Origin of the sequence: Simiduia aestuariiviva, assembly GCF_014192475.1 — a bacterium.
GTDB lineage: Bacteria > Pseudomonadota > Gammaproteobacteria > Pseudomonadales > Cellvibrionaceae > Simiduia > Simiduia aestuariiviva.
Genome location: NZ_JACHXZ010000002.1, coordinates 1 through 44,054, shown reverse-complemented (window position 1 = coordinate 44,054; position 44,054 = coordinate 1). Strand labels below are relative to the sequence as shown.

Sequence of the window (44,054 nt, the reverse complement as noted above, 5' to 3'; positions counted from 1 at the left end):
CATCGGTAATGCTCACGGTGCCGCTCGCGGTGTTGTTGCCCGCGTCATCTTCGGTCACCGCGGTGTCGGTGGCCGTCACCGTGATCGCCGCCGCGTCACTCACCGCATTCACGGTCACAGCAATCGTTGCCGTGTCCGTACCACCCCGGCCATCGCTGATGGTGTAGCTGATGGTGTCGGCACCGTTGTAGTTGGTGTTCGGGGTGTAGCTCAAGGTGCCGTCGGGGTTGATGGTGACTGAGCCGTTGGTGGCACTCGCTGCCGTCACGGTCAGGCTATCGCCATCTGCGTCGGTGTCATTGCCGAGCACGTCGATATTGCTAACCGCCGTGTCTTCGTCGGTGATAATCGCTGTGTCATCGTTCGCTACCGGGGCAATATTGGCCGCAACAACAGCGCCTGTGGCCGTCGATAGAGGGCTTTCTGCAAACCCCTGATCATCGGTGTAAGTCGCCTGTACGGTAATGGCGCTACCGATCTGTGCGCCGGTCAAGGTATAGGTGTTGCCGGTCGCGCCGCCGATGGCGACGCCGTCTGCGTACCATTGGTAGGCAATGGGTCCGGTGGCGCCGTCTGGATCGCTGACGTTTGCGGTTAAGGTTTCATTTTCTTGAGGCGTGCCTGTAATGGTCACGTTTGCGCCGTCGTTGACGGCAACTACCGCCGCTGTAGCCGTCGAACTAGGGCTTTCTGAGAAGCCCTCGTCATCGGTATAGCTAGCCTGCACGGTGATGGATTTGCCCACCTCCGCATCGGTAAGGGTTAAGGTACTGCCGGTAGCACCGACAATGGCCACGCCGTCGGCGAACCATTGATAAGTGACAGCGCCCGTGGCGCCGTTGGCGTCGCTGATAGTCGCCGTTAGTGTTTCATCTTCAACAGCGTTGCCGCTGATCGCTACCGAGCCGGCCGTGTTTGGCCCTTGCACTTGATAGGCAAGCTGACTGGAGACTTGCTGGCTATTGCCGGCTGCATCGGTGGCGGTAAAGCTGGCGCTGATGGTCTGATCGGGATCGGCCTGTAAATCGGCACCGGCCACTTCGATGCTGAAGTTACCACTGGCATCCACTGCACCGGTGTAATTGACACCGTTAATGGCAAGACTGACGAGATCACCGGTGCTGAAATCACCGGTCACGCTACCCGTAATGACCACAGGGCCTGCCGCTTCATCTTGACTCAGGCGATTATCGGCGGTGACCGCGGATGTGAAATTAATGGTGGCATCGGCTTGGGTATCGATACCAAAACTACGAATAGCCTGAACGGAGCCCGCATTGACGGTCAGATTGTATTGACCATCTGCTGCTGCGAGCAGGTCGGCAGCGGGTACCGTGGCACTCCACTGGCCGTTGGCGACTTGCGCCTGATAGCTATTGCCATTAAACGAGACGGTGACCAAACCACCATCGGGCACATTGGCGGCGTTGCCCGTCAGCGTCAACGGCTGGCTTTGCTCTTGGGCATTGATAATGTCATCGATAGCCAGCGGATTAATGGACAATTGGGGCGCGGGCGTTGCGCCAAAGCCGTCGCTGTCTCGACCGCCAATGTCTTCAAACCGGCGGTTGGAGTCATATCCGATGGTGGACGTTTCGAAGCCGCTTTCTGGGGTTACGCGCTCGGCGGTGAGATCGACGCGAATGCCGCCTGTGCCAGCACTGTCTCCGCTACCAAACACCTGATTGCCGGCCGCCGCGGCTGGCAGTACTTCGTCGAGGCTCCGCCCCTCTTCCAAGGCCTGTTCAATGGCTTCAAAGTTAACGCCCGCTTGCAGGCTACCCTCTTCCGCTTGCTTGTCGAGCTCAGCGAGAAACGCCTTGTCAAAGCGCAGAGTTTCATTTTGACCCAAGGTGACAATGGCACCTTCACCTACGGCCATTAACAGCACAGCATTGGGGCCAGTGGTGAGCCATTCATTCAACGCCACGACGTCGTTGGCGGAAAGCGGACGTCGCTCCCCATTCGCATCGGTAACCCACGCATCCCCCTGCACAGCCATGATTCGGGTTAGGGTTACAGTTGCTGAGAACGCGTTAGCCATAGCTCACCTCAAAATACGAAAACACCGAGCAGTGCCCGGTTATGGTTCGGCCATAGCCGAGTTACAACATCTAACAGTTTAGCGGCTAATCACCACTTAAATAGGCCGTTAGATCGCCCATGGCATTCAAAATTCGGTATTGCGCAAATAGTCGATCATAATTGGCACCAATCAATGCCCTTTTAGAATCCAATACTTCATTTTCAGTGTTTAATAGATCTAAAAGTGTGCGCCGACCAATATTGAATTGCTGCTGGTAGGCCTTGCGGGTCGAGGTTGCCGCGCGCACATGCTCTTGCAGGTAGCGCAATTGGCTACTCACTGCCTCGTAGTTACTCCAGGACAAACGCATGCTTTCGACCACCTGACGGTGGGTGTTGTTGCGAATCTCGCGCGCCTCTTCCAACAGGTAGGCCGTTTGGCTGCGACGGGCCTTATCGGCGCCGCCATTGAAGAGGTTGTAACGCATGCGCAAGGCGACAATCAGATTTTCATCCTCGCCTTCAACGCCGCCTATGTTGTTGTCCAACCGCTTGTCCGCTTCCAGCTGAATTTGCGGCCAGTAGCTGCTGTCTGAGGCTTCATACTGGGCTTGTGCTGCGTTCACATCGGCCACAGCCGACAACAGGGTTGGATGGCGCTCCAGTGCCTGACCGACCGCGGCCTCCATGGTGGCGGGCAACGGTAAGCTTTGATCCGGCATGGTCATGGAGTTGGTATCGGGCAGGAATCCGACCACACGGTAAAAGTTGGTGCGTGCGTCCAGTAAGTTATTTTCCGCCACGACCAAGTTGCTGTTCGCCAGCGCCAAGCGCGCCGAGATTTGATCCAAATCGGCTCGACTGCCAACCCCAGAGCGGTTGCGCAAAACCATTTGGTCATAGATGTTCTGATGCTGCTTAAGGTTTTCTTTGGCCAGTTTCATGAGATCCAGCTGGCGCAGCAGGTTTAGGTACACTTCTGCGGTGCGCAGTGTGACGGACTCGGTCGATGCGAGGGCCAGATAGGATGCGCTATCAACCCGAGCGGTCTGGCGGTCAACTTCATCGGATGTCGCAAACCCGTCGAACACCATTTGCCTGGCCTGCAACGACAGTTCGTTGCGGGTGAGCCTGATGACGTCATCTTGGGTGCTGGGCTTGCGGGTTTCCTCGTAACCCACGCCGGCTGTGGCATCTAACCGAGGCAAAAACCCCGATTTGGCCAGTCGAACTTCAGCCTTGCGCGCATTGATTTCATGGCGAGCAGCGAGAATTTCTGGATGGGATTCCAGAGTATGCTTCACCGCATCTTGAAGTGATATAGCGTGACTGGAAGCCGCGACGCCCCACATGACGCTGGCGACGATAAGCGAACGAATTGCGATCATTTGCTACTAAAGCTCCTAAAGGTCCATCTAGCTCATTCTTTTGAATGATTTGTAATGTGACCAATTTCACATTCTTTGGCGCCAGAATGCAATTTTGGCTTAATAAAACTTCCTAAAGTGCGTTTTTATATAACCCAACGGTTATTTCAGACACCTAAATTTACGAATAACACCCTTGCAACACGCAAGGTTATTCCAACGCTAGGGTATATTCTCTTATGGAATAGGCAAGTGACAGGTTAAAACCTGCCATTTTTAAGACAAAAAACGCGAAGTCGATCGCTATTCTTAAGGTTTTGGCTATAAAAATGGTCCCTGCACCGAGAGACTTAGCGCTCCCTTAATGCCAACTGCTTAGTTTTTAGTATTGGCTTAAGAAGATAGTCTAGTATGGTTTTTTTGCCAGTGAGGATATCCACGCTGACGACCATGCCGGGAATGATCGGCATCAATTGCTCTTCGGTGCCCACAAAGGCTGCGTCCGTTTCCACGCGCACCAAATAATAGCTATCACCCTCTTCATCCACGATGGTGTCGGGGCTGATATTAACTACCCTGCCAGACAGGCCGCCATGGATGGCAAAGTCATAGGCGGTGACCTTAACGTTGGCCACTTGGCCGGGGCTGATAAACGCAATATCAGACGGTCTAATTCTAGCCTCTACCAATAATTTATCTTCACTTGGCACAATCTCTACGATATCTACCCCTGGACGGATCACACCACCAATAGTATCTACCATCATCTGCTTGACGGTGCCGGCGACAGGAGAGCGCACCAATGTCCGCTTTACGCGATCTTCAGCGGCCTTACTGGATTGAATCTGACGGGATAATTCACCGCGCACCTCAGCCAGCTCAGACTGCACCTCCGACTGAAATACCAGTCGGCTGGCCTCCAGCTTTTCTTTGACTTCGTCGATAGCCGCCCGAGCCCGGGGAATTGATAACTGCGCAGCCTCCAACTCACCGAGCAAATCGTTGCCTTGGCGCTCAAGGCGCAGCATTTCCACCTCAGACACGGCGCCGTCTGCCACCAGTGGCCGAGTGAGATTCAATTCGCTCTCCAGCAGCTTGTAACTGCGCTCCAGTTGGTTAGTGCGCGCAACCAACTCGCTCATTTCCTGCTCTTTTTGTAGCAACTGTTCGCGGATCACTCGCTCATTGGTTTTGCGTTCAAGCTTGCGACTTGAATACAAGGCGATCTCTTGCGCCACAAATTGCGGATCGACACCTTCGATCCCCTCGGGGGCAAACTCTTCCCCTGCGGCTTCCGCTTCTAGGCGCGCGACCTTTGCGGTCAACTGATCCAAGGTGACGTCTGTCTCTTGAAACGATGAACTGAATTGCGTGTCATCGATACGCAATAACGGCTGCCCACGGGTGACCATTTCACCTTCGCGCACAAATATCTCTTGCACGATGCCGCCTTCAAGGTTTTGGATGACCTGCAGCTTTTGCGATGGGATAACGCGCCCTTCGCCCCGGGTAAATTCATCCACCGCGGCCATAGCGGCCCACACCAATATCAGAAGTACAAAGGCTAAAATCGCCCACAACAGGATCTGCCCACCCTTGGGCGACTGCTGCAGCACCGCTGCAGCCGACGAATTCATGTAATTGAGATCTTCCTCATACTGCGGTCGCTCCGCAGGATCTTCCTCAGCGCCGATAAAGCGCCGCCATTCAGTGAGCCGTCGCAACACGTAACTGCCCCTTCTTCAATGCTTCTAACACCGCGTCTTTCGGTCCATCGGCCACCAATCGACCTTGATCCAAGACGATGATTCGATCCACCAGTGACAACAGTGAGGTTTTATGCGTCACCACAATAAGGGTGCGCCCTTCAGTTAAATCCGTCAGGTGGCGCTTCAAACGCTCTTCTGTGCTGTTATCCATGGCGGTGCTAGGTTCGTCCAGAATGTAGATCGGCGGCGCGTTCAAGATGGCTCTGGCAATCGCAATACTTTGTCGCTGTCCACCAGACAAAGCGGCACCTCGCTCACCCACTTGACGGTCGAGCCCCTGGGGATGTCGGTTGGCAAACTCAGCAACGCCACTCAACTCAGCTGCGCGCAGAAGATCGGCATCCGTGGCTAATGGATTTCCATAGACAATATTCTCGCGAATAGTGCCGAAAAACAGTGTGACGTCTTGCGGCACAGAGCCAATGTGCGCGCGCAACTCAGACGGATCAACCTGACTGAGATCAATGCCATCCACCAGCACCGCGCCCTGGGTTGGTCGATACAAGCCCGTCATCAGTTTTTGGACGGTACTTTTTCCGGAACCAATCCGGCCAATAATGGCCACGTGCTCACCCGGCGCAATTTTGAAACTGACATTGTGCACGGCCCACTGTTTTTCTTCTGGATAGGCAAAATTCACGGCGTCAAACGCGATGGCCCCACGGATGTCATTGCGCTGAACAAAAGGCTTTTGCTCATTGCGCTCCTGCGGCTTGCTAACGATTTCTTCTAAGGAGTCCAAGGCGGTTTTGGTTTGATGGTAGTTCACCATTAAGCCTGCCACTTGAGCCATGGGGGCCATGGCCCTTGCCGACAACATAACACAGGCAATGAGGCCGCCCATGGTGAGGTCTTTCGCCGCGATTTCGTACACCCCAACGATCACTAGCACCACTGCAGCGAGTTGCTGGATGGCGCCAGCCCCCACTGTTGTGGTGGCTGACAATAGCCGAACCTGCTGCCCCCATTGCGCCAGGTGGCCCACAGATTTTTCCCACAGGCGCTGCAATTTGCCTTCTGCGCCAATCAATTTCACGGTCTCAAGCGCGGTTAACGTCTCCACCAATGTGGCATTCTTTTGCGCCGAAGAACGGTAGGTTTCCTCGACGGCCACGCCCAGTTTGCGTTGCATAACCAGCGAAAATAACAGAATGACGGGAATGGCGGCCAAGGGAACCCACACCAATGGCCCGCCGATATACCCAATGACCAACAAAAAAAGCAGCGTAAAGGGCAAATCCACAAATGCGGTGACCGTTGTGCTGGTGATAAAGCTGCGTATGGATTCAAAATCGCGCAGTTGGCTGGCAAAAACGCCGACCGACTGCGGGTGCGCTTCGTACCGTGCACCCAACACGCGCTCGAATATAAATGCAGACAACTGCACATCGGCCTTTTTACCGGCCACCTCAATAAAATAATTGCGCAGTAATTTAAGTATCAAGTCAAAGCCGTACACCAAACAAACACCGATAGCCAAAACCCACAAGGTTTCCAACGCATCGTTAGGCACTACCCGATCATAGACATTCATCACAAACAGCGGGTTTGCCAAGGCAAATAGATTAATTAATACAGAGGCAATCAGCACATCGCGATAGATCCGCCAAGACTGGCCAATGACACGCCAAAACCAGTGACCTTGATGATCTTTAGACAGGTTTTCCGTGCGTTCATCATAGCGGTGCTCAGGTTTGCAGTAGATGCTGTAACCGCTATAGCTTGCAGCCAATTCTGACTCTGTAGTGATGATCTCCCCTTCCGAGTGGCTGTCGAGTAGTCGCAACTCACCGCTTGGCAGTCGCTCCAGCAAAATAACCGCCTGATTTTCCTCCAACAATAGAACCACAGGCAAAACCAAGGAGGGGATAGCATCGAGTTTGCGCTGCACGACTTTAGCGGACAAGCCGGCACGTTTAGCGGCGCGCACGAATAACTCTGGGGTTAAACAGTTATTGACGAGAGGTAAACCGGCAATCAGCGACGTGGCGGAGCACTGATGGTGCTCGCGCTTGGCCAACATTAATAAACAATCGAGCAGCGGATCTTGATGTTGGGTGCTAATGTCAGGGTTCGGATCTACCAAGGCCTCTGAATTCATTGCTATGCTCTTGTGTACACGTTAACTCAGCATAGTCTATTAAGCCCCGTTATAGGTCAACATATGCCCTTCGTAAAACGCGACACAATGGGTCGAATCGTCAGCCTTCACGGCACCGCAGACGAAGCCAGCGAGCAGCTTTCCAGCGACCACCCAGAGGTTGAGCGTTTTTTAGCCCAATCCACTCACCCCGCACCGGATGCCTACAAGCGCGCGCTGGCGGAGTCTGATCAGGACATAGCCAGGGTCACAGAGGATTTGATACACCTGCTGGTGAATAAAAATTTGATTTTATTTACCGATCTACCGCCAGTTGTCCAGAAAAAACTACTCGACCGAGAGCGGCTGCGCTCCCACCTTCAGCAGCGTGAAGACAATTTTTTGGACGATAGTGAGTTGCTATAAATCGGTGGGCTTACACAGATTCGCGCTGGATTAGCGAAGACTTTACACGCTGATACTGAACGGGGGTGTCTGCAGACTTTAATTGCAATAATAACAATTGCGCGGCTTGTTGGGCCATGGTGGCGATGGGCTGCCGAACAGTGGTCAAACCGGGCCATATTTGTTCAGCGGCAGGAATATCATCGAACCCTGCGACCGCCACCTCACTGGGAATTTTACGCCCTAATTTATGGGCTAATTTAATGGCGCCTGCAGCCATTTCGTCATTTGACGCGAAAATTGCTGACGGTGGATTATTGGACAACAACAGTTTTTCCGCTGCATAGTAACCCGACTCGAAACTATTAAGGCCTTGCACCACTAACTTGGCGTCCACGGGAATTCCCTGATACATCAACGCCTTTCGGTACCCTTGGTACCGATTAGCCATGGCCTTGTGGTCTGGGTGACCCAAAATATAGCCGATGCGCTGATGGCCTTTCTCAATGAGACGGGTGGTCATTGCGAATGCGGCCTCTTCGTCGTTCGTCATGACACTCGAGCACGGTAAGCTATCATCTGCCGGCGCTATCACCACCACCGGAATATGCATTCCAATAAGCCTGCGCACAAGGTTTTCATTGTCAGATAGAGGCGGAGTTAGCACCACACCATCTACTCGCGACTGCCGAATAAGATTCGCGACCTGCTGCTCCAAATCCCCGTCGGTGTGATCGCAAGGGTGGATAAGCAAATCGTATCCCGCAGGTTTACATTCGGCCAAAATGCCGTTTTGTACGTCAATAACGTAACTGGCTGAAGGGTTGTCGTACAACAATGCAATCAGGAAAGAGCGGTTGCTTGCCAAACTTCGAGCCGACTGACTGGGGTGATACCCCAACTTATCAATCGCCTGCTGCACTTTGTCTCTTGTTGCCGCGCGAACATTGGGTTCGCGATTGACGACACGGGATACGGTCTTTATCGACACACCGGCCAATGCCGCCACATCATCAATAGTTGCCTTTGCCACGCACGATTTCCTATCTCTGCAGATACCAAATTAGCCGCCCACCAGATGGTGCGCGGCCGCATAACGCACCTATTTTACAGCCTGCCCCACACGCACAATTTTCATGGTGTTAGTACCACCCAAGACGTTCATAAAGTCGCCCTTGGTTATCACCACCAAATCGCCATCCGCGACGATCCCGCGAGACTTGAGCTCGTCCACAGCGCTTTGGTTAACCAGCTCACTGGCCACTTTTTCGTTATCAAATGGTATCGTATGCACACCGCGAAACAGTGCCACGCGCGCCTGCGTTTCCGGCTGACGGGAAAATGCAAATATGGGTAAGCCGCTGCGAATACGGGACATCAACAAGGGCGTGCTACCCGATTCGGTCATACAAATAATGGCCTTAACGCCCTGCATGCGACTGGCGGCAAACATCGCAGAAATGGCGATAGCCTGATCCACCGACGCCAAATTAACATCGAAGGAATCCACAGAGGACACGGCCTTAGGATGAGTTTCCGCGCCCAGAATAACGCGCGCCATGGCCTCGACTGTTTCAACAGGGTATTTGCCCGCAGCGGTCTCCGCTGACAACATCACTGCATCAGTTCCATCCAACACGGCATTTGCCACATCGAATACTTCTGCGCGCGTCGGCAAGGGGCTATTGATCATCGACTCCATCATCTGCGTCGCAGTGATGACAACCTTGTTCAGTTTGCGCGCGCGTGAAATAAGATCTTTCTGAACACCAATCAGCGCTGCATCACCAATTTCAACACCCAAATCACCACGCGCAACCATGACTGCATCGGACGCGCAAATAATGTCATCCAGACAGTCGGTATCGTTAACGGTTTCTGCGCGTTCAATTTTGGCTACAATGCGGGCATTGCCGCCGGCGCGAACCAGTAGATCGCGCGCGCGATGAATATCGCTGGCTTTACGGGGAAAAGACACCGCCAAATAATCCACGCCAATTTTCGCGGCCAGCTCTATATCGCGGTGATCTTTGTCGGTCAGCGCTGGGGCTGACAGGCCGCCCCCTTGGCGATTGATACCTTTATTGTTAGACAGCACGCCACCCACTGTGACAGTGCAGAAAATCCTGGAGCCAACGACTTGGTCCACTTCAAACACCACACGACCATCGTCTAGCAGCAGCACATCACCCGAGCGAGAATCTGTGGGCAGCTCTTTGTAATCGATACCCACACCCTGCTGATCGCCGGCATTAACATCCAGCGCAGCATCCAAGAAAAATTTATCGCCTTTTTGCAGCTCTATTTTGCCTTCTTTAAAGCGGGCAATACGAATCTTTGGACCCTGGAGGTCGCCCAAGACGGCAACATGGCGATTGTGTTTAGCGGCTAACTCACGTACGAGATCAGCTCTTAGCTGGTGGTCTTCCGGCTGCCCGTGGGAGAAGTTTAAACGAACAACATCCACGCCGGCGACAATCAATTTTTCTAGCACCGCAGGATCATCGGTTGCTGGGCCCAGGGTGGATACAATTTTTGTTCTTCGCAACATAGCCATTCCGTTATTTATCTTTGTGTGCGGAACCGAATGGCCCCGCGAAATTCACTGCCGCCAAGCAGCGCTCAAATGAAAAGCCGTGCACTGACACGGCTTTGGCACTATTACTTGACTTTGTTACTTGGCATTCATCAAGGCAATGGTGTTATCGAGCATGCGGTTTGAAAAACCCCATTCGTTGTCATACCAACTCATTACCTTGACCCACCTTCCACTCACCTTGGTTTGGCTGGCGTCAAATACCGAAGAATGGGTGTTGTGATTGAAGTCAATGCTGACCAAAGGCTCATCATTGTAACCCAGCACATTTACCATAGCACCAGCACTGGCCTGCTTAATTAAAGCGTTAATTTCCTCGATAGAGGTGTCTCGGCTGGCAAGGAAGTTAAAATCCACCAAGCTGACGTTGATTGTGGGCACCCGCACAGCCATTCCATCGAGTTTGCCATTTAGCTCTGGCAATACCAGTCCGACTGCGCTGGCAGCCCCGGTTTTGGTTGGAATCATTGACTGAGTGGCGCTTCGGGCCCGGTACAAATCTTCGTGATAAACATCGTTTAGTTTTTGATCATTAGTATAGGCATGCACCGTGGTCATCATGCCCTGCTCAATGCCAATGCTATCGTTCAACACCTTGGCGATGGGTGCCAGGCAGTTAGTGGTGCACGAGGCATTGGATATTATCTGATGATCTTTAGTTAATTTGTCGTGATTCACACCATAGACGACAGTGATATCAGCATCGGCAGCCGGCGCAGAAATAATAACTTTTTTGGCACCTGCTTGAATGTGTGCCCCCGCCTTGGCCTTGCTAGTAAAAATGCCCGTGCACTCATACACGACATCGACGCCAAGCCGCCCCCAAGGTAAATTCTTTGGGTCGCGCTCTGAAAAAATTTGAATGACATCGCCATTGATAATCAAGGCATTACCATCAACTTCAACAGTGCCGGAAAATTTTCCATGCACAGTATCGTAGCGTGTTAAGTGCGCATTGAGTTTGGCATCACCCAAGTCATTAATAGCGACGATTTTAATCTGATCGGCCAGCGCACTTTCATAGAGTGCACGCAAGGTATTGCGTCCAATGCGTCCATAACCGTTAATTGCGACCTTAATCATTTTTAACCCCTGAAACTTGTCTTAGTTCAAATTGCTTTAAGTAATTTGGCACCGCGGGTGGCCAAACACGTTATGGTCGGTGGTCCGACTCTGGAATCTATTCAACGGATAGGTCCGTTGTGCGCGCGGGAAATTTGCGTTAATTCCCGCTATAAACTTTGCACCAATGATTAAATTACTGCTCTGCCGCTGCACGCGCTTCACGCGCCAAGGTTTCGATTGCAGACCAATCACCGCTGCGCATCAGCTCTACCGGCGCCATCCACGATCCGCCCACACACACCACATTCGGCAATGACAGGTAACTGCTAAGATTTTTCAAGCTAACGCCACCGGTCGGACAAAACTTTACCTGCGGCAGTGGCCCACCTATGGATTTCAGCATGGGCACGCCACCGGCAGCCTCTGCCGGAAAAAACTTCAAATACTTGAAACCACGCGCCATCAATGCCATCACTTCACTGGGTGAATTGACGCCCGGCAATATGGGCACGCCGGATGCGATTGCCGCATCAATGAGATCTGGCGTCGAGCCGGGGGATACCAAGAACTCAGAGCCTGCCGCCACAGCTCGGTCGACGTCGGCTGGCGTATTGACAGTGCCTGCACCTACGATGGCACCGTCAACCTCTCGTTTAATCAAGCGAATGGCTTCCAGCGCACACTCGGTGCGCAAGGTAATCTCCAAAACCGGCAATCCGCCCGCCACCAATGCCTTTGCCAGAGGCACGGCATGTTCGATATTTTCGATCACCATTACCGGCACCACCGGTGCGGCCTGGACTACGCGTTCAATTGCAGTGTGCATAAATGTGCTCGTGTTAAACATGAATTAGGAATGTTCGGCCAACAAGGCCGCCGCGCCGATCAACGCAGGCTCATCGGCCACAATAAGAAATACCGGAATGTCCTCTACGTAGTGGGACATCACCGCCTTTTCACAAAAGCGCGCAACGAAGGGGCTCTGCAGAAAAAACTCACGGACTTTTGGCAGTATTCCGCCGCCCAAATAAACGCCACCTAAGGCACCGACTGTGAGCGCCAAGTCAGCCGCTGCCGACCCCATTACGCCGCAAAAAAGGTTGAGCGTGTCGACCGCCAATGAATCCTCTTTGCGCGCTGCCATACCACTGATCTCTGCGGCTGACATTGGCGCCACAGTGAGGCCACGCACCGCAGCTAACCCCGTGAAAATGCGCTCAATACCCGCACCGGATAACAGCGTTTCTTTTGAAACGTAGCCAATTTCACGCTGCAAGTGTTCGCACAATGCGAGCTCTTCAGCGCCACGCGGAGCGAAGGCTGTGTGTCCACCCTCACCACTTAAAGGCAACCATCTACCAGCTAGCGGCACCAGCGATGCCATGCCCAAGCCAGTGCCGGGCCCGATGATCGCGCGCGGGGCATTTTTTTGTGTGCCGAGTTTCACCCGAATTACATCGGCCTCCGAAAGCGCGCTGGTGGCATAGGCCAAGGCAGTAAAATCGTTGACAATAAGTAATTTCCGCAGTGAAAAAGCCTTTTCAACTGCTCGAATGGAAAATGACCAATTTATATTGGTCATCTCTATTTGATCACCCAACACGGGACCTGCAAGCGCAACACACACGCGCGCTACTTCCACCCCCCTCAAGCTATCAAGATACGCCGCAAGCGAATCTTCAAACTTTGGGTGCAATGTATTTTCAAAGGTTTGAATTGCTTCGATATTGTAGTTACCGGCGCTATCCACACCGGTAACTAACCCCCAACGCGCATTAGTGCCGCCGATATCGGCAACCACATAGGGAAATACATCCGTCTGGGCCAGTGGACTATTAACGGTAGCCAGTGCACTCATTGATCGGCCTCGCTGACGTCAAAGTCAAAACTACGTGCGCCCATTGCGGCACCCGTGACTTGTGTGCGCAAGGCGGCAAAAAGCTCTCGGCCGCATCCGTACTGATTGCCACTCAGGTCTGGCATAGTGGCGATGCGCGCACCAAACGCAGCCTCATCAACCAGCACATCTAACGTGCCCGCTTCGCCATCCATACGAATAACATCGCCATTTTGAATTTTACCAATCAGGCCACCTGCAGCGGCTTCAGGAGTAACATGAATCGCCGCCGCCACCTTGCCCGACGCACCACTCATGCGCCCATCGGTAACCAAACCCACTTTAAAGCCTTTGTCCTGCAGGCTTCCCAGTATGGGTACTAACTTGTGCAACTCTGGCATACCGTTGGCTCTTGGCCCTTGATAGCGCAACACCGCGATAAAGTCCTTATCCAACTCTCCACGCTGAAAGGCCTCAATGAATTCAGATTGGCTATGGAAGATAATCGCCGGCGCCTCTTGCACTCGGTATTCCGGCTTCACTGCTGAGGTCTTGATGACCGCCCGCCCTAAATTACCCTTTAAGACTTTTAGGCCACCGTCGGCAGCAAATGGATCGGCAGCAGAGCGCAACACACTGGTATCGTGCGACTCCGCCGGACCGGGTACCCAGCGCAATTTTCCATCACGCAGTTGCGGTTCTTGACGATAGGCGTTCAGCCCAGTTTCGGCATAGGTCGTCAACACGTCTTCGTGCAACAAACCGGCATCTAGGAGCGTTCCTATTAAATAGGCCATGCCACCTGCAGCCTGAAAATGATTAATATCTGCCACGCCGTTTGGATAAATTTTGGTTAACGACGGCACCACTGAAGACAGCGCAGAAAAGTCATCCCACGTCAGTTGAATACCCGCAGCGGCGGCCATGGCCACCAAATGCATGGTGTGATTAGTGGACCCTCCCGTAGCCAACAGCCCAACGACCGCATTTACAATTGCGCGCTCATCAACCACTTTTGCCAATGGGCGATAATCATCACCGCCTTTAACCAACTTCAACACCTGCTCGCTTGCTGCTGAAGTAAGTGCTTCACGCAATGGGGTATTGGGATTAACAAATGATGCACCCGGCAAGTGCAACCCCATAATTTCCATGAGTAATTGGTTGGAATTGGCGGTGCCATAAAAGGTGCACGTGCCAGGCGAATGATAGCTAGCACTCTCCGCGGCCAATAATTCTTCGCGCCCCACCTTACCCTGCGCAAACAGCTGGCGAACGCGCGCTTTTTCATCGTTAGGTAAACCTGAGGGCATTGGGCCGGCTGGCACAAAAATCATGGGCAAGTGACCAAATGACAATGCGCCAATCAACAGACCCGGTACAATTTTGTCACACACACCCAAACACAAAGCGCCATCAAACATATTGTGAGACAGGGCGATAGCCGTGGACATGGCAATAACGTCACGTGAAAAAAGTGACAACTCCATGCCAGCCATACCCTGCGTAATGCCATCGCACATAGCGGGTACACCACCGGCAAATTGTGCAACGCCTCCCGCGCCGGCAATGATTTTCTTAATCTGCTTGGGGGTATCCTCAAACGGTTGATGCGCTGAGAGCATGTCGTTATAAGACGATACAATGGCGATATTCGGCACGTCCGATTGGGACAGCAGGTCTTTATCCGTCGGCCCACAAGCGGCAAAACCGTGTGCCAAATTTCCACAGGGTAGCGTCTTGCGATGCGGGCCCTGCTCGGCCTGCGCTTCCATGCGCGCGAGGTAGTCCGCTCGACTGCCTCGACTGCGCGTTCGTATATTTTCCGTAACTTGAGCTACGACTGCGTTGAGCTCAACTTTTGGTAAGTTTGTCATGTGACCCCTTGCGCATTTTTGCGTCTTGAAATTTTTTGTGTGTATTTTGAGTTTTGGCGCTTTGAGCGACTATTTAGCCCAATACACATCGACATCGACATCGAACTGCTGCAACACTGCCGCCACGGGCATAGCCTTGTGATCGTTCGCCGTCTTTGCAGCCTGATATACCGCTAACTTATCTTCACCTGTAATCAACAACATCAGTCGTCGAGTGTTTAAAATTGCGGGCAATGTCAGCGTCATACGATCCACCAACGGGCCAGTCACCTCAGACTCTGTGGCGGTGATGGCTGCACACAAAGGCGCATCGCTTGCCATCGCCCCATCAAGCCCTTCGGCAAAGGGAAACAGAGACGCGGTATGACCGTCGGGCCCCATGCCCAATAACGTCAACGCAAATGGCTGCGCTAAGGCCCGATAACGGTTATTGACTTCTTCAACCGCGTCCTGGGGCTTGGCCTCATCGACCTTCATTCCAACCACTGTGTGGTCTGGAAAACAACGCCGTAAAAGTGCTTCATTGCTACCTTTGTGATCGAGCCCCACCCAGCGATCATCGACTAATGCAACCTGTACTCGACGATCTAATGTGTGGCCCAGCGCTTCGTAAACGGGACCCGGTGTACTGCCACCGGACAACAGCACACTGGCCGCATTTTGTTGCTCAATTACTGCGCTTACTTGTGCCAACATATCGGCCTGAAGCTGGGCCAACAATGCATCGCGCGATTCAAAAAAATATTCGTTTATCACGTATTAATCCTGTACATGCCATTTTCGATTATCTTCAGCTATTAATCGCTCAGCAGCCTCCGGGCCATTGCTACCAGCGGCGTAATAAGACAGTGAGGCTAGGTTTTTCTTCCAACCCGCAATAATGGGGTCCGCCCAGCGCCATGCGTGGTCCACCTCATCGCGATGCACAAACAGCGTGCCGTTGCCCGCCATAGCATCCAACATCAGTCGCTTATATGCGTCAGCGACGGGCGCATTGCACTCGGCGGCCAAATCAATTTCAAATTCAACGGGGCGCAACTTTACGTCTGCACTCGCAATGTCCTTGCTCATGAGATTGATATAGATATGTTCTTCGGGCTGCAATCGAATAACCAGCTGGTTATTCTGCTCTTGACCAAATAACGGGTGGGTAACGGGTTTAAACTGAATCACCATTTCTGCGTAGCGGCCGTTCATACGCTTGCCGGTGCGCAGGTAAAACGGCACACCTTTCCAGCGCCAGTTATCGACGAAGGCGCGAATAGCAACAAAGGTTTCCGTGCGACTTGGATGGCCGAGATCGCCCACGTAGCTATCCACAGACTTACCGCCCACTTCGCCATCCACATATTGCGCACGCACTGTGTGCTTGGCTATATCGGCGTCTGTTATTTTGCGCAGCGACCGCAACACTTTAATTTTTTCGCTGCGCACACTGTCAGCGTCGAGCGCGTTAGGTGGATCCATGGCCACCAAACAAAGCAATTGCAACAAATGGTTTTGCACCATGTCGCGCATTGCACCGGCGCTGTCATAGAATCCGCCACGGCTTTCTACCCCAACTGATTCTGCCAAGGTGATTTGCACGTGATCGATGGAGTTGGCATCCCAAATGTTTTCAAACATGCGGTTGGCAAAGCGCAGTGCCAATAAATTTTGTACTGACTCCTTGCCCAAATAGTGATCAATACGATACACCTGTGATTCAGTAAAATAGCGCCCAATTTCACCGTTAATGGCCTCCGCGGATTCGCGGTCATATCCCAGTGGCTTTTCTACAATGACGCGCGCTGCCTCACTTACCAAGCCCAAAGTCGACAAGGTCGCACACACGCCGCCAAACAGGCTGGGGGGTATCGCGAGGTAATAAACGGGATTCGCCCTTGAAGACGTCAAGGTTTCGGTCATCTCTGACCACGAGTCAATGTCACTTAGATCCACATTGACAATAGTCAGTCGAGCGGCAAATGCAGTCCAAATTGCCTCGTCGAACTCCCCGGCAGTCAGGAATTTCTGCAATCCAGCCTTAACTTTTGCGACGAAATCGTCCTGAGACACATTGCCTCGGCTAGTCGCCAACACGCGTGAGCCATCAACCATTCGGCCTTCGCCCTCGCAGCGGTACAGCGCCGGCATAAGCTTGCGAATCGACAAGTCCCCAGTACCGCCAAAAATGACCCAATCTGTTGCTTGCAAAGCCCACCCCTCAAATATGCTGCGGCCCAGCGCACCCTCAAAAGAAGCGAGCACTGATGCACCTGATTACCAAAGCTTAATTACCAATTGACAGCGCTGTCAATTAATTCTGTGCAAATAACACCCAATTTGGCAATTCATACGTATGCAGACGGCCACCCGTTAAATATGCGTAAGCGTATGTAAAAATTGGATTTTGCCTATTATGCCACAGAGGAGCAGCAGGCCAAGTGTGAATCCGTTGCAGAAACCAGGGATTTTACCCAAAACACCATTGACAGCGCTGTCATTTTATTAGAAGGTAGCTACCGTTGATTGCCTGCGGCCACTCTCAATGTAATATGGTGGCGAGCGGGCGCCCTGCGCATCAGGGTTAAGAGACAACAATTAAGAGACAATAAATATAATTTTTAGGAGCAACATATGGCCACCACTGCGGGCAGCACCAGCCAACACCTAAGCAGCTCAGGGGATAACAAGCGGCATACCGGCGCCCTGGCAGCGCTCACTAGCCTCTTTTTTATGTGGGGGTTTTTGACCTGCCTGAACGACATCCTAATTCCGCACCTAAAAAGCGTATTTTCCTTAAATTACACGCAGGCAATGTTGGTGCAGTTTTGCTTTTTTGGCGCTTATTTTGTGGTTTCAATGCCTGCTGGTGCGCTGGTTAGGCGCATAGGCTTCAAGCGAGGCATTGTTTTAGGTCTACTCATTGCAGGGCTGGGCTGTCTCATGTTCTACCCCGCTGCCAGCTTGCGAATTTACGGCTTGTTTTTAGGCGCACTTTTTGTGCTCGCCGCGGGCATCACTATTTTGCAGGTTTCCGCCAACCCCTATGTCACAGCGTTGGGCCCGCAGGACACTGCCTCCAGCCGACTCACCATGACCCAGGCGTTCAACTCTCTGGGCACCACAGTAGCACCCTTCTTTGGCGCCACTTTGATTCTATCAGCGGCCGTATTAGGCGCCGATCAGATTGCCGCCCTCTCGCCGACGGAACTCAACGCCTATCACGCAGAAGAAGCGGCCGCGGTGCAACTGCCATATATTGGCTTGGCACTGGCACTGTTCGTACTGGCGGGCGTATTTGCATGGCTTAAACTGCCGGCGATCACACCCGACGCCACTGTTGTGCAGGGCACAGAAGACACCATCTGGAATCACCCGCATCTGGTTTTTGGTGCCGTGGGAATATTCCTCTATGTGGGTGCAGAAGTGGCCATCGGTTCTTTGCTGGTAAATTATTTCGCGCTACCCAGCGTGGCTGGCATGGAAGAAGCCAAAGCGGCTGAATATATCGCCTACTATTGGGGAGGTGCGATGGTTGGCAGATTTATTGGTGCCGCTGTCATGCAAAAAGTTAGCGCACAGAAAGTACTCGCATTTAATGCCGCGGCCAGCGTTATTCTAATCGCAACCTCTATCGCCACCACGGGCACTGTCGCCATGTGGACCATTCTTGCCGTGGGGTTATTTAACTCCATCATGTTCCCAACAATTTTCGCGCTAGCCATTACCGGCCTTGGTCGACTCACCAGCAATGGGTCGGGCCTGCTTTGTCTGGCAATTGTTGGCGGCGCCCTGGTGCCACTGCTACAGGGCATGCTAGCTGACGGCTTTGGATTACAAATTTCTTTTGTACTGCCTTTATTGTGCTACATCTACATCGCGTTTTATGGCCTCAAAGGATCTACACCTCGTTAAGTGTGATGCACCGCTTAGCCCGCGCTCTGCGCGGGTTTTTTTTGGCCGAAAATTTGTGCCGCCTGCTACAATGGCGGTTCAGCCTCCCCTATCTAGGACAGTCACATGCAGCAAAAAACCGTGACCATGGCCGCCACTAAAAATGTGGCGTTGGTAGCCCACGACAACAAAAAGCAAGATCTGGTTGCTTGGTGTAAAAAACATCAACAGGATTTGGCACCCCATACGCTCTTTGGCACAGGTACAACTGGCGCAATCATCGAACAAGAAACGGGCCTTCCGGTACGAAAATTAATTAGCGGTCCACTTGGTGGCGACCAACAGATTGGCGCGCTCATCACCGAAGGCAAAATTGATTTTCTAATATTTTTCTGGGATCCGTTTGAACCCCTGCCACACGATCCCGATGTCAAAGCGTTGCTGAGAATTGCCGCGGTATGGAATATTCCAGTGGCCTGTAATCACAGCTCTGCCGACGTGATGGTTGCCTCCACTCTTTTTAGAGGCAGTTTTGACCGCAAAGTGCCCGACTATGAAAGTTACCTCAAAGCGCGATTAGCCAGCGCGTAAAATCGCGCCTGCAGAAGCGGGCCGTCAACATCCCTCGCGATAGCAATGCAAAGGTAAGAATGCACACTGACATTGGGTAATTGGTGGTCTATTTCGTCTGTTATTCTGACCTAATAACATATAAGGACTTCTCGGCGATGCGATCAACCTTATGGCTATGCTGTTTAGCACTATTCAGCACCTCTTGCAGCAAGACACCCGATGACTTTCAATGGCTCGAAAATGTGGAAGGGTCTGCGGCCCTGGCGTGGGTCGACGCAGCCAACAGCGAAACCGACGCCCGCCTCACAAACTCCCCGCTCTACCAAAGCCTCTATGATCAAGCGTTAGACATTTTATCTAGCCCTCAAAGACTGCCTGAGATCACCCAAAAAGGTGAGCATGTGTACAATCTGTGGCAGGATCAAGAGCACCCGCGGGGTGTTTATCGGAGAACTACCGCAACAGATTTCGCCAACGGCAATCCACAATGGACAACAGTCATTGACCTAGATGCGCTGTCGCAATCTGAAGGCAAACAATGGGTACTCAAAGGCATGTCCTGCTTGCGTCCAGAGTACCAGCACTGCTTGATGTCTCTATCCGAAGGCGGTGGCGACACCATCGAAGTGCGCGAGTTTGATGCCCATTCGCTTCAATTTCTCGACCAAGGATTCAAAATACCTGCTGCTAAAACCAATGTGAGCTGGGTTGATGAAAACCACCTTTTCATTGGCACGGATTTTGGCTCAGATACCACAACGGATTCAGGCTATGCTCGCCAAGTACGCCTGTGGCAACGCGGAACACCGCTACAGGATGCCACAATACTATTTAACGCAGCCAAAGATTCCGTCTCTGCCAGTGGCAAGCTGCTAAAAGATGGGCGCCATCAGCTCAAGCTTATCACTGAGGACACGAGCTTTTGGGAATCCGCGTTTCACATACTGAAAGATGAAAAGCTGATACAGCTTGAGCTACCGGCCACCGCGGTAATCAACGACTTGGTGAAAGACGAACTACTCATTTCACTCAAGTCTGACTGGCAGTTTAATGGTCGCACATTTAAACAGGGTTCCGTTTTACTCGCGCGACCACAAATCTTAATCACCCCTGAAAAATCTGCGGCCCATGATATAACCGAGCTTATTGAGCCCAGCCGTGAGTTTGTCGTAGAAGAGATACACTCAACCGCCAAAGGCATACTCGTGGTTGGCCTCAGCGACGTTAAATCACAAGCGCGCCTATATCAAAAACGCGCTGGCAACTGGCAGTGGAAGCCCATCGATTTGCCGGACAATGGTAAAATTGCTGTCGAAACCATCAACGATAAAACCGGCGAGTTTTTTGCTCGCTATGAAGACTTTTTAACACCACCCAGCCTATATTACGTCGCGGGCGATGGCGCTCCAAGGCTTGCAGCGACCCAACCCGCCACCTTCGATGCCAGCCAATTTGTGGCGGAACAATTTAAGGCCACATCAGCTGACGGCACACTGGTTCCCTACTTTGTGGTGCGCCCTAAGGACTTGGCGTTTGATGGAACAGCACCGACGCACATATTCTCCTACGGTGGCTTTCGGGTATCTTTGACGCCTTCTTACTCTGGATCCTACGAAGACCTTAACGGCGCCTATGGCAAACTGTGGCTTGAGCGAGGCGGTGTCTTTGTATTGGCAAATATCCGTGGAGGGGGTGAATACGGGCCCGCTTGGCATAGTGCTGTACTCAAACAAAATCGCACGAAAGCCTATGAAGATTTCGAAGCCATCGCGCAAGATTTGATAGACCGTAAAATTACCGCCGCGCCTCACATAGGCATCGAAGGCCGCAGTAATGGTGGGTTACTCGTAGGAGCCACAATGGTGCGCCACCCTGATTTATACGGTGCGGTTATCTGTGGCGTACCACTGCTGGACATGCGTCGCTACCACACACTGCTGGCCGGTGCGAGCTGGATGGCAGAGTATGGCAACCCAGATGTAGACGAGGAGTGGCAATGGATCAAAGGCTATTCTCCGTTTCACAACGTGAAAGCCAACATTGAATATCCACCGGTACTCTTTTACACCTCAACGAAGGACGACCGCGTTCACCCAGGCCACGCTCGAAAAATGGCGGCGCGAATGAAAGACTTTGGTCAACAAGTAGAGTATTACGAAAACCGCGAAGGCGGCCATGGTGGATCCAGTACTAAAGCTCAATTAGCAAAGCGTATTGCACTTGGCTACACACACCTTTGGCAGAATTTAGGCAACACACCTTAGACCCGCTTAGTTACCGCCATTCCAACAAAAAAGCGGTAGCACAGTTGCTACCGCTTTTTATCGTCAAACTCACTCATTTACAATATCTTTATCAACCTAAATAGACGGCTACTCGAGCAAAAGAAATTTGAGAGCCGCCAACTAGGCCTCGAGTTAAAAGTTAGTAGCTTTATGGCCCTGCACTACCAACCCATGGCTTTCCACCTACTTGGCCAGCTGTCTAGGCAATTCCCCTCCACGGATCCAAAATTGATGCGTCAAATAACCCCTTGAGCAAAAAATACAGTGTTTATAGAACTCTATCAGCGAGCCTAGATTCGCGGGAGCTGTCGACTCCAGTAACGACCTTGTAGCGTCACGATTTTCCGCGATAACTTTATGTCAAACTAAACTTAAAATTTCTGCAACGGACTTATAGTCAATAATGAAGCTGGCAATTAACCTTTTTAGACGTACCCAAGACTAGCGCAAAGAAATATAGATTGCCGTTTGCAGCTGGTGGTTGAGTTTAGCATGCAGACCGTGAACCTATAGTCACATATTCCTACGCATCGCAGCCCTCTCGCTGCTAACATAAGCAAAAAAGAGGACTCCATGAAATTCGCCAAATACCTACTATTCGCCACCCTCGGTCTCTCACTTGCGATAGTTGCCGTCATTTTTGGCCTGCTGCGGCAAAGCCTACCCTTGCTCGATGGGGCGCTTGTTGCAGAGGCGCTAAAAAATCCAGTACACCTTGAGCGCGACGGGCAAGGCATTGTAGAGATCAAGGGCGAATCGAAAGCAGACATCGCCTATGGACTCGGGTTTGCACACGCCCAAGACCGTTTTTTCCAGATGGATCTTCAGCGACGAAGTTCAGCAGGTGAACTGTCGGCCCTATTTGGACCTGCAGCTTTGCCGCATGATGAAAAAGTCAGGCTGCACCAATTTCGCATGCGCGCTGTGCGCAATCTACAACACTATGATGCCGATGCCGTTGAGCTGTTAAACGCATACGCCAAGGGCGTTAATCATGGCATCACAGCACTACCCCGGCCACCGTTTGAATACACCTTGCTAGGAGTAACGCCCGCGCCCTGGCAGCCTGAAGACAGCATTTTGACCGTATTTAGTATGATTTTAGTGCTGCAGGACGGTGAAGGCTGGTTTGAACGAACACGCGGACTTATGGCCGAGAGTTTGCCACAAGACCTGTATGATTTTTTTGTGCAGCAAGGGGGGCACTGGGATGCTCCACTGAAAGGTTCAGCCCTCCAGACTGCTCCAATTCCACAATCTAGCTGGGAAGACCTGTTGCCGCGCGAGGCGGCTCTAGTGTACGAACCCATGGCGACCGAAGATGTGATTGTCGGCAGCAACAACTGGGCGGTATCGGGAGCGTTAACCCCGCACGGGGGCGCAATGGTAGCCGATGACATGCACCTCGCCATTCGCGTACCCAATATTTGGTACCGCGCCCAATGGCAAAACCCAAAAACGCAACGCCTAATCAGCGGCGCCACGCTGCCCGGCACGCCAATACTTGTCGCCGGCTCCAATGGAAAACTCGCATGGGGCTACACCAATACCCAGGGCGACTGGTCTGATGTTGTACTGCTGGAAACTAACGAACACGACACTCACTACAAAACAGCTGATGGTTGGCAAGCTTTTGAGACGACTAAAGAAGTCATCGAAGTTAAAGGCGCAGATCCGATTGAACTCACTGTAAAATCAACCCAGTGGGGCCCCGTAATCGCCACTGATGCCAAAAGTCGGCAATTGGCCTATCGCTGGACTGCGCACGATGTCAGTGGGGCCAATATGGGGCCATGGCAACTGGAAGATCTGGATTCCGTGGCGTCCGCTATTGAACTGGGTCCACAATTTGGCATGCCCCATCAAAACTTAGTGCTCGCCGATGACCAAGGCACCATTGGCTGGACCGTGGCAGGCCCCTTCCCCAACCGCGTTGGCACCGACGGGAAACTACCTGAATCGTGGAGTGACGGCAAAAAATATTGGGATGGCATTCGCAGCAGTGAGCAGCACCCAAAAATTCTAGCACCAACGCAGCAACGCCTGTGGACCGCCAATGCACGCACCCTGTCAGGCGATGAGTTTGAGCTTATGGGCGACTCAGCCTATGCGCTTGGCGCAAGACAGCAGCAAATTCGCGACGGCCTATTTGCGCAAGACTCGTTTACCGAGGCAGATTTTTTAGCCCTTCAATTAGACGATCGAGCGTTGTTTTTAGCTCCATGGCGCGAAGCACTACTCAATCACCTCCAGCGCTATGCGCAATTATCACCCGCACTTGAAGAGGCGCAATCACACATTGTGCAGTGGGGCGGCAGAGCCTCGGTAGATTCAGTGGGCTATCGCTTAGTGAGAGAATGGCGACTCAAAGTCATAGAATTAATGACAGCGCCTTTGATTACTTATATGCGCGGCATAGACCCAGAATTTGACTTAGCCTTAGCAAATCGTCAAATAGAGTACCCCGCATGGTCACTTTTAAGTGAACGTCCACAGCATCTGTTGAATCCCGATTTTTCAAACTGGAACGAGCTGGAAAAATTTGCAATCGAGGCGGTAATCGCCCCACTCTACGAAGACGGTACCCTTTCCAACGACACCTGGGGTGAAGCGAATCGCGTTCAAATAAAGCACCCTTTAGCTCGATTTGTCGCACCGATTGATTGGTGGATGTCCATGCCAAACCAAGCACTGAACGGCGATACTCACATGCCACGCGTGCAAACACCCACCCATGGCGCCAGCGAACGTTTCGCTGTTTCGCCCGGCAGAGAAAGTCAGGGTTATTTCCATATGGCAACAGGCCAGTCAGCTCACCCGCTGTCTGAGTTCTTTAGCGCCGGCCATTCAGATTGGGTGGATGGAACACCATCACCCTGGTTGAAAGCAGAGACCCAGCACCGACTCACCTTACTGCCGGAGGGGCACTGATCCGAAACCAGTGTCTGCCAGTGTCACGCCACAAGGCAGACATTAGGCACATAATCGAGGCTGGCTATCAAGGTGCGCCAAGTGCGCGCCGGTTAAAGCAAATCGCTTAAGGTATTTGCGAAGAGGTTTTACGCACCGTGACATCCTCTTCCACCTGCATCACAGAGGGCGAAATGACAGCCAATTTTTCGTCGCCACTTTGTACGGTATATTCGATAATTCCTACGCTGATATTGTCCTTACCGCCGGATTCGTTCGCCTCGGAAATAAACCGATAACAGCACTCCAGTGCAGGCCGATGGGTAGACAGGACAAACTCTAACTCATCGTGCGCCATATATTCAGTTAATCCATCGCTGCATAACATCAACAAGGTATTTTGCGTTAACGCGTAGGAATTGATGTTAGGCTCAATAAACTCGGTCACACCCAACGCACGCGTAATATGATTACGTATTTTACTGCTGCGGGCTTGGGTTTCGGTCAGGGATCCGTTATCGATCATTTCCTGCACCAAGCTGTGATCGCGTGTCAGTTGAACCAGGCCATCCCGATTCCAAAGATACGCACGAGAATCCCCTAAATGGGCGATAGTGACATTGTTATTCCATACCACAGCGAGGACGATAGTACTCCCCATGTTGGCGAGCTGTGGATTTACGGCCTTCGCATTTAAAATATCTGAGTTTGCCGCATTTAACGCATCCATAATCGCCGCTTGTAACATCAAAAGCTGCTGCTCTGGCGTACAGGAAATGAAACTAGAATTAGGTATCGACTCCAAACAATCTGACACTCTAGTTACTGCCAATTGGCTTGCAGTTGAGCCACCCGTATAGCCCCCCATGCCATCGGCAATCACGACAAATCCAAACGGCAACGACGGATGACTTTGCCAACCAATGTGATCTTCGTTTTCGTTTCTTACTTGCCCAATGTCCGTTCGCCCATTTATTGCTAGACGAATTAACTCCGCTGGTTTCATCACACCAATCCACTGTGTTGACAGCCCTCTCCATCAGAGAGCATAAAGCGCTGGCATTCTAGCCTAACCAATTCGGAAAACAGAAGTAAAAGGCCTAAACGTAATGCAACTACCTATAGATCCAAGCTAGAACAGCTATCTAACTTGTACGATGGAACCACTAAAACTCTACGTATTCGTTTGAAATCTCATGCGCTCCTTTGTAATAATGTCCCCCCCTTCATTGGGTGATTAAAAAAGGACGCGAATCATTTAGGGACAATTAGCCGTCATGGCTCGACTACCAAGGCTTAACCTACCAGACATCCCACAACACGTCGTCCAAACCGGCCATAACAACCTGCCGTGTTTTTTTGACGACGAAGACTATGAATTCTACCTACAAAGTCTGCAGGCGGCAGCTGAGCAGTATCGCGTAGATATTCATGCTTATGTTTTGCTGCCAAACATGGTGCAGTTTATTGCGACGCCTCGTATCGAACAGGGCCTCTCCTCGATGATGCAGTCATTAGGACGCCGCTATGTACAATACATTAACCATCGTTATCGTCGCTCAGGAACATTATGGGGTGGTCGCTATAAATCGAGTTTAATTGATTCAGACGCCTACTTGCTTACATGCTATCGATATGTCGAATTGAAACCTATGTATTTAGGGCTCGCCAATGAACCTGGGGAATACCCTTGGTCTAGCTTCAACTATCACACATCTATTAACTCGAGCCCGCTTATCAAGGATCACCGGCTATACCTAGAACTCGGAAAAACAGCACGAGAACGCATTCAAGAATATCGAAAGCTGTTTCGTTACGCTTTTGATAACCGACTATTGGTATACATAGCAGAAACTGTAAAATTGGGACAGGTCTTGGGTGGCGACGCATTTAAAGATCGAATTGAGAAGATCGCAAACCAGCGGGTAAGGCCACTTAAGCGAGGTCGCCCAAGAAAAAGGGACAACAAAGCAACAGATGGCAACCCACCAAAAGAAGCCAATCGCGATGCCACTTCTGCTGACCTTGAAGCCACTACCAGTTCGACGTAATCACAGTTGAAATACTCGCTAGAGTATATAACCCTAATTTTCCTTAAAAATAATCGAGAAAAACACACAGCCACGCAACAGCGTTTTTTCACGCGCAGCAATCACGATATACAGGTATTTTTACAAGAAAATCAGTAAACGCATAAATTCCATGCCAACAATGTCCAAGGCAAGAAAACGAACTCTAGGTATATTTGCAAGACGACTGCGGGCTGCTTCAGAAATCTCATAGCAGAAAAGACTTAAGATTAAATAAGAAGGCCAAATAAAACAGGAGTAATACGATACGACAAAAATTAAATGGGCCTAAGCACTACACCACACAGGCAAGTGACCGAACACCGCTTATAGCGAAACTTCCCTGACGCTCCGCCCAAGCACTCTGTTCAGAACTATCATCCAACAAAACCGCTAATAGGCGGCATCAGATTTTAGGCCATCAACTGCCGACTTAATAACATCCGGCTGGAATCCTCGACTCGCCAAGTAGCGAAAACATCTAGCAAGCTCTTTTTGATCCTCAACCGCCTGCCGAAACTTCCTACGCAACTGCTGAGCTGCCAACTCGGACCAATCAACTTCTGCACTCGCCAACGATTCGTCAATGAGATTCTTCTCGATACCTTTTTGAAACAATTGCGCGGCGATCCAACCCGGTCCTTTCCCCTGACTAATGCCATAGCGCACATAGGCCGCCGCATATCGCACGTCATCTTGATATCCCAACTCTTGTATGCGCGTCAGCACCCGATGAACAATGTCTTCATTTACAGACTTAGCAGCGAGCTTTTTACGCAAATTGCCAGCACTGTAATCTCTACGTGCCAATAGGCGAATGCACATATCCATGGCTTCGGACTCAGTGATTAACGCCGAACTTGAGCTCCTCACATTTCCTCCTGTAAATGCGCCTACGACTGTTTCCGCACTGCCATTATCAATGACAGCTATTCAATCAAAAAATGCCTCGCGACACGATGGTCGCGAGGCCAGCTAACAACCTTACGAATCTACATCCTCAACAATCTTTTCAACTGCCGCCTCAGCTTTAACTTTTCCGCCCAGCAACTCAGCTCTTACTTGCTGCTCAAGCTCTGCCTGTATTGCTGGATTTTCCAACAAAAACTTCACAACATTATTTTTGCCTTGGCCAATTTTGTCACCTTTATAGCTGTACCATGCGCCAGCCTTATCAATCAGGCCCAACTTAACACCAAAGTCAATTATTTCGCCTTGCAAGTTGATACCCTGGCCATACAAAATCTGAAACTCAGCCTGCTTAAACGGAGGCGCAACTTTATTTTTCACCACTTTAACGCGCGTTTCATTACCGATAACTTCGTCACCGTCTTTTACCGCGCCTGTGCGGCGAATATCTAATCGTACGGACGAATAAAATTTCAGTGCATTACCACCCGTGGTCGTCTCTGGGTTGCCAAACATGACGCCGATTTTCATACGGATTTGGTTGATGAAAATAGCCAAACAATTAGCGTTTTTGATATTTCCTGTAATTTTACGCAGTGCCTGAGACATTAATCGAGCCTGCAGACCCACGTGATGATCACCCATCTCACCTTCAATTTCAGCCTTTGGCGTCAACGCAGCAACCGAGTCCACAACTAAGACATCCACCGCCCCTGAACGCACTAGCATGTCTGCAACTTCAAGAGCTTGCTCACCGGTATCGGGCTGAGAAACGATCAAATCATCGACATTGACACCCAGCTTTTCCGCGTACTCGGGATCGAGGGCGTGCTCGGCGTCCACGAAAGCACAAACGCCACCTTTGCGCTGAGCCTCGGCAATAACTTGCAACGTAAGCGTGGTTTTACCGGATGATTCAGGGCCATAAATTTCAACAATGCGCCCCTTAGGTAAGCCACCAATGCCAAGCGCCACATCTAAGCCCAGAGAACCGGTAGAAATGGAGGGCATGACGATGCGCTCGCGATCACCCATACGCATAACGGTGCCTTTGCCGAACTGGCGCTCAATTTGTGACAACGCTGCTTGTAATGCCTTCTCTTTGTTCTGGTCCATGTTGATACCTTCTAAATGTTCTAGTTTTCGTGTTGTCTGCGCCCAAAGGGCTCTTGTTAGCTAAAGCTTGATCTGTTCCGATCAGTTGTTGGTAGCATAGAGCAAAAATACTGTATACGCAACCAGTACTATACAATCATACAGTAGTTTGTTGCAGTCGCTGGTGTAGGCCGGCGAGCGCAGCAGTCACTGCTTGAGCCCTCACCTGCTCACGGGAGCCAGAGAACACTTGGCACTCCGCCTCTACGCCCTGAGGGCCCGCCCAAGCGAACCAAACAGTGCCGACAGGCTTTGTCACACCGCCACCACCTGGGCCTGCGATGCCCGTGGTGGCAAGCGCCCAGTCGCTGCCGCTTGCGCGCCGCGCACCCTCAGCCATCTGTTGCGCCACACTGCGACTGACCGCGCCATCGGCCATCAATACGCTTTCGCTCACGCCAAGCTGGGTCATCTTTGCCGCGTTGGCATAGGTAACCCAGCCGTAGCCAAACCACTGAGAACTCCCTGGTACGGCGGTAAATGCTTGGGCCACACCCCCACCGGTACAGGATTCGGCACAGCTTACACTTAGTCCGCTGCCAGAGAGCATACGGCCCAGCGCCACTACAAGATCGTAATCACTCATTATCATCGACATCGGCCGTTTATGGTTGCCTCGCTTTTGCGTAGAATACCCGCCCAACTCCCATCCTTACAGCCGTATTACTCAATCCAGTTATTCACTATGACTCAAGCCGTACAAGACCTCTCTGCGCACACCCCCATGATGCAACAATATTTGCGCATCAAGGCCGAACACCCCCATGAACTGGTGTTTTATCGAATGGGAGACTTTTACGAGCTGTTTTTCGACGATGCAAAAAAGGCCAGCGAATTGCTGGATGTCACCCTCACAGCCCGAGGCAAGTCCAACGGTGAGCCGATTCCCATGGCCGGCATCCCCTTTCACGCCGCCGACGGCTACCTAGCACGCTTAGTAAAAGCCGGTGAGTCGGTCGCCATCTGTGAACAAATAGGCGATCCAGCTACCAGTAAAGGGCCCGTAGAGCGGAAAGTGGTGCGCATTGTCACGCCCGGCACAGTGAGCGATGAGGCACTTCTCGACGAGCGGCAAGACAATCTCTTGGTGTCCGTCTTTCAACACGCCGACACGTTCGGTATCGCTAGCTTGGACATTGGCGCCGGCCGATTTCTAGTATTGGAAGTCGAGGGGGAAGCCGCATTGGCGGCGGAACTGCAACGCCTTAACCCCGCAGAGCTGTTGGTGGCTGATAGCTTGGCCGACCTAGCGTTATTGAGCCAGCGAAAGGGCCTGCGTCGTCGCGCACCCTGGGAATTCGAGTTGGATACGGCACAACACCTGCTCAACCAGCAATTTGGCACACAAGACTTAGACGGCTTCGGCTGTGGCCACTTACATGCAGCACTCGGTGCAGCGGGCTGTCTGTTGGCCTATGCGCGCGAGACTCAGCGAACCGCGCTGCCCCATATCCGCGCGCTGAGTGTCGAGAATCGGGATGAAGCGGTCGCCATGGATGCCGCAACACGCCGCAACCTGGAAATTGACACCAACTTGAGTGGCGGCGAGGAAAACACCCTCTTAGCGGTTTTTAATTCGGCTGTCACAGCCATGGGGCGCCGACTGATGCGGCGCTGGCTCAATCGGCCATTGCGCAACCTAGCGACCCTAAACTTGCGACAGGATGCCATCAGCTGGTTGCTCGTCGACTACAGATTTGAGCCCATTCGCCAAACCCTTAAGCAAGTGGGTGACATGGAGCGCATCTTAGGGCGCTTGGCACTGCGCTCTGCGAGGCCCAGAGACCTGAGCCGTCTACTCCATTCTCTGGCCACATTTCCCTCGCTTCAACAGCAGCTAGCGGGCGCAGACAGCGACCGAGTGCAGGCGCTCGCGCACCAAATTGGGGAGTTCCCGAACTTAGTCGACCTGCTGAACCAGGCCCTCGTTGAAAATCCACCGGTAGTAATACGCGAAGGTGGGGTTATTGCGGCAGGTTATGACGAAGAACTCGACGAGCTGCGCGCGATCAGCACCAACGCGGGCCAGTTTTTAGTGGATCTAGAAACGCGGGAACGTGAACGCACCAAACTCTCCACGCTGAAAGTGGGCTACAACCGCGTACACGGTTACTTTATCGAACTGAGCCGCAGCCAGGCCGAACAAGCACCCGCCGATTATATTCGCCGCCAAACCCTCAAAAATGCCGAACGTTTTATCACACCCGAACTCAAGACGTTTGAAGACAAAGCCCTGTCAGCCAAAAGTCGCGCGCTGACCCGCGAGAAATCGCTCTATGAAGCTTTACTCGAAACGCTCAATACTCACTTAACTGAGCTCCAAGACGCCGGCGCCGCGGTATCCGAACTGGACGTTCTCACCAGCCTTGCCGAGCGCGCTGAATGCCTAAATCTATGTAAACCCGCACTGGATACGTGCCCCGGCATCGACATTGTCGAGGGGCGCCATCCCGTGGTTGAGCAGGTTTCCAGTAAACCTTTTGTAGCCAATGACTTACAACTGGACCGTCAATGCCACATGCTCGTGATCACGGGGCCAAATATGGGGGGTAAGTCCACCTATATGCGGCAGACCGCGTTGATTGTCTTACTGGCGCAAATTGGCAGCTACGTCCCAGCAAGCCGCTGCCGACTCGGTATGGTTGATCGTATCTTTACGCGCATTGGTTCCAGCGATGATTTGGCCAGCGGTCGCTCCACGTTTATGGTGGAAATGACAGAAACGGCGAACATCCTCCACAACGCCACCGCAAACAGCCTCGTGCTGATGGATGAAGTGGGCCGCGGCACCAGCACCTTCGATGGCTTATCGCTAGCCTGGGCATCGGCCATGCACTTGGCACAAAGCGTCAAAGCCTTCACGCTATTTGCGACCCACTATTTTGAAATCACCGCGCTACCAGAGACGGTAAAAGGTATCGCCAACGTCCATTTAAGCGCCACCGAACACAAAGATAACATTGTCTTTTTGCACCACATCCAAACGGGGCCAGCCAGCCAGAGTTACGGCATTCAAGTGGCAAAACTTGCGGGTATTCCTGCACAGGTTCTACGTCTCGCTCAGGAACAACTGGCCCAGCTCGAAGCCGGCAGCCATGCACCGGTACTCATAGCGGAGCAGCCTGCTACCGCCGCTGCTAGCTCTACGCCCCCAAGCGGACCACAGCAAAGTGACCTCTTCAACGCACCCAGCCACCCTGTAGTGGACACGCTGGGCGAACTGGACATTGATGAACTCACACCGCGCCAAGCGCTGGAGCTACTTTATAAGCTAAAACAGCAGATTTGAGGGTATCTGACGTTAAAACGTTAGAAGCCTGCTAAAGATTGGGGTAGAATGCCCGCCGATTTTTCGTATTAGACGGAGTAGCGATAATGACGTTCGTTGTGGGTGAAAACTGTATTAAGTGTAAGCACACTGACTGCGTAGAAGTCTGCCCAGTAGATTGTTTCTACGAAGGCCCAAACTTCTTGGTTATTCATCCAGATGAATGTATCGACTGCGCCCTGTGTGAACCTGAGTGCCCAGTCAATGCCATCTTCTCAGAGGATGAATTGCCAGAGGGCCAAGAAGTCTTTTTAGAGCTAAACGCTGAGTTGGCCGAAACATGGCCCAATATCACTGAGATGAAAGATGCTCCAGCAGATGCAGCAGAATGGGATGGCGTTGAAGGTAAACTTCAGTATCTTGAAAGATAATTGCCGAACCAAGCCATAAAAAAACCGCGCCTAGGCGCGGTTTTTTTCATTTTGACACTGAAGCATTAAGGCAGACTTCTAGTCGTGCAGGATATGAACGGTACTGGCCAGGTTTTTCGACTTGTGATCAATTAGCTTAAATTCATTCCAACCAATTTTGACCACGTCGCCCGCATGCAACTGCACGCGACCAACAATTTTTTCACCATTGACTCGGGTCCCATTCGTGCTGCCGAGGTCTTCAATGGTCACCTCTTGGAAGTCGGGGAAGTCGGGATTGGCTGCCAATAACACGACCGCATGTCGGCTACTTACCGCGCCATCGTCAATTTGTACACGGCTATCAGGGTGCCGACCAATGGTCAGGGGCTCATCCCCCAAGACAAATTTATTCACTACAACATCGTCAATGAGCTGAGCTAGCTGAGCCATAATTAAACCTCACTCTTTACTTTTTCTGTGTTTTCGCCAACCCAAACGCGATTAAAAATCTCTAGCGAGTGACTTACGTAACGCATCAGCCATTTCTTTGCCTGAGAGATAACGATCAGCCGGTTCTTTTTGAAGCGCTTTATTGGTTATTCTCGTAGCACTGGCGGGTAAGTCTGGGCGATGACTTCGCACACTGGGGTGCTTACCTTGCAAAATGTTATACGTTAAATTCGCCAACGAGTCGCCATCATAGGGCAATTTTCCAGTCAAAAGCTGGTACATAGTCACACCTAGACTGTAGATGTCGGCACTCTCCCCTACCTTAGCGCCTTTCAATTGTTCTGGCGACATGTACAGCGGGCTTCCCATCACGTCACCGGTGCGAGTCTTGGAGTTATCCACCAAGCGCGCAATACCAAAATCGCTGACCTTCATACGTCCAGTATCAGCGTCATAGAGTAGATTGCTCGGCTTTATATCGCGATGCACTATCTGGTGCTTATGGGCGTAAAAAAGCGCATCGGCTGCTTTAGCGATCAGCCCATAGACAATATGCACTGGCAATAATTTATCGGGAGCACAATAGAAATTCAATGCGCGTCCGGGCACAAAATCCATGGCTATATAGGCTAAATCTGCCTCTTCACCCACATCGAACACCGACACAATGTTGGGGTGACTCAAGCGACCCGCGGCCTCTGCCTCACGAAAAAAGCGCGCCTTAACACCCTCAAGCTGATTGGACTCAAAGTGTTTATAGTGCAGTGTTTTAACTGCCACCATGCGACCGATACGCGGATCTCGTGCCAAATACACAACGCCCATAGCGCCTCGACCCAACTCCTTTTGGATTTCATAGCGGCCCAGTACGGGTTTGTTAATAATTTGCTCATCAATGACCAAAGTGGCATCTAAGCCGGCCCCAGCCTGCCCTGAAGATAACTCTTGCAGGCGCCTTAAACGCCCCTGTACATCCGCAAACCTGCCCGACCGCGCCAAAATGCTGCGATAGAGCTTTTCTGCCTGCTCATAACGCCGCTGTTTTTCATAGGTTTGCGCCACATCATACGAGAGTTGCAACTGCCAGGATTCTGGGCGGCAGCTTGCCAAAGACGTTAAATGCAGCTCGGCGGCTTCAAGCTGCCCATCCTGTAATTGCCGCCTGACAATTTGTTGCCACGCATCGCGCCAACTAACCAATACCCCCCGAAATGGGAGCTCGATGCACCACCAAGCGAGCCTGAGGCTCCAGACACAAACCAATAACAACAATCCAGTACCTACGGGCAGTCGCCACTGTAAATACACCTGTGCAGCCCACTGGCAGGCGATTAAGGCCGCGGCACCGATCAGCCCGTACAGTGTCAACACCCAGGGCGCCGCGCTAAGCCACCAGCCCAACATACCAGCGGAAAGTAAAACGACCATCCCCATAGCAAACCATTGACCCCAAGCAGGCGATTTAGGGTATTGATTTGCGGCTAATGTTTGTAAGGTCGCAGCCACAAGTCCGGGGCGCGGGTCGGACGCTGCACTCACAAGCCAAACGCCAACTTGAGCACCGCTTAGAGCGGCTGCCAGTGTTTTCGGTTTCGGTTGCAGCCGAACGTCCACAGGGAGCTGAGCGTCTGCACCCACAACCCGTTGCCAGTCCGCACCATCAACGACCACGCCATCAGCGAACTGCAATTGTCGATTGAGGTGGGCAGACATCAGTGACAAGGGGATACCGGCATGCCACTGCGCGCCCTGCCGCCAGATCAAGGCGTGAGCCGGCAGGTTTGCCGCCTGACTAAACTGATAGCCATCACCGGAGATCTCAAACGCTCCTTCAATGCGAGGTGCCCAGCGCCCACGCCAGCGCAGCTTGTCAGTTGCACCGTCCCCTAACGCCACCCGGTCAGTTGGCACAAAGCCTTCGGGCAACACCCACAGCGCGTTCTGCTGCAGCAACGCCCAGTGATTTTCAGTGGCTGGCATCGCGCTATCGAGCTGCGCCGACTGTTTGTGATTATCTAATCGAGGATACCTAAACGGTGTTGTTAGGAAGACTGCAAGCGTTCCCTTTTGACTTAATGCATGTAGATTTTTTGCCAAATCAGATTGTTCAGGAGCGCTACTGAATTGGGCCAAATCCGATGCCGGAACTTGTATCCAATTGAGGGGAATTACGGCGTTTGGCTGAGCACTAAAATCATAGATTTTGCCGTTCAGTTGATGGTCTATCCAGACCAGTGGCTGGAGCAACACACTGGGCCAATAGGCCACCTGCAAAAATGCACAGGTAAGCAGCATCAACAGGGTGTTTGCAGGAGTCAGATATTTGCCGAATCGCCTAACCAAACGGGTGGCCTCATTTATTATTGTGGGTGCAGTTTACACTTATTTTTCTGCAGTGTAATAAACACCGGGAATCCAGCTTTTCTTAATCTTTAGCGTTTGCTCCATGCCGGCGGGCAATTGCTCTATGCGGGTAAATTCATGCAATCCAACGGTCAACCATTGACCTTCATCTAGCTGCCCTTGCGCAAGTTTTTTGCCATCCAATGACACGCCATTTGTGCTACCTAGATCCTTGAACAAGAATTGGCCCTGCTCACCGAGATGAATTTCCGCATGGTGACCAGACACAGTGCCGTCTTCTAAGACAATATCATTATCGGCCGCGCGACCAAGCCGCAATGCAGGGTCAACCACATAATGTGCAACCAGTGCGCCATTTAGGCAATGCTGTAAAAACGCCATAATTCACCTCAGATAAAAAGGGCCTGGATAACTCCAAGCCCATGTTTGTCAATCTACCGATCTACTACTGATTAGGTTTAGTTTATTCCCACTCAATGGTAGCAGGCGGCTTGCTGGAAACATCATAGGCCACTCGGGACACTCCCGAGATTTCATTAATGATGCGGTTGGAAACAACCTCTAGCAACTCATAAGGTAAATGGGCCCAGCGCGCCGTCATAAAGTCAATGGTTTCCACCGCGCGTAAAGAGACGACCCACTCATAGCGACGCCCATCGCCAACCACGCCCACCGACTTGACCGGTAAGAATACCGCAAACGCCTGTGAGGTTTTGTGATACCAGTCGGCCTTATGTAATTCCTCGAGAAAGATGGCATCGGCTTCACGCAGAATATCGGCATATTCCTTTTTGACTTCACCCAAAATTCTTACGCCTAAGCCCGGTCCAGGGAACGGGTGACGAAACACCATGTCGTAGGGCAAGCCCAATTCCAGGCCAATTTTTCGCACTTCATCTTTAAACAATTCACGCAGCGGCTCTACCAATTCGAAGGCCATATCTTCTGGCAGACCACCCACATTGTGGTGTGATTTAATCACGTGCGCCTTGCCGGTTTTACTGGCAGCCGACTCGATGACATCCGGGTAGATGGTGCCCTGCGCCAACCACTTGACGCCTTTGAGCTTTGTGGCCTCCGTATCAAACACGTCAATAAATGTATTGCCGATTATTTTGCGTTTTTGCTCTGGATCATTTACGCCCTTAAGACGCGACAAAAACTGCTCTTCAGCATCTACTCGTATCACTTTGACGCCCATGTTTTTGGCAAACATGTCCATCACCTGATCGCCTTCATTTTTTCGCAGTAGACCGTTATCCACAAACACACACGTCAGCTGATCGCCAATGGCTTTATGTAAGAGTGCAGCCACAACAGAGGAATCAACGCCGCCAGACAAACCCAATAGCACGTTATCGCTACCCACCTGCTCGCGCACGCGGGTGATAGCATCATCTACGATATTGGCCGGAGTCCACAATGCCTTGCAGCCACATAGCTCAAGAACAAAATGCTCAAAGATGCGTTTGCCCTGCAGCGTATGTGTAACTTCTGGATGAAACTGGACGCCATAAAACTCTTTTTCTTCACAGTACATTCCGGCAATCGGACAAGATTCCGTGGCTGCCATCAAGCTAAAGCCGCTGGGCATCTCGATAACTTTATCCCCGTGACTCATCCACACATCCAGCAGGCCAGCACCGTCGTCAGCCAAGTGATCCTTTATGTCACGCAGCAGCGCACTCGTGCCCTGCACTTTTACTTGCGCATAACCAAATTCGCGGATGTCACTTGTGGAAACCTTGCCACCTAACTGCTCGGCCATGGTTTGCATGCCATAGCAGATGCCAAGAACTGGCACTCCCAGGGTAAATACAGAATCTGCAGCCCGCGGTGACGCACCTGCCGTTACCGACTCTGGACCGCCCGACAAAATAATACCTTTCGGATCAAAATCGCGAATTTCTTCGTCTGTCATGTCAAAGGCGCGAATTTCCGAGTAGACACCTATCTCCCTAATACGGCGAGCGATTAGTTGCGTGTACTGCGATCCGAAATCCAGAATTAAGATGCGTTGTGCGTGAATATCTTGGCTCATGAGTGAAGACAACTCTTGCTAACGAAGGCTATGGGTTTTTACACCCTCAAAACAAAAGTGACCGGCCTCGGCCGATCACTGGAATGTCACGAATATAAAGGCTTAGCGGCCACCCACCGGATAATTCGGCGCCTCTTTGGTAATACTGACGTCGTGTACGTGGCTCTCGCCCATACCGGCGCTGGTCACACGCACAAATTCGGGCTTGGTGCGCATGGCTTCCAAGTCTAAGGAACCTGTATAGCCCATGGCAGACCGCAATCCGCCCATCATCTGATGCACGATAGCCGACAGTGGCCCTTTATAGGGCACCCGCCCTTCAATGCCCTCAGGCACCAACTTCTCAGCACCTTGGCTAGCATCCTGAAAATAGCGATCAGATGAGCCTTGAGTGCGCGCCATGGCGCCCAGAGAGCCCATCCCACGGTATGACTTATAAGTACGGCCCTGATAGAGCTCTACTTCTCCAGGTGCCTCTTCAGTACCGGCAAACATGGACCCCATCATCAAGCAATGCGCGCCAGCCACAACGGCCTTGGAAATATCACCGGAGAAACGTATGCCACCATCGGCAATTACCGGGACATCGGTGCCCTTCAGGGCTTCAGCGACGTTGGCAATGGCGGAAATTTGCGGTACACCAACCCCAGTTACAATTCGCGTAGTACAGATGGAGCCAGGGCCGATGCCCACTTTAACGCCATCTGCGCCCGCTTCAACCAAGGCTTTAGCGGCTGCCGCTGTTGCAATGTTGCCGCCAATCACCTGAATTTCGGGGTACATTTCCTTAATTCGGCTTACGCGTTGCAATACATTTTTAGAGTGGCCATGGGCAGTATCCACCACCAATACATCTACACCAGCCTCCACCAGCGCCTTCACTCGGTCGTCCGTATCAGGGCTAGTACCCACAGAAGCGCCCACTCGCAGCCTTCCCGCCGGATCTTTACAGGCATTGGGGAAGTTTTCCGCCTTGCTAATATCTTTAACTGTAATTAAGCCGCGCAGCTCGAACTTTTCATTTACAACCAAAACTTTTTCGATGCGGTGCTTGTGCAATAAGCCGCGCACCACTTCGGGGGCCTCGCCCTCAAGCACAGTAACCAACTGGTCTTTTGGCGTCATAATGGAGGCGACTTTGGCAGCGAGATTGGTTTCGAAGCGCACATCGCGGCCTGTGACTATACCCACCAAGTCACCCTGCTCAAGCACAGGGACACCAGAAATATTGTTAGCACGCGTCAAGGCCACCAGCTCTGCAATGGTTGAATTGGCATCAATGGTAATTGGATCCTGTACGACGCCAGCCTCAAACTTTTTAACTTTGCGGACTTCTAGCGCCTGCTGCTCGATAGACATGCTCTTGTGGATAATGCCAATCCCGCCCTCCTGGGCCATGGCTATGGCCAGCCGAGACTCGGTCACCGTATCCATGGCAGCAGAGACCAGCGGAATATTCAGCTGAATACCGCGGGTTAGTTGTGTTTTCAAAGAGACATCTTTAGCGGTGATATCGGAGTAGCCCGGTACCAGTAACACGTCATCGAAAGTCAAAGCTTCCTGCGCAATTCGCAACATAATTTGCAGCCAACCTAGGTAAATAGAAGGTCTAGAAGGTAAACGGCGAATTATACCGCCTAGGCCCTAGTGGGTAAACTGGGAACTTAACTATTAGCTTAACAATGCAATATGACAGTCCCGAGGCACTCGCGCGCCCATGGCCTAGGCGCTATAGTGCGCGGCTAGTATCTTAAGGAACTACCCATGCCCGCCGCCGAGCGCCAAATACTCTCCGTGAGCCAACTCAATCGCATGGCTCGCCAATTACTGGAAACCCACCTTTCGCTCGTGTGGATTGAAGGCGAGATTAGCAACCTTGCTCGCCCCGCCTCGGGGCACTGCTATTTCACGTTAAAAGATTCTGGCGCTCAAATTCGCTGTGCAATGTTCAAAAATCGCAGCCAGTATTTGAGGATTAAGCCGGATAATGGCATGAAAGTCCTAATTCGAGGCCGCATCAGCCTGTACGAGGGGCGCGGCGATTACCAGCTAATTGTCGAGCACATGGAGGATGCCGGCCTTGGCGCACTTCAGCGCGCGTATGAAGAATTACGAGAAAAGCTGGCCAGCGAGGGCCTATTTGCCACAGCGCGAAAGCGACCCCTCCCCAGCCCAGCCAAGCACATTGCGATAATCACCTCTGCATCGGGAGCAGCACTGCACGACATCTTGTCTGTGTTCATGCGCCGCTGGCCCGGTCAACCACTCACTCTAGTCCCGACACCGGTACAGGGAGCAGGCGCTGCCAACCAAATCATTCAAGCCATTGCGCGGGCCAATCGCGCTCAATTATTTGACGTCATCTTACTGGCCCGAGGCGGCGGTTCATTAGAGGATCTCTGGTGCTTCAATGACGAAGGGCTAGCGCGCGCGATAGTGGCAAGCGAAATTCCAATCATTACAGGTGTAGGCCACGAGTCTGACACGACCATCGCCGATTTTGCGGCTGACGCTCGTGCCCCTACGCCCTCAGCTGCAGCGGAAATACTTTCACCTAGTGCAGATGAGTGGTTCGCCCGGTGCTCCAGTTTAAAATCAAGGCTAGATAAGGCTGCGCTGCGAACGCTTACCCAGACAAAGCAGCGCGTCGACCACATTTCCCACCGATTAACGCGGTGCGAGCCCAAACTGGAATCTTTTGCGCAAACGTTGGATCGACATGAAGCGAGGTTACAGCTAATTGCCCAGCAACAAATTGCCGAGAGCCGCAGACGGCTAAAGCATGCTGAGGAATTATTAAACCGCCTTCACCCTAGCCGCCAGCTTGACCAAGGAAAGTTGCGCTTAGCCAACGCGACCAAGCGGCTGCTAAACGCTAGCCCCAGCAAGCAGATTCCCATTCAGCAGCGCATACTCCAAAATTTTCATCGACAGGTTGTAAGGTTGACACTTCAACGTATTCAGCGATTTCAATTTAAGCTCGCAAATACCTCGCAGAACCTCAACAACTTAAGCCCCCTGCAAACCTTGCAGCGAGGCTTTGCACTCGCCACTAATGAACAAAATACCCTGTTGCGCGATGCAAATGATGTCACGGTGGGCGATACTATCCATGTCACGCTCGATCGAGGGCAACTGACTGCACGGGTAGTGTCTGTAGCCGGCCAAAAAGAATCTTAGGCTATATTAAAAAATGCAGAGATTGACGCTCTAAACCTCTAGGGAACGATATGGACAGCCTTGTTATTTTAGCCGCCTTTGCTTTCGGGTTCGCCGCACGTCAAATCGGTCAACCACCACTGGTGGGCTACCTCATTGCAGGGTTTACTCTCGGACATCTAGGCGTGGAGTCCAACACCACTATTGAGGTGATCGCCAATACGGGCATCGCCCTAATGTTGTTCATTATTGGCTTGAAGCTAGATATTAGAAGCCTGCTCAAACCCGAAATCTATCGCTCGACTGTTGAACATGGCGTCGTATTCGGCGGATTAACCGCCTTGATGATCATGTTTGTTGGCGCACTTGGCTTGCCTTTAGTGAGTGACATCACATGGACCCAGGCTGCACTCATTGCTTTTGCACTGAGTTTTAGCTCAACAGTGTGCGCAGTAGCCATGCTCGAAGAAAGGGGTGAATTTCGTGTTCGACATGGACAGCTAGCAGTGGGCATACTGATTGTGCAAGACATCATTGCCGTACTGTTTTTAACAGTGTCCACAGGGAAAATACCAACCTTATTTGCATTGCTTTTACCTCTGCTGTTCTTCGCTCGCCCATTATTTAGCTACCTACTAAAAGCCAGCGGACATGACGAAGTACTCATTCTTTCCGGCATTATTTTAACATTTCTGGGTAGCTCATTGTTTGAATTGGTGGGTATGAAGGCAGATCTTGGTGCACTAGTATTTGGCATGCTTCTGAGCGGCGACAAAAAATCCGGCGAGCTCGCTAAATCCATGATTAGCTTCAAGGATATATTCTTAATTGGTTTTTTCTTAAACATTGGATTATCTGCAAGTCCAAGTCTAGAGATGTTGGGCATTGCTCTGCTACTGTGCCTGCTACTGCCGCTAAAAGGTTTAGGCTTTTTATTGATCCTTTCCCGTTACAAAATGCGTGTGCGAACTGCGCTACTAGCGGGTCTTGCGTTAACTCAATACAGCGAGTTTGGATTAATTGTCGCTGCACTGGCGCTCCAATTGGGCTGGCTATCTGAAGACTGGCTTGCCACCCTGGCAATAGCTGTTTCAATATCATTCGTACTATCCACTTTAATTAATGGCAGATCCCACACGATCTACAGCCGCTTCAAAAACTCTTTAAAGCGGATAGAACAAGATTTGGCAACCGATGATGCCCCACAGTGCCCAGCGCGCAATGTTGACGTGTTGATCGTTGGCATGGGCCGTGTAGGATCCGGTGCCTACGATACTATTGCCAGCCAATACAATTTGAAAGTATGTGGCGTCGACACCGACAAAAAGAAAATCGCGTCGCACACGAGCTGCGGCAGAAAAGTAATCTATGGTGATGCTGAAGATGCTGATTTCTGGGAGGGCCTTAGCGCAACCCAATACAAACTTGTCATGTTTACCATGCCTTCGCTGTCGGAGATGGTTGACGCTGTTCACCAGCTTAGAACTGCGGGCTATACAGGCAAAGTAGCCGCCGTCGCCAAATACGATGACGAACGCAACGCCATGATCAATGCAGGTGCTGACGTGGTGTTTAATTACTATGCGCAGGCGGGTGCAGGCTTCGCGGAGCACACGCTCTCAAATGTTATGGACATTTTGCCTGAGAAACCTGCCAGCTTAGGGGGCTAATTCAGTAGCTCAGGCATTATTCAGTTTCGATATATTTGCAGCTAACAACTCCGCCACGGATCTCAACTCCTCCATTAAGTAGGCGTCCTTTAGCACGCTCTCTAGAAAAGTTTGTTTATCGTGAATCTGCCCAAAATTTGGAGCTTCCAGAAAATTTTTAGGCCGATGCAAAAAAATGATAATTTGATTTTCCACCACGCTGAACTCTGGTGCAGCTACATCAAGACTTCCTATTAAAAATTCAATTTTTGTCAAAATCGACTCTGTAAAAACCTCTTTAACATAACCTGAACTGGCGCAATAGATATTATAGCGGCCTCCTAACATCCCTTTGGACATCTTAGCTTGCTTAGCTATTCCCATTATTTTTGGCTGTAGCCATCGAAGTAAAAATAGCCATTTATACTGAAAGACTATCTGATGCTTGGCGGACGAATCAAAAGCCATACGACAAACCAGACCTTTAAATTCTGTGCTTTCACGCTGCTCGCCTTTCTCATGCTTATATTTTGCCAATTCGCACTCAACTAGCTCGAAGTGCAATCCTGCCGCTTGACATTCAAAATAGTCTTCTTGCCGTGTCAACACATCATCGTACATGGGCAGCAACTTACTAGGTTCTAACTCTTTAACTGGAATGTAGCCGTCTTGCCTATACAAATAACCGGGGAGATGAAAAAGCAGCTCGGGCATAACTTCTTTAATAACCTGCTGCTTAAACAAGACTGCCGGTTTTGCGATGTACACAGCTCCGATAAAACAGGTAAGAAACATTGGCAACAGCCCATACTGAGTGAACGCTATAAGGTAAACGCTCACGGCAAAAGGAGCAGCGGCGAACAATAAATATCGTCGTCGTTGTCGTTTTCCCGCTAGCTGCAACTGCTCAACTCTTTTCCAGGTTGCAGAAAGCGAACGACTATATGCCTCAACAAGCTCGGGCTGTACATTAATCTTTAACTGCTTTCGCTTAACTCTGAGAACCGAATGAATAACAAAATCCACTAGCTGCTCGATGATTGCAAATAGCACCTGTGTGTTTTGCTCTTCCTTAGTGGAAGACGCATAGGGGGAATTAGTTTGCTGACTAACGTCCATGTTGTGGTCCCTTATGGATTAATTAGTAGTGGCAATCAATTGTCAAACTTCTATTTTATTTTTGATTTTAACCTCAAATGTAGTGTCCCAATGCTGCCTAGAGCACAAACTGAGTTCAAATTACTGAGCCGCCATCGATTAGCCTAGAATAAAGGACCCTGTTGCTTGATTGACCCTTGAGTTAATAGAAACCCAGAACCGATACATTGTTAAACGCCCTGCAGGACTAATCGGCCTGGAACCGATTAGCGCAGCGTTAGCTGGCCAAAGGCCGAGCCCTGGGACGGGCGAGTGACTACCTACAGGGCGTTTTAATTTAGAAGCTTGACGACCGGCTGTTGCCGGCCCGGCCCGATGCATAACATTGGGCGTTCGCATGGGGGCGAGACGGCGCGTTTAGGTTGCGATCAGCAACCTGCGCTGTGGAGCGCCGGAGGCTCCGCCGATGGCCGGACCGCGGAGCGGACCCACAAATAGAGAGAGGGTTTTCCCATGCGAGGGTAGGACATCGCCCACATTTCTACCAGACAAAGAAAAACGCCCTGCAGGACTAATCGGCCAGGAGCCGATTAGCGCAGCGTTAGCTGGCCGAAGGCCGAGCCCAGGGACGGGCGAGTGATCACCTACACGGCGTTTTAATTTAGAAGCTTGACGACCGGCAGTCGCCGGCCCGACCCAATGCATAACATTGGGCGTTCGCATGGGGGCGAGACGGCGCGTTTAGGTTGCGATCAGCAACCTGCGCTGGCTCGCGCGGCCAGCTATGCTGGTCGCCGGACCGCGGAGCGGA

Annotated in this window: 32 protein-coding genes; 10 read left to right on the top strand and 22 right to left on the bottom strand. The window is 51.6% G+C overall.

Annotated elements, in window-relative coordinates; translation table 11 throughout:
- The 4 genes from FHS30_RS05800 to FHS30_RS05785 all read right to left on the bottom strand — a co-directional run.
- The coding region (locus tag FHS30_RS05800) for a retention module-containing protein (RefSeq protein ID WP_183909347.1) at positions 1-2,044 on the bottom strand (2,044 nt) is incomplete at its 3' end.
- 85 nt (positions 2,045-2,129) lie between these two features.
- Positions 2,130-3,413 (bottom strand): TolC family outer membrane protein, encoded by a 1,284-nt coding sequence (locus FHS30_RS05795; RefSeq protein ID WP_183909345.1) that lies wholly within the window; start codon positions 3,411-3,413, stop codon positions 2,130-2,132.
- Between the two features lie 329 nt (positions 3,414-3,742).
- On the bottom strand, positions 3,743-5,119 hold the full coding sequence (locus FHS30_RS05790; RefSeq protein WP_343048927.1) for an HlyD family type I secretion periplasmic adaptor subunit: 1,377 nt from the start codon (positions 5,117-5,119) through the stop codon (positions 3,743-3,745).
- Positions 5,100-7,262 carry a type I secretion system permease/ATPase gene (locus FHS30_RS05785; RefSeq protein WP_183909343.1) on the bottom strand — a complete coding sequence of 721 codons (2,163 nt, stop codon included), beginning with the start codon at positions 7,260-7,262 and terminating at the stop codon, positions 5,100-5,102. Before FHS30_RS05785 ends, FHS30_RS05790 begins: the two co-directional genes overlap by 20 nt.
- A 63-nt stretch (positions 7,263-7,325) precedes the next feature.
- Here FHS30_RS05785 and FHS30_RS05780 point away from each other — a divergent pair, with 63 nt between their 5' ends.
- Positions 7,326-7,667, top strand: a complete 342-nt coding sequence (locus FHS30_RS05780; RefSeq protein ID WP_183909341.1) for a hypothetical protein — start codon at positions 7,326-7,328, stop codon at positions 7,665-7,667.
- Between the two features lie 10 nt (positions 7,668-7,677).
- On the opposite strand, the gene FHS30_RS05775 is transcribed toward FHS30_RS05780, so the two are convergent.
- The 8 genes from FHS30_RS05775 to zwf form a co-directional block, all read right to left on the bottom strand.
- Positions 7,678-8,679 carry a substrate-binding domain-containing protein gene (locus FHS30_RS05775; RefSeq protein ID WP_183909339.1) on the bottom strand — a complete coding sequence of 334 codons (1,002 nt, stop codon included), beginning with the start codon at positions 8,677-8,679 and terminating at the stop codon, positions 7,678-7,680.
- 69 nt (positions 8,680-8,748) lie between these two features.
- On the bottom strand, positions 8,749-10,197 hold the full coding sequence (pyk, locus tag FHS30_RS05770; RefSeq protein WP_183909337.1) for a pyruvate kinase: 1,449 nt from the start codon (positions 10,195-10,197) through the stop codon (positions 8,749-8,751).
- 123 nt (positions 10,198-10,320) lie between these two features.
- Positions 10,321-11,325, bottom strand: coding sequence for a type I glyceraldehyde-3-phosphate dehydrogenase (gene gap, locus FHS30_RS05765; RefSeq protein ID WP_183909335.1), 1,005 nt, complete (start codon positions 11,323-11,325; stop codon positions 10,321-10,323).
- A gap of 175 nt (positions 11,326-11,500) precedes the next feature.
- Positions 11,501-12,133, bottom strand: a complete 633-nt coding sequence (locus FHS30_RS05760) for a bifunctional 4-hydroxy-2-oxoglutarate aldolase/2-dehydro-3-deoxy-phosphogluconate aldolase (protein ID WP_183909332.1) — start codon at positions 12,131-12,133, stop codon at positions 11,501-11,503.
- Between the two features lie 24 nt (positions 12,134-12,157).
- Positions 12,158-13,165: a glucokinase gene (glk, locus tag FHS30_RS05755; protein ID WP_183909330.1), complete on the bottom strand. Its 1,008-nt coding sequence runs from the start codon at positions 13,163-13,165 to the stop codon at positions 12,158-12,160.
- The gene (edd, locus tag FHS30_RS05750) at positions 13,162-15,021 is read right to left on the bottom strand and encodes a phosphogluconate dehydratase (protein ID WP_183909328.1); all 1,860 of its coding nucleotides are present in this window, start codon (positions 15,019-15,021) and stop codon (positions 13,162-13,164) included. Before edd ends, glk begins: the two co-directional genes overlap by 4 nt.
- Positions 15,022-15,090: 69 nt before the next feature.
- A complete protein-coding gene (gene pgl / locus FHS30_RS05745; protein ID WP_183909326.1) occupies positions 15,091-15,777 on the bottom strand; it encodes a 6-phosphogluconolactonase in 687 nt (228 codons plus the stop codon).
- A gap of 3 nt (positions 15,778-15,780) precedes the next feature.
- Positions 15,781-17,217: a glucose-6-phosphate dehydrogenase gene (zwf, locus tag FHS30_RS05740; RefSeq protein ID WP_183909324.1), complete on the bottom strand. Its 1,437-nt coding sequence runs from the start codon at positions 17,215-17,217 to the stop codon at positions 15,781-15,783.
- A gap of 423 nt (positions 17,218-17,640) precedes the next feature.
- Here zwf and FHS30_RS05735 point away from each other — a divergent pair, with 423 nt between their 5' ends.
- From FHS30_RS05735 to FHS30_RS05720, 4 genes are all read left to right on the top strand, one after another.
- Entirely contained in the window at positions 17,641-18,921 is a 1,281-nt protein-coding gene (locus FHS30_RS05735) for a sugar MFS transporter (protein WP_183909322.1), read from the top strand.
- A gap of 105 nt (positions 18,922-19,026) precedes the next feature.
- Complete coding sequence (locus FHS30_RS05730) at positions 19,027-19,491, top strand: methylglyoxal synthase (protein ID WP_183909320.1); 465 nt, start codon at positions 19,027-19,029, stop codon at positions 19,489-19,491.
- Positions 19,492-19,628: 137 nt separating this feature from the next.
- Positions 19,629-21,737, top strand: coding sequence for a prolyl oligopeptidase family serine peptidase (locus FHS30_RS05725; protein ID WP_183909318.1), 2,109 nt, complete (start codon positions 19,629-19,631; stop codon positions 21,735-21,737).
- 594 nt (positions 21,738-22,331) lie between these two features.
- Positions 22,332-24,689, top strand: a complete 2,358-nt coding sequence (locus FHS30_RS05720; RefSeq protein ID WP_183909316.1) for a penicillin acylase family protein — start codon at positions 22,332-22,334, stop codon at positions 24,687-24,689.
- A gap of 106 nt (positions 24,690-24,795) precedes the next feature.
- Here the strand turns inward: FHS30_RS05720 and FHS30_RS05715 are convergent, their stop codons facing one another.
- The gene (locus FHS30_RS05715) at positions 24,796-25,674 is read right to left on the bottom strand and encodes a Stp1/IreP family PP2C-type Ser/Thr phosphatase (RefSeq protein WP_183909314.1); all 879 of its coding nucleotides are present in this window, start codon (positions 25,672-25,674) and stop codon (positions 24,796-24,798) included.
- A 271-nt stretch (positions 25,675-25,945) separates the two neighbouring features.
- Here FHS30_RS05715 and FHS30_RS05710 point away from each other — a divergent pair, with 271 nt between their 5' ends.
- A complete protein-coding gene (locus tag FHS30_RS05710; RefSeq protein ID WP_246341203.1) occupies positions 25,946-26,719 on the top strand; it encodes a transposase in 774 nt (257 codons plus the stop codon).
- A gap of 411 nt (positions 26,720-27,130) precedes the next feature.
- On the opposite strand, the gene FHS30_RS05705 is transcribed toward FHS30_RS05710, so the two are convergent.
- The 3 genes from FHS30_RS05705 to FHS30_RS05695 form a co-directional block, all read right to left on the bottom strand.
- The gene (locus tag FHS30_RS05705) at positions 27,131-27,610 is read right to left on the bottom strand and encodes a RecX family transcriptional regulator (RefSeq protein WP_183909312.1); all 480 of its coding nucleotides are present in this window, start codon (positions 27,608-27,610) and stop codon (positions 27,131-27,133) included.
- Positions 27,611-27,721: 111 nt separating this feature from the next.
- Entirely contained in the window at positions 27,722-28,762 is a 1,041-nt protein-coding gene (gene recA / locus FHS30_RS05700; protein WP_183909310.1) for a recombinase RecA, read from the bottom strand.
- Positions 28,763-28,898: 136 nt separating this feature from the next.
- Positions 28,899-29,387, bottom strand: a complete 489-nt coding sequence (locus FHS30_RS05695) for a CinA family protein (protein ID WP_183909308.1) — start codon at positions 29,385-29,387, stop codon at positions 28,899-28,901.
- A 99-nt stretch (positions 29,388-29,486) separates the two neighbouring features.
- Between FHS30_RS05695 and mutS the strand changes: the two genes are divergently transcribed.
- Positions 29,487-32,090 (top strand): DNA mismatch repair protein MutS, encoded by a 2,604-nt coding sequence (gene mutS / locus FHS30_RS05690; RefSeq protein WP_183909306.1) that lies wholly within the window; start codon positions 29,487-29,489, stop codon positions 32,088-32,090.
- 86 nt (positions 32,091-32,176) lie between these two features.
- A complete protein-coding gene (gene fdxA, locus FHS30_RS05685) occupies positions 32,177-32,500 on the top strand; it encodes a ferredoxin FdxA (protein ID WP_183909304.1) in 324 nt (107 codons plus the stop codon).
- 78 nt (positions 32,501-32,578) lie between these two features.
- Here the strand turns inward: fdxA and FHS30_RS05680 are convergent, their stop codons facing one another.
- The 5 genes from FHS30_RS05680 to guaB all read right to left on the bottom strand — a co-directional run bounded on the left by FHS30_RS05680 (position 32,579) and on the right by guaB (position 38,915).
- A complete protein-coding gene (locus FHS30_RS05680) occupies positions 32,579-32,932 on the bottom strand; it encodes an FHA domain-containing protein (protein ID WP_183909302.1) in 354 nt (117 codons plus the stop codon).
- Between the two features lie 51 nt (positions 32,933-32,983).
- Positions 32,984-35,275 carry a serine/threonine-protein kinase gene (locus FHS30_RS05675; protein WP_246341202.1) on the bottom strand — a complete coding sequence of 764 codons (2,292 nt, stop codon included), beginning with the start codon at positions 35,273-35,275 and terminating at the stop codon, positions 32,984-32,986.
- Positions 35,276-35,314: 39 nt separating this feature from the next.
- Positions 35,315-35,677 carry an FHA domain-containing protein gene (locus tag FHS30_RS05670; RefSeq protein WP_183909300.1) on the bottom strand — a complete coding sequence of 121 codons (363 nt, stop codon included), beginning with the start codon at positions 35,675-35,677 and terminating at the stop codon, positions 35,315-35,317.
- An 82-nt stretch (positions 35,678-35,759) separates the two neighbouring features.
- Entirely contained in the window at positions 35,760-37,337 is a 1,578-nt protein-coding gene (guaA, locus tag FHS30_RS05665; protein WP_183909298.1) for a glutamine-hydrolyzing GMP synthase, read from the bottom strand.
- Positions 37,338-37,439: 102 nt separating this feature from the next.
- On the bottom strand, positions 37,440-38,915 hold the full coding sequence (gene guaB / locus FHS30_RS05660; RefSeq protein ID WP_183909296.1) for an IMP dehydrogenase: 1,476 nt from the start codon (positions 38,913-38,915) through the stop codon (positions 37,440-37,442).
- A 186-nt stretch (positions 38,916-39,101) separates the two neighbouring features.
- Between guaB and xseA the strand changes: the two genes are divergently transcribed.
- On the top strand, positions 39,102-40,517 hold the full coding sequence (gene xseA / locus FHS30_RS05655) for an exodeoxyribonuclease VII large subunit (protein ID WP_183909294.1): 1,416 nt from the start codon (positions 39,102-39,104) through the stop codon (positions 40,515-40,517).
- 50 nt (positions 40,518-40,567) lie between these two features.
- Positions 40,568-42,166 carry a cation:proton antiporter family protein gene (locus tag FHS30_RS05650; protein ID WP_183909292.1) on the top strand — a complete coding sequence of 533 codons (1,599 nt, stop codon included), beginning with the start codon at positions 40,568-40,570 and terminating at the stop codon, positions 42,164-42,166.
- A gap of 9 nt (positions 42,167-42,175) precedes the next feature.
- Here FHS30_RS05650 and FHS30_RS05645 read toward each other — a convergent pair whose 3' ends face one another.
- Positions 42,176-43,264 (bottom strand): hypothetical protein, encoded by a 1,089-nt coding sequence (locus FHS30_RS05645; RefSeq protein WP_183909290.1) that lies wholly within the window; start codon positions 43,262-43,264, stop codon positions 42,176-42,178.
- Positions 43,265-44,054: the final 790 nt, after the last annotated feature.

Bases quoted from the DNA above. Each gene is read 5' to 3' on its own strand.
- FHS30_RS05795 (WP_183909345.1), bottom strand. From the start codon at position 3,413: ATGATCGCAATTCGTTCGCTTATCGTCGCCAGCGTCATGTGGGGCGTC.
- FHS30_RS05785 (WP_183909343.1), bottom strand. From the start codon at position 7,262: ATGAATTCAGAGGCCTTGGTAGATCCGAACCCTGACATTAGCACCCAA.
- FHS30_RS05780 (WP_183909341.1), top strand. From the start codon at position 7,326: ATGCCCTTCGTAAAACGCGACACAATGGGTCGAATCGTCAGCCTTCAC.
- pyk (WP_183909337.1), bottom strand. From the start codon at position 10,197: ATGTTGCGAAGAACAAAAATTGTATCCACCCTGGGCCCAGCAACCGAT.
- gap (WP_183909335.1), bottom strand. From the start codon at position 11,325: ATGATTAAGGTCGCAATTAACGGTTATGGACGCATTGGACGCAATACC.
- FHS30_RS05760 (WP_183909332.1), bottom strand. From the start codon at position 12,133: ATGCACACTGCAATTGAACGCGTAGTCCAGGCCGCACCGGTGGTGCCG.
- glk (WP_183909330.1), bottom strand. From the start codon at position 13,165: ATGAGTGCACTGGCTACCGTTAATAGTCCACTGGCCCAGACGGATGTA.
- edd (WP_183909328.1), bottom strand. From the start codon at position 15,021: ATGACAAACTTACCAAAAGTTGAGCTCAACGCAGTCGTAGCTCAAGTT.
- FHS30_RS05735 (WP_183909322.1), top strand. From the start codon at position 17,641: ATGGCCACCACTGCGGGCAGCACCAGCCAACACCTAAGCAGCTCAGGG.
- FHS30_RS05730 (WP_183909320.1), top strand. From the start codon at position 19,027: ATGCAGCAAAAAACCGTGACCATGGCCGCCACTAAAAATGTGGCGTTG.
- FHS30_RS05725 (WP_183909318.1), top strand. From the start codon at position 19,629: ATGCGATCAACCTTATGGCTATGCTGTTTAGCACTATTCAGCACCTCT.
- FHS30_RS05720 (WP_183909316.1), top strand. From the start codon at position 22,332: ATGAAATTCGCCAAATACCTACTATTCGCCACCCTCGGTCTCTCACTT.
- FHS30_RS05715 (WP_183909314.1), bottom strand. From the start codon at position 25,674: ATGAAACCAGCGGAGTTAATTCGTCTAGCAATAAATGGGCGAACGGAC.
- FHS30_RS05710 (WP_246341203.1), top strand. From the start codon at position 25,946: ATGGCTCGACTACCAAGGCTTAACCTACCAGACATCCCACAACACGTC.
- recA (WP_183909310.1), bottom strand. From the start codon at position 28,762: ATGGACCAGAACAAAGAGAAGGCATTACAAGCAGCGTTGTCACAAATT.
- FHS30_RS05695 (WP_183909308.1), bottom strand. From the start codon at position 29,387: ATGAGTGATTACGATCTTGTAGTGGCGCTGGGCCGTATGCTCTCTGGC.
- mutS (WP_183909306.1), top strand. From the start codon at position 29,487: ATGACTCAAGCCGTACAAGACCTCTCTGCGCACACCCCCATGATGCAA.
- fdxA (WP_183909304.1), top strand. From the start codon at position 32,177: ATGACGTTCGTTGTGGGTGAAAACTGTATTAAGTGTAAGCACACTGAC.
- FHS30_RS05680 (WP_183909302.1), bottom strand. From the start codon at position 32,932: ATGGCTCAGCTAGCTCAGCTCATTGACGATGTTGTAGTGAATAAATTT.
- FHS30_RS05670 (WP_183909300.1), bottom strand. From the start codon at position 35,677: ATGGCGTTTTTACAGCATTGCCTAAATGGCGCACTGGTTGCACATTAT.
- guaA (WP_183909298.1), bottom strand. From the start codon at position 37,337: ATGAGCCAAGATATTCACGCACAACGCATCTTAATTCTGGATTTCGGA.
- guaB (WP_183909296.1), bottom strand. From the start codon at position 38,915: ATGTTGCGAATTGCGCAGGAAGCTTTGACTTTCGATGACGTGTTACTG.
- xseA (WP_183909294.1), top strand. From the start codon at position 39,102: ATGCCCGCCGCCGAGCGCCAAATACTCTCCGTGAGCCAACTCAATCGC.
- FHS30_RS05650 (WP_183909292.1), top strand. From the start codon at position 40,568: ATGGACAGCCTTGTTATTTTAGCCGCCTTTGCTTTCGGGTTCGCCGCA.
- FHS30_RS05645 (WP_183909290.1), bottom strand. From the start codon at position 43,264: ATGGACGTTAGTCAGCAAACTAATTCCCCCTATGCGTCTTCCACTAAG.